The following is a 57,671-nucleotide window of genomic DNA, read 5'->3' on the forward strand; positions in this document are numbered from 1 at the left end:
TTTTCGTGGCTCCAGTGGCAGCGACGTATCCTCGTGCGTTGGGAATACTACACCGCTAATTTCCTGGGCTTTGTACAACTCGCCTGTACCCTCATCCTGCTAAAGCAATTTTGAGATAGGTTCTAGGAGATTCTGCATTATTACGAAGATTCTGCTGTTACCCACGGATGCTCAAGCCTCCGTGGGTTTTTGTATCGTTCATGTGAATCATAGCGTCAATTCACCTATCCGGTAAGGACTGTCTTTAACCGGAATCACCGTCCATTTCGCTTCACAATCGCAGTCAAGGCCTCACATACGCGATCGACGTCGGCAAACGACATGAGGGGGAACAAAGGAAGGGTGAGCAATCTCGCGGACTCCCGTCTGGTGACAGGCAGGTCGGAAGGTCTCAGGCCGATCTTACGGTAATAGTCGAACTGGTACACAGGGGTATAGTGCAGACCGCATTCAATCCCCGATCCGGCCATCAGCCGGATAATGTCGTCTCGGGTGACACGCAGCCGTTGGAGATTGACCCGGACAATGAACAGATGCCAGCCGTGACGGCAGCCTTTCGCCTCGGTGGGAAGCTGAATGAGATCCGACCACGCGGACAGGTTAGCTTCATACCGCGCCACCAACTGTCGCCGACGTCTCTGTTCACGGTCCAGCACGTGCAGCTGACCGAGCCCGATGGCAGCGTGAATGTCCGACATGTTCGCCTTGTATCCGAGTTCCAGGGCATCGTACATCCAGCCGCCGGTCTGCTTTCGTATGAACGCGTTGGAGGTGAGGCCGTGTCGAGAAAGGGTGCGAACCGAATCGATATATCCACGCTTCCGCGACAACACCATCCCCCCCTCGCCACAGGTGAGGTTCTTCGTCGCATAGAATGAGTAGACGGCCAGATCGACCCAGCTTGGGATCGGCTTCCCGCGATACAAAGCCCCAATAGCGTGCGCGGCATCGGCGATGAGCCTTAGGTTATTCTCCAGGCACAGCTTGCGCAGTTGGAGGTAGTCGCACGGGTGCCCGGTCAGGTCGACCGAGAGAATACCGGCGGTGCGGCGCGAGATACGGGATGCTACCGATTCCGGATCAAGAGTGAGGCTCTCAGTATCAACGTCTGCCAGCATCGGCTGCGCGCCAACATGCAAGATGGCTTCGATCGTGGCAATAAACGTGAGCGGAGTGGTGATTATTTCCTGCCCGGGCCTGACGCCAGCGGCTTTGAGCGCAATGATAAGACCGGCGGTAGCCGAATTAACTGCTGCGGCGTATCTTACGCCGGATCGCCGGGCAATCGCATTCTCGAATCTCAGAACGGCGGGTCCGGTGCTTATCCAGCCGGAGGCGAGTGTCCGGTTCAGTTCTCGCACAGTCGCGCCGTCGAGCGCCAGGTCAAACAGTGGGATTTTTTTTCGTTTCATCGATCAATCGTTCGTAAAGTCCGGCCATGGCGTCAAGTGATTTTTCCCAGTCGTACTGTTGTTTGACGTGCTCGTACGCCGTTCGCCCAAATCGGTCCATGAGTCCGTGATCGCAAGCAAGCCTGGTAATCGCTTCCGCCAGTTGGGTCACATTGCCGGGTGAAACCAACAGACCGGTGTAACCATCTCGCACAACTTCCGGTACTCCCCCTATCCGTGATGCGATCACCGCTCGGCCGCATGCCCCGGCCTCAAGAGCAGCCACACCAAACGACTCCGATTCTGAGACTGAAGGCATGACCATGAAGTGATGTCGCGTGATGAATTCGTAGACTTTCTCAGGCGGGATGAAACCCGTGAACCGAATGTGCTCGCCGAGGCCGCAGGTCTGGGCCAACTTCTTTAGGTCATCAGTCATTTCTCCCTGACCGGCGAGCGACAGGGAGACATTGGGGACCGACCTTGCCGAGATTGCCAGCGCCCGGATAAGAAGATCGGGTCCGTATTTGGCCCGGTGCGCTTTGAGAAAGCAGATGCCTATGGTATCGCCTGCGGGGAGCGGACTACAGATCGGCGGGATAGCAACGCCAAACGGGATTACTGAGAGTTTGTTTTTCGTGACCGGAGCGAGGGTCGAACAAATGTCGGCCAGGAAATGACTGGTGGCGGTGACCCAGATGGCGTGCGAAAGTACTCTCCGGACGAGGCCACGCATGATGGGAGGAGCGGCGGATTCCATGATGTCAGCCCCCCAGACCGAGACCAATGTCGGATGAAACCGGGTGACCAGCCCCCAAAGACCAAAGCCACCGGCATAGTGGACATGAACCAGATCCGGCTTGAAAGCTGTGGCGGCCCTTGCTGCCTGTAAGGCGTGAAGCGGATAGCGCCACTTGCCGCCATAGGGGAAGTTTTTGTTGTCGATACCAGCGAGCGGCTTTCCACCGAGCGACACAAGTTTGATCTCGAAGCCGCGTTGTTTCAAGCCTTGCACCCATCGTTGCACATGCACCGACTGGGCCCAGCCAAAAATGACCACTCGCCTGCCCGCCATCTGCCTAAGCACCGTTGGATACTGGTTTGTCTGGACTTGATGCGCCTGCCGCAAAGAACTTCCGCAGCTCGCCGTCAAAGCCCGAAAACCATGCCAGTAGACTAAAGATAACCCCCAGGCACGCCGCTGAAACGACAACGCGTGACAACGCCTGGCTCCAGGCGACACTGTTGATAATCCGTCCGATTGCGGGGTTGAGGAAATACATGGTTACTGTGCAGATAAGGCCGATCACCACGAGTCGCGCGATGGACGAGACCAGTCTCAGGGATGCGCTCGTCCGGGCGAGGCGCATCACCAGCCACAACAACGCTGCTGACAGAGTGACTTGAGAGACCGAGGTCGCCATCGAAATACCGGGGTAACCAAACCAGTCGGACAGGAATGATGTGGTTATGAATTTCAGAACCAGAGCGCCGAGTGTCAATCCGAGTACCTGTTTCACCCATCCTTGCGCGTAACACGCTCGTATGGACGTTGAAATGGCAAACAACGCCACGATGGCAGGAACGTACGGTCGCAGGACTGCCGCGGTCATTTCGGTCGAACGGGTGTCGAACTGGCCCCGGCGAAAAATGAGCTGAATGATGTCTGAAGCATTGGTAAAGAAAAGCACCGCCAGTGGAACAGCTACCAGCAGCCCGCCGATAATAGCTTTGTGAAACAGGTATGAGAATTTCTGTTCATCGTTATCGGCTGAATGTTCCGCGAACAGTGGGAACAGTACCGACGCGATACTGAAGCCGACGATGGCATCCGGGAGCTGCACCAGTACCTGACTGTAGTTCAAAGCTGCGATAATGCCATCGCCAAATCGCGGCGCGAAGTAGCGGTCGATGAGGAAATAGGACCTGTTCAACAGCTCGGTCAGTATCAACAGCCCGGCTACCGCGCCCAGAGGCCGAATGTCGTTGCCGGAAAATGACGTCGTGAATTGCGGCACCAATCCGGACGGCAGCGCACGCACAACCAGCATCAGGTTTTGCGCGAGGAGACCGGCGATAAGTCCGAGGGCGATAGCGCCGACGCCGTATCTTTCGCTGAAGAGCAAAACTGTTCCGACAGCGATTACGTTGAATAGCACGAGCCCGGCAGCGGGGTAGGTCACGACATCGCGGGCGTTCAGAGCGGCGCGGAGGAATGCTTCGGTGGTGGTGAGCAGGATGATCCCTGCGGTCATGCGACTGTAGAAAATGACTTGAGCGAACCGGGCTTCATCGTATCCGCCGCCCCAAAAGCGCATGAGCCATGGCGCCGCAAAGATCGTGAGAATCGTTACTAGTATAGCGACAAGGACGGTGACATTGAATGAAGACCAGACGCGGGTACGAGCTGCGCCTGTTTCGAGAGTCTGAGTAAACAGCCGCGTCAGGTACGGCACCGTGAGAAAATAGGAAGCGAATGCGAGGACGCCGGCCAGTAGCGCGGGGAGCATGACGCCGATCAGGTACACGTCATACTCGGCCGAGGTGCCGAACTGCCGGGCGATCACCATTTCACGGAGCAGCCCGAGGAGCTTGGAGACGAACACAACGCCCGCCACTCCGATCACTGCCCGCAGGATGCGCGATCTCATAACGTTTTGTGATGAATCAGTGAAATAACACCGCACCCCGAGTCCGTTTGTAGCAGGGGGTGCGTGAGTTTCCGCACGATAACGCTCGAAGTCTCAGGACGCGAGTCGCTTGACCGTGACGATCACTTCGGTCTGTTCTGCCTCGGTCATCTCCGGATATATCGGAATTGAAAACACTTCGTTACCCGCCAGTGTCGAGCGTGGGAACTGGTCCGGTTTGTACCCGAGTGAGGCAAAACATTCCTGCTGGTGAAACGGCACCGGGTAATAGATAGCGCAGCCGATCTGGGCCGCTTTCAGTCCTTTCATGATCTGATCCCGTTTCGGCGAAGCGACCGTGTACTGGTTGTAGATATGAAACGTGCTGTAGGGTTTGACCACAGGTGTCTTCAGGTTAGGTACTCCTGCAAGTTCCCGGTCGTATCGGCGGGCGTGCTCGATTCGTTTTTCCGACCACTGTCGAAGGTGCGGCAATTTCACCCGCAGGATCGCCGCCTGAATGGTGGCCAGCCGTGAATTGTATCCAATGATCCGGTGATAATACTGTGGCTTCTGGCCATGTTCGCGGAGAATGTGACACAGCTCATAGAGCTCTTCGTTGTCGGTCACGATGATGCCGCCATCGCCGCCGGCCCCGAGATTTTTTGACGGAAAAAACGAAAAACAACCAAGATCACCTATCGAACCGCATGGTTTCCCTTTGTACTCGGCGCCAATCGACTGCGCGCCGTCCTCGATAACGGCAATCTTATGCTTGCGCGCAATGGCCATGATCGGGTCCATGTCGGCCATTTGGCCAAACAGATGCACCGGCATGATCGCCTTGGTACGGGGGGAGATGGCGGTCTCAAGCAGATGTGGGTCGATGTTGTAGCTGTCCGGCTCGATATCGACGAAGACGGGAGTCGCGCCGAGCCGCGAGATGACCCCGGCGCTGGCGAAGAACGAAAAGTTGGAGGTGATCACCTCGTCGCCGGGTCCGACCCCGGCTGCGTGGAGGGAGATTAACAGCGCATCGGTACCCGAGGCCACGCCCACGGCGTATCGCACATGACACAGCGAAGCAATCTCCTTCTCAAACTGCGCTACTTCCGGGCCGAGGATGAATTTCCCGTGCGCGAGAACATCGAGCACCGCTTTGTCCATGGCGGGTTTCAGATAGGCGTATTGGCGAGTGAGGTCCAGCAGCGGAACGGCCATGATATCGAATTACTCCTTCCAGCCCTGATTCTCAAGTAGTTGTTCGGGGGGAACGTCGCGGAACTCCTTGGCAGGAACACCGGCGACGATCTTGCGTGCAGGTGTATCTTTGGTCACCAGCGCGCCGGCTGCGACCAGGGAGTCCTGATCGATCGTAAGACCCGGCAGCACCGTGGCATGGACCCCGATTCGCGCCCCGCGGCGGATGGTAACCCCTTTGAAATGTTTGAATCGTTCTTCCGTGCGACCGATGTAGTTGTCATTGGATGTCGCCACGCACGGCGCCACGAACACGCGGTCTTGGATCTCCGAGTAGGCCGTGATATACACGTTCGTCTCCAGCTTGACATAACGTCCGATCGTGCAGAAATTCTCGATTGCCACTCCGCGGCCGACGATCGTGAAATCACCAATGGATACGTTCTCTCTTACCGTTGACAGATCGGCCACCAGTACTTTCTGACCGATCCGGCAGCCGCGGTAGACCACCACGTGTGTGCCGATAATGCAATTCGGTCCGATGGTGGTTGCCGCCAGTTCGGAGTCTTTGGTGACGGCAGTGTTGGCGGCCCGCATGGGGCGCTTGCCGATCACGGCGCCGTCATCGACGCGGACATTGTCGCCAATGGTGGTGCCATCGTGGATGACCACGTGATGCCCCAGCACACAACCCTGGCCGACTGTGACGTTCTCGCCGATAACGCAGTACTCACCATGCCGCGTGCCGGCGCCGAGCCGGGCGGTGGGAGCTATGATCGAAGTAGCCATACTGTTTGCCTCGTGACGCAAGTCGAAACTATGGTTTCAGGGAACTCGCCGCCTGATTCCGGGGAACCAGCCCAAAAGCGAGTTTATAACATAAGCTGCCCGGCGATAATCATCCGGGCGCTGCTCGCGCATGCGGTCGAAATACTCGAATAGAACAGCCAGCAGAAGCGCTATCAGGAACGAACCGCCGACGCTCCCTAATACGATCAGACTGCGTTTTGGCCGGTACCTGAGTTCCGGCACGTTTGCGCGGTCAAGCACCGTTATGGTCGGCGATTGACGTTTCTCCTCGATCTTGGCTTGTTCCAGTTGTCCCAACAGGATGTTATACAACGATTCCCCCACTCGGACTCGGCTGTACAACATTTCATACTGGCCTTTGAGGCCCGGAATGGCCGATACCGGCAAGGAGAAATAGGAGCTGTCCGATCCGCCCAATTCAAGCTGCGAAAGTTGGCGCTTTACGATATCACGTTTTTGGCGGAGCTCCATCAGATTCGGGTTGTCGGTACCGAGCTTCTTGGAACTCATCTGCAGATCAAGATCGATCTGAGCAAGCGATACCTTAAGCCCGCTGGCCTGTTCGATAGCGAGCCGTGTCTGTTCATCGAAGTCAACTGTCTTGTATGTCTGCTGAAAGCGCTCCAGCGCCGTCCGCGCGGAATCCAGTTCCATCCGCACCTGGGAAAGACGCTCTTCAAGAAACGACCGGCTTTCTCTGGCGCGCGAAGAGGTGATCTCCTGGCTCAGCTTGTTGATCTCATCCACGAACGCATTGGCCATATCGGCGGCGGTCTGCGGGTCTTTATCCTCCACCGTGATACTCAGCAGCCCCTCCTCGGTGACCCGAAAACGGGCGTGATCCATCAACGCTTCATAGGTCTCGAAGTGAGTCTGGGTTTGGTACCGATGCTGCAGGTCGAATGCCGAGATAATTCTGTCCGAGATGGAGCGGCTTCGAAGCATTCGGGCGTAGACATCAGAAGGGGTCACCATGACGGGCAGATTGAGCCCGCCGGTCACCGACACCACTTCCGAAAGCCGCGACAATTGATCGACTGCCGGTCCGATGTCCTTAGGAGGCAGCAAGAGCGCCTCAGCACGGTACCACTTGGGAAGCACGAGCGCTATTCCGATCGAAACCAGCGTGACCGCCAGGACGAAACCAATCACAAAGCGCCGCCGACGCGCGAGGACTTCGAGCATGAGCCAGAGGTTGCTGGTCGTTGGCTCTATCACGGGGCGATCTCCATGGCCGAGACAGTTACCTCGTCGCCATCGCTGATGCGGGTTGTCGGTTCAATCTCATTGCTCGTTCGCGACGCACGATCGAACAGCGTAAACGTCTTCTCAATGTTTCGAGACGTCTCGCCGCCGGCGAGGCCGACGTAATAGGCTGCGCTTTTGTCAGCGGCATACGGGTAGAGCCCGGGGCGTCTGACCGACCCCGCCACCCTGACGTACCCTACTCTGGCCGGTACAAGAATGGAATCTCCGGGCATCAACGGCATGGCGCTCTGTTCCGGTGAAGACTCAAGAACTCTGATCGGATACCTCTCCCGCGGAGCATTGCCCCAGGCATCGGACTCCGCCTTCCGAAAGACCGTCACCCGCTCGGTATTGGCCCGTGCGGTCAGTCCGCCTGCACCGGCGATCAGTCGACCAAGCGTACTCTGGTCAGCAAATGGATATCGTCCCGGAGTGCTGACCTCCCCGACGATGAGGAACATTAAATCCTCTGGTCCGGATGCCCGGCGCGGTACCAAAATAACGTCGCCTGACCTGATTCCTCCTGGTATTTCCAGATGACGTGTTGGGTCACCGATGACACGAATGGAATCGATATTGGCATCGTCCTGAACTCCACCGGCTAAAGCCAGCAGGGTCTGCAGACTATCGGTCGGTTGTAGTTCAATCTCACGGGCGTGTTGAACGGCGCCGATCACCTGGACCCGAGCCTCCGAGCGCAATGGAACATCAATATGGTACCCGGCATAGAGATATGGATTGGCGGCGAAATCGGAAAGCACCAATGCCCGATCAAGGTCGACCGTGAAGATCTTGTTTCCTCCGCTGAATGTGATCCGCCGGAGCGATGCGTTCTCTGCCAAACCGCCGGCAGCATCTATCAGGTCGGAGACTCTCTGCGCCGTGTACGCCCGGTAGAAACCCGGTTTGGCTACTGCACCTGAAATGGAGATGGTGACCCGATAGGGCGCGCCGACTGATATTTCGATATCCGGCGCATTGTAAACCTTAGCAATGGGACCAAGCAGAAGCGCTCGCGCCTGCGCCAGAGTCTTGCCGGAAAGGTCGAACAGCCCGATCGCCGAATGAGCTATCTTGCCTTCCTGACTGACCGTCAATGTGAGAGATGATAGTTGGCTTCTTACAAAGGTGACCGAGATCTGTTCACCCGGTCGGATAAGATAGATGTCGGGATCGATCGGGCGATCATAGGACAGGTATACAGGCTCTGTTGATTCCACCTCGGTTCTGTCCGAAATGGCTCCGGCCCCACCCGCAGCAGAGGCGATTATGACTCCGACGAACAGAATGGGATTGATGGTTTTGGACAGAATCACAGTATCAGCAGTTTCAACCCGTTACGTTAACGGCCAAGAATAGGGAACCGCGGCTGCAAAGTCAACGGCTAACCTCTCCGCCTGACTTGGGTCGTCCAAGAGGCTCGGGAACGACATCAGTTTGCAGAGTGGGAGATATCCTCTGGTTCCGAGACTTCGGTCATCGGCACATCGTGCCGTGTCTCGTGATACCGTACTGCTGCCTTCACGAACTCCCGGAATAACGGGTGTGGCCGAAGCGCCTGCGATTTCAATTCCGGGTGAAACTGCACGCCCACGAACCAGGGATGCTCGGGCACTTCAATGATTTCTACCAGCTTCTCATCGGGAGAGAGGCCGGCCAGGACCAATCCTTTACTGACCAGCATGTCGCGATAGGCGTTGTTCACCTCGTAACGATGTCGGTGACGTTCGGAGATTTGTTTGGCGCCGTATGCCTCGAGCGAGCGGGTGCGGTCGGCCAGGGTGCAAGGGTAGGCGCCAAGTCGCATCGTTCCGCCAAGTTCAGTGACCCCTTCCTGATCAGCCATAAGATGAATGACCGGATGTTTGAGATCGCGGTAGAATTCAAAACTGTGGGCGTCCTCCAGACCGCAGACATTGCGCGCAAACTCGATGACGGCGCACTGCATGCCCAGACAGATGCCGAAGAACGGTATGTTGCGTTCACGGACATAGCGAATTGCCTCGATCTTCCCTTCAACGCCGCGCTCACCGAAACCACCCGGAATAAGCAGTCCGTCGATGTCGTACAGGTACTTGCCGGCGCCTCCCTGCTTGATGTCTTCGGAGCTGACCCATATCAGCTTGACCTCCGCTTCGCTGACTACGCCGGCATGCACGAACGACTCGATGATTGACTTGTAGGCATCCTTCAAATTTACATACTTGCCGCAGATGCCGATCTTGACGGTCCTTCGCGGGTTCTTCACCCGGTACACCATTTCCTCCCAGTCGGTCAAGTTTGGCTCAGGGACCTGCCAGCCGAAATGTTCGCACACGATCCGGTCGAACTGCTGTTCATGAAATCTTAGCGGGACCTCATAGATCGTGGAGACATCTTCAGCTACAATGACGTTGCGGGTCGGCACCGAACAGAAGAGGCTGATTTTCTGCCGAAGGGCATCGGATAGCGGCTTGGTAGAGCGGCAGAGCAGCACATTGGGTTGGATGCCGATCTCACGCAATTCTTTCACCGAGTGCTGGGTGGGTTTGGTCTTAAATTCGCCCGCCGTGGTGATGTGCGGAACCAGTGTGACATGGACGTAGATGACATTGTGAGCCCCCTCCTCCTGTCCCATCTGGCGTATGGCCTCCAGGAACGGCAACGATTCGATATCGCCGACCGTGCCGCCTATCTCCGCGATCACCACGTCGGGAGGTTCCGGGGAGCGCACCTTGAACCGGAGTCGATTCTTGATCTCCTCGGTGATATGCGGAATCACCTGAACCGTGGCGCCAAGGTAATCACCGCGGCGTTCGCGCGTAATGACCGTGTTGTATATCTGGCCGGTCGTGACATTGCTGGCTTTCTCCAATGATTGCCCCAGGAATCGTTCATAGTGTCCCAGATCCAGGTCGGTTTCGGAACCATCGTCGAGCACGAACACTTCGCCGTGCTGGAACGGATTCATGGTGCCGGGATCGACATTGAGATACGGGTCGAATTTCATGCTCTGGACCTTGAGTCCCCGGCGCTGCAAAAGCAGACCGAGCGAGGCCGATGAGATCCCTTTACCGAGCGAGGAAACCACCCCGCCGGTAACAAAAATGTATTTGGTACGTGAGCTCTCTACCATGACACCACCTATCTATATATCGAATCCAACTTCGCCACATCCTGGGGGCTGTCCACTGATACGCTCTTCATATCAGTCATGAACATCCGTATTCGTACGCCGTTCTCCAGAATCCGCAGCTGCTCCAGTGACTCGGCTCGCTCCGCCGCCGTGCGGCTCGACCGTGCAAACGAACGCAGGGCATCTCTGCGGAAGAAATATACGCCGATATGCCGGTTGTATGATACTTGAGTATAGCGTGATCGCCGAGTGGCATGCTGTAGATAGGGGATAGGATATCGGGAAAACCACATAGCTTCGCCTTCTTTTGAAATCACCACTTTCACGCAGTTCGGATCGAACAGCTCGCTATCCGAACTGATTCGCGCGGCCAGCGAAGCCACTCTGACAGACGAACGCCGCTGCATGTATCGAATCACCCGGTCCAGTAGCACCGCCTGCAGTCCCAGATTGTCCGCTTGTATGTTTATGAAAATGGAACCCTTCATCCCGGCAGCTACCTCGGCCATTCGATCCGACCCGGTCCGGTGCCTTGGCGAGGTTCTTACGACCTCGGCGCCGAAAGCGCAGGCAGACTTTTCAATTTCAGGAGCGTCAGTAGCGATAACCAGGCGGTCGATGAGGCGGGCCCTGGCTATATCGCGCCAGACGTAATAGAGTAGCGGTTTTCCTCGGAACTGGTAGAGGACTTTACGTTTGAATCGTGTGGACCCGAGCCGCGCCGGGATAACCGCAACCACCGATTCAGCCATCACCCGATCACCTTCGGAACCACGAAGAACCCGTTCTCCTTTTTCGGGGCGTTTGCCAGCGCCATTTCCTGAGGCAATGACGGCCTGACGACGTCTTCCCTGAAGACGTTCTCCGTCTGGACGAACTGATTCTGTGGTTCGACTCCGTTCGTGTCCACGCCACGGAGCTGGTCGACATAATCAAGGATGACCGTGAGCTCGTGGGAGAACCGCTCTATTTCGTCGGCAGTGAGATTCAGCCTGGCAAGCCGGGCAATCTGCTCAACCTGATCTTTTGATAGCGGCATGGGTCAAGTTATGAGCCGACCCCACCCGCCGTCAAGACAAAAACCAGCCGGAGCAGGTGTTCATTGAGCTAAAACTCGGCTTTGGCACTAAAGTTCCTCCCCTAACCGCCGACACTCAAACAAGTGTGCCAGAATGAAACAACCGCTAACCGGACAACGAGATAGTGGCAGGGACACAGTTTCAGATTGAATCGCCGCATGTGACCAGCGGCAGCCGATTTCGGCTCGACCGGAGCAGTTCGCTCACAGCGTCACATCTTTCCAAACAAACCGGACTTCAGGCGCTTATGCTCGCAGTCAATCTGCGTGGGCGGCTGTGTGACCGGGAACGGCAGTTGATTGACGACCTTAGCCCCGACCAACACCTTGCATTTCTGACTATGGGTGATGAGTATCTTCATCCGGAGAGCTTCCCACTTTTTCCGAAAGATGTTACCAGTGACTTTGCGGTTTTGGAGAGCACGGCTTTCAGTTACCGACGTCTCCGAGCTGGCCTGGGACGAAATAACGGAACATTCGGCGTCTACACTGCACAGATCGGTCAATTCCGGGGGGCGCCGCTGGTGTTCGGGACAGCCGGACCGGATGTGGCCTCCGGGGAGGTGGATCGGAATCACTCGTTCGCACGCATTGTGAACGACCTTCGCCGGGCCAGTTCTCAGGTAGGGGATCTGGCGGAGCGACTGCGCACGGCTCTCAGCAGCGAATCGCCGGTGATCCTAGTGCTTCGGTCGTCAGGACGGGTCCTGGCTACCAATGCCGCCGTGCAGAGTCTTCTGCCGCCTGACCTTGGGGACATAGTTGATAAGGAATGGGGTGAAGTCAAACGTGATTTGGTGAGCGCCCTGGTCACACATTCTCTCAAACTGGAATCGGTCGGCAATGGCGATTTGAGCGTGGCGGTTGTCACGCTTTCCGCTAAAGTCGAACTGAGACCAATCGAATATGAATCGTTTCTCGACCTGGTTCAGCATAAGGCGGCGGCGCTGGCAGCCAGCGCCCGACATCTTCGCAGCCTGGCCTGCTGTGTGCCGGGCGAAACCAACAGCGAACTGGTGCAGATCATTCTGGAGGAAGCAGAGGACCTTCGGACCTGTCTCGAGCGGTTACGAATGATTGACTCCTTTGAGGGGATCGCGCCCAGCCAGTTCGATCTGGTAGAGGAACTTCGTCTGGCCACCCTACAGGTGCTGAAAGGGAACCACCAAGCCAGTATAGTCATATCGAATGACGGTCAAGCGCCGGTGAGATTGGAGGCCCCTCGGATCGCGGCCCGATCGCTTCTGGAAACGCTCCTGAGACTCCACGTCCGTGGCTCCAGCGGCGACGGCAAAACGGAGTTGGTGGTCAGTTCCTCTTCAAGTGCGTCGCCGACCACGCTTGAGTTCCTCAGTAGCGACAATGCGCTTCACGGGAAAGGGCGTCAATCGGCCGGCGCGTGGCTGGCATATGCCGAACGGCTTGCGACTCTCCTTGGCTGGAAGATCAGTCATAGTGCCGGGGTCGATTTCCGCGCCAAGTCCGTCCTCTCGATACCTGCAACAGGAGACCGGCGATGAGCGGCGACCTGAATGCCAATAAGATAAGTGTGTTGATTGTTGACGACGAGGAAGCTACGCGCCGACTCTTGCGAGGGACCCTGAGCGGCGCCGGCTACACTGTCTTTGAGGCCGAGACCTTGTCAAGCACCCTGGCGTCACTCCGGGAACGTCCGATCGACCTGGTCCTGACCGACCTTAGGCTTGGCGAAGAGTCCGGCATGGACATTATCAAGGCCGTACGGCAGAGTTTTCCTGATATCGAATCAATACTTGTCACTGGCTTTGCCTCGATCGAGAGCGCGGTCGAAGCGATGCGGGCAGGGGCATTCGATTATGTCACCAAACCGTTCTCTCCGGATGAACTGGTGGTCAAAGTACAGAAGGCGGTCGAGCGCAAGCAGATGCGCCAGGAGCTCACGGCGCTTCGGCAACACGTGGCCATGAACTATGGCTTTGACAATATCGTGGGAATATCCAAACCGATGATGCGCCTCAAGGAGGCAGCCAAGCGGATCGCTCCTACGGATATTACCGTTATGATCACCGGTCCCTCCGGCACCGGCAAAGAGCTGTTTGCCCGAGCCATTCACTATCATTCGAATCGTCGCACCGGACGTTTTGTGGCTATCGATTGCAGTGCGCTTCCCGAAGGGCTTCTGGAATCCGAGCTTTTTGGCCACATGAAAGGCTCTTTTACGTCGGCCATCCAGAACAAGAAGGGGCTATTCGAAGAAGCGGATGGCGGTACGGTTTTCCTCGACGAGCTGAGCAACATGCCGATGTCGACGCAAGCAAAGCTGCTCCGTTTTCTACAGGATTCCGAAGTGCGACCGGTTGGCGCGGTGGCCTCGCGGAAGGTGAATCTCCGGGTCATTGCGGCCAGCAACAAGGACCTCAGGACCATGGTGGCGGAGGGGACCTTGCGTGAGGACCTGTACTATCGTCTGAACGTCATTCCGTTGACCCTTCCGCCGCTCGTGGAGCGTGCCGAAGATATCGAGATCCTGACCGACTATTTCCTCCGCAAGATGGCGAGCGAATCGGGCCATCCTCTGTTTTCCATCAGCCGACCCGCCATCGACAAACTCCTGAGTCATACCTGGCCCGGTAATGTCCGCGAGCTGGAGAATACACTCAAACGCGGGGCTGCCCTGTGTTCGGGTGAAAAAATTGAAGCCGAAGATATTCTATTCATTTCCGGTGAGCGACCGGTTGAGACGGTCGAGCGGCAGCCGGGCAGCAGTACCCTTACCTTGAAAGGGGGCCTGCTGGACAGCGGTCAGCGGTCACTCATCATCAAAGCGCTCAAAGACAGCGAGTGGAATTTCACCAAGGCAGCGGCAGAACTGGGAATAGGGCGCACAACCCTCTGGCGGAAGCTGAAAAAATATAACCTTACCCGCGAAACAGTCGCCGATTCCTGAACCGCCGGTCGTCAGCGACGTCGCGCCGCCATCTTGACTCGTTTCCGCATCGTGTTGTGCTCGTCGTTCGTATACGAGAAGTGGTGTCCTCCCTGCCCATCAGCCACGAAATACAGAAAGCCTGTGCTGTCAGGTGCCATCGATGCCCGGATGGCCGGCAGGCCCGGCGAGTTAATCGGGGTCGGCGGAAGACCCGCCACCCGATACGTATTGTAGGGTGTCAGGCTGTCGAGATCTTCTCGGGCAAGGGCCCGATCCAAGCCACCAAGTCCGTATATGACAGTCGGGTCCGCGTCAAGTAGCATCCCTCGTCGGAGCCGGTTCTGGTACACCGACGCTACCTTGCCCGCCTCTTGGGGCAGCTTTGTCTCTGCTTGAACGATAGAGGCAAGGATAACGATTTGGTCCCGCGTCAGGCCGTCTGATCGCAATTGTGACCATAGTGAATCGGTTTGATGGTTGAACATTGCCACCATTTCCCTTGCAGCAGAGCGTGCATCCATTCCCTGGGGAAGGACATACGTTTCGGGGAACAGGTATCCCTCGAGACACGGCACTTCCAGGGAATCGAGGAATGGTCGATCGGAATTGAGCGCGATCAATTCCGCAGAGTCCAGTTGAAGTGCCTGAGCCAGGACCGAGGCTACCTTCCAAATCGCGGCTCCTTCGTAGATTGTCACTTTTGCCTGCACTCCTTCGGCCAGACGGATCTTTTCCAGAACTGATCGGCAGGAGTTGCGACCGGCGAATCGGTAGGCACCCGGCTGGAGACGCTTGTCAACATCGGTCCAGCGTGCCGCGTACTCCAGCAGCCAGCGTGAGGTGACCACTCCTTCGATTTGAAGTCTTGCCGCCAGGTGAGCGAACCGGTCGCCGGTTTTCACGACGATAGTAACTTCTCGCTCACCAAGGTCAACTTCTCTTACATAGGCGTAATACAGGTACCCAGCCACCAGGCCGACCAGCGCCAGACCGAGAACGATGTAGGTTCGTCCGGTTCGGCCACTGTGGGCGGTGCGCCTGATGACGGCGTTGAGAATACCCAGTACCAGGAGAAACAGTCCGACCAGGAGCAGAAACGTGGTAACGAAGAAATAGGCCACGTACTCCCAGGCTCTGATGTCCATGCTATCTTTCATACAACCCGTCGAGGTATCGCTGGAGAATTACTACTGCAGCCAGTCGATCGATCCGTTTCTTGTCCTTGCCGATTCGCTTGCCGTGCGCGTGGACAATCGCTGCAGCTTCGAGCGAAGAATCGTATTCATCCACTTTATACACCGGTCCCGTGAACAACCTTTGGATGCGACCAATGAACCGGTCGACCGCATCGCACTTGGCGCTCCTGTCCCCTGAGGCGAGCAACGGATATCCGACCACTACAGCGTTTGGGTGATACGTAAGAAGCAAGTATTCTATCCTCTTGATCGCTTCGCCGCTCGATTTGGTCTCGATTGTCTCAAGGGCCGATGCAATCAGACCGGTGGGGTCCGATTTGGCCACTCCGATTCGTCGTTCACCGTAATCGAACGCAAGCACGGTCTTATCATGCGTATTGGTCATCGGCCAAATTTACTTTCGCGGCGAAAGTGAGTCAAAACAAAAGACGCGCAACGAAAGCTCAGGTCTTCCGTTCCTTCTTCTTGGCAGCCGGGAAGAGGATGTTGTTCAGAATAAGGCGGTATCCGGGAGAGTTCTTGTGAAGGGAGAGTTCGGTGGGGGGGTCGTTCACCATGTGCTGGTAGTCTTCCGGATCGTGGCCGGACAGGAAGGTGAAAGTCCCCCGGCCGATATTGCCGTGGATATAACGTACCTCATCAAAATTGTCAGGTTGACCAAGCACAATCACTGATTTCTTCAGAAGCGATTTCCGAAATCCGGTCACCTGCCCCATGAATCCGTTGACGGTATTCACATGGTCCTGGACCAACATCGTGGGGACCGGGTCTAGTTTGGCAGAAAATTCGAATAGATAAAAGAAGTCGTTATCGGGCGAGGGGAATCGAACCAGGCGGTCGGGATAGGTGTCGATATTGGAGCGCCGGTAGACCATGGGGTCGAGCGAAACCTGGAAATTCTCGAATGCGAAGTCCTTGCCAAAATCCAACCGTGCCTGGGCATCCGGGTCGGGCGGGTCACCGTCGAATTCGCGCGGCACGATATCAACCCCCTCGGCGGCCAGAGCGATGTCGATGGTTTCCGGTGCCGAACACATAGAGAAGAAAAAACCGCCTCGGCGGACGTAGTCGTAGACCGCTTTGGCGACATCGCGCTTCATTAGGGAAACTTTCGTGTACCCCAGTTTGTGGGCCAGCTCCTCGTTTTCGCGGACATCTGCCTGGTACCAGAGCTCGTTTCGGAACGCACCGTAAAATTTACCGTATTGGCCGGTGAAATCTTCGTGGTGGCAATGGAGCCAGTCATAGTCGTCGAGCGCGCCGGCCAGCACTTCGGCATCCCAAATTACTGTGTACGGAATCTCGGCATAGGTGAGCGCCAGGGTGACGGCATCATCCCAAGGCTCTTTACGAGGTGGCGAATATACGGCAATCCGCGGGGCCTTCTCAAGCTCTACCCGCTCCATGTTCTCGACTTCGATGACGCGATATATGTCCGCTACCTCCCCCTGCGTGGCTTCCTCAAAGCGAACCCCCATGACGAGGCAGAGATTCGCGAGCTCCGCTGACTGGTCCAAGAGAAATGACCCGCCCCGATAATTCAGCAGCCAGTCCGCTTTCTGTCCATTCTCCAGCGCTTTGTACACGACACCATAGGCTTTCAGGTGATCCGACTGGGTGGAATCCATGGGAATGAGAATAGAAGCGGAGGTCGGGATGGTCGGTACGAGCAACACAAACAGAAGCAGTATTCTACGCATGGGCATGATGATTAAACACGCACGTTGGTGGCTGGTTCAAGAGATAGCCGAATTTCATTTGTCCGGCCGTTTTTCAGGCTTCTTCATCAGTTCCCGTCGGCGCTCTTTGTACTTCGCAAGATACTCCGCCATCTTCGCCTCTCGTCCGACGGGTCTCGGATGATAATACTCAGTCCCGGCTAATTGGTCGGGGAAATACTCCTGGTCGGTGATGGCATCCTCGAATTCATGCGCGTACTTGTACCCCTTGCCGTAATCGAGCGCCTTCATCAAGGTAGTAGGAGCGTTGCGAATCCAGAGCGGCACCGGCAGCGAACCGTGTTCGTGAGCGTCCGACTTGGCCATCTCAAACGCCGTGTAGACCGAATTCGATTTGGGTGCGCAGGCCATGTAGATGGTCGCCTCTGCAATGGCCAGTTCCCCTTCGGGTGTGCCAAGAAAATGATATGTGTCGCGGGCATTCAAGCAAAGAGTAAGGGCGTACGGGTCCGCCAGTCCGATATCTTCGGCGGCAAAACGAATCAGTCGTCTGACTACGTAAAGCGGGTCTTCGCCTGATTCCAACATTCTGGCCAGCCAGTACAGGGCCCCATCGGGATCGCCACCCCGAATGGTTTTGTGAAGAGCGGATATCAGGTTGTAGTGCTCTTCACCAGCTTTATCATAGACGAGTACAGTTCTCTGGTTCACTTGTTCCAGTATAGGGACGGTGATTTCACCCCCTTCGCCGACAAACTCCGCGGCCAGTTCCAGGAGGGTCAGCCCGCGGCGGGCATCGCCATCGGCGGCGGTGGCCATAAACTCGGTGGCGCCATCGGCTAAATGCAGCCGCATCTTGCCAAGCCCTCGCTCGCTGTCGCCAAGTGACCGTTCGAGCAGGACACTGACCTCCTTCTCAGTAAGGCGATTGAGCACATAGACTCGCATCCGTGACAGCAAGGCGGAATTGACTTCAAATGACGGATTCTCTGTTGTTGCCCCGATCAGGACAATGTCCCCCTTTTCAACATAGGGCAGGAAAGCATCCTGCTGTGCCTTGTTGAAGCGATGGATTTCATCGATGAAGATGTAAGTTCTCCGGCCGGACAACTGATAGTAGTTGCCTGCCTTGGAGATGACCTCCTTTATCTCTTTGATACCGGAGGACACGGCGGAATACGGGACAAACTGGCCCCTGGTAGAACGGGCGATCAGCTCGGCAAGGGTAGTTTTGCCGGAGCCTGGTGGACCCCAGAAGATGATTGAGCCGACCTTGTCCTGTTCGATGGCCTTGCGGAGCGCTGTTCCCTTACCGACAATCTTCTCCTGACTGACAAACTCATCAAATGTCTGCGGACGCATCCGGTCAGCCAATGGGCGGACGGAGCCGCGCTCGACCTCCTTCTTGGGCCTTTCTGGTTGGAAGAAATCCATTTTGTAAATATACCGTTCCTACCTGACCGTAACAACCGTATTCCGTCCTGCGAATTTCACAAATTCCTTGACAGCATTCGAGTTATGCTCTATGATGAACTCAGTCGAGTTAGCCTCCACCAACGGAGGCCTTTCATCAGGGCATATCGGTAACAACATTAGAGCGGAGCATATGACTATGAGACATTTCAAAGTCGCTCTGGTTGGGCCGCTGCTGTTTTTGTCGGTCGAAGTGGCGGTGGCATTTCCCGGTTATTTCCCAATCGTTGCAGGACAAACCGGAACTGAGCCATTCAAAATCATTGCTGCCGATTTGAATGGCGACAACATACCTGATTTGGCAACCGCAAACTACTGGTCGGGTGATGTTACCGTCATCATGAGCGTCGGCAACTGCCAGTTCGCTAATCCGGTGAACTATGCAGTTGGCGAGCAGCCCTGGAGTCTGGTATCGGCCGATCTCGATAACGATAACGATATCGATCTGGCGGTAGCCAACCGCCAGTCCGACGACATTTCGGTTCTTCTGAATACTGGTGGCGGTTCGTTTGAACCGGCGATGCACTACGTTGCCGGCGGTGAGCCGAATGCGCTCTGCGTGGCCGATTTTGATAGCGACGGCTTCCAGGATATGGCCTTGGCGGATGCCGGTGCTACCTCCATTGGCGCAGTGATGGTCTATTTCAACAACGGGGACGGGACGTTCCGTTCGCCGATCTATTATTTCACTGTGCGCGGGAACAGGAGCATCGTGGCCGCGGATTTCGACGGCGACACTGATCAGGACCTGGCCGTCAGCAATGGCGGTACCGGCACGGTTGATGTCTGGGTCAACGACGGGACCGGGGCTTTTGTCAAGACGAACTCCCTGGCGGAGCCGACAGCCTACGACATTTGGGCTGCGGACTTTGACGCTGATGGCGATGCTGATATTGCCAACATCACGGTCGGAGCGCTGTTCGTGAATGACGGTGCCGCCAATTTTGTGACTAACGCGTCGTTTTTCAGCATGAGCGGCTTTTACCCCTGGACCGCCGATTTGGACAACGACGGAGATAACGACGTCGCGCGTCCGGGCGGCATGTATGTCTCCGTTGCACTGAGAGAGCCGTACAACGGTTATGAATTTTTGCCTCCGAGGAGCTACCTCGGCTGTGCCCAGGGAGTGGGGGATGCCGCGCCGGCTGATTTCGATGGTGACGGCGACCTGGATTTGGCAGTGGCTAACACTTCTCAGAACTCCGCGTCGATTCTGCTGGGCACTGTTACCGGACGGTTCGTATGCGGTGATATCGACGGCACCGCTGCCATTGACATCGGTGACCTGACCTCGGCGGTCGTGTTTATCTTCTTGAACGGGCCTGTTCCGCCGTTCTGGCCGGCGGCCGATTTTGACCGCTCTGGAATGGTCGACATCGGGGACATATCGATGATCGTGGACTACCTGTTCTTGAATGGTCCACCGCTGACTTGTCCGTAGATTTCCAACGAGCCGTCCGAGATGACCTTTTTGAGAGAGCTGCGTTCGCTCTCTGATTCCCCTATTGCCTCGGTGCCGCCGGGAAGCTATTAATTCGACATGCCTGCTAATCTGCCACCACAATACTATGAGTTGGAGCGGGAGTTCCGCGCCGAGAAAGATACGAGGGAGAAACTCCGTATGGCCGAGGAGCTCCTTCGGATCATGCCCAAGCACAAGGGGACCGACAAGCTCCAGGCGGAAATGAAGGCCAAGATCTCCCTGCTCAAGAAGCAGCTTGAGGCGGGTGACAAAAAACACGGCCAGAGCCATGCGGTCAGCCATGACCATATCGAACGAGAAGGCGCAGGACAGGTAATCCTGATTGGGGCGCCGAATTCGGGAAAGTCGTCGCTTCTGGAGGCGTTGACCCATGCCCGGCCCTTGGTAGCCGACTATCCGTATACCACACGCGAACCGATGGCCGGTATGATGACATTCGAGACTATTCAAGTACAGTTGATTGACACGCCCCCAATCGGCGAGGAACTGTTCGAGCCATACTTGCCGAATCTCGTTCGGAACGCCGACCTGGTGATGTTGGTCTGCGACGTAACCGATTCGAATATGTCCACGGGCGCGCAGCACGTGACTGAGCGCTTGCGCGAAAAACATGTTCTGCTGAGACCGACAAGGGAAGTCTCCGAAGATGCCAGATTTTATATTAAGAAGACGGTCATTTGCGCCCACAAAGCCAACGAGGACGACAATACTTCCTGGCAGGGTGTACTTTCGGGGCGGTTTCCGGGTTTCCCAGTCGTAGCGACTTCGCTCATCGATGACGCAAGTCTGGTTTCGTTCAAGCGCGTTGTATTTGACGGACTGGAGATCATCCGTGTGTACACCAAACAGATTGGCAAGGAGGTCGCGCTCGTGGACCCGGTGATTCTGCCGGTGGGTGCCACTGTCATCGATGCGGCTACGTCGATCCATAAGGACTTTGCGGCGAAGCTGAAGGTTGCACGAATCTGGGGGAGCGGGAAATTCGAGGGGCAGCGGGTGCAGCACGATCACCAGTTGAGTGACGGCGACGTGGTGGAGTTTCATATTTGACAGGGCTGTTCGTAGATTTGCAACAAACGAACTTGCTTACGCGAGGCGCGTGATGACTTCACTGTGCGTCGTTCGTTCCGGCAGTTCTTGCTCGCCCGAGACAATCGGGTCAGATACATCGAGATAAGAAAAATCGCCCGTCGAGGGCGAGTGTGAACTGCCGGTTCCAGACAAATCAGTCAGAGCCGGTCAGGTCACACGGGCCGAAGCGCCACGCTGAAGTCTGTTTCCACACTGTACAAAACTGACAGATGCAAGTGCTGGTATCGCACAACGTCGGCCCGCAAGACCTGACCGAACAACAAAATTGCTTTCCCTGGGGAGGGGATGTCGCGAAATGACAGGCGAGGGGTCCGTGCCACTGACTGCTGCCACACAGCATTCCGGAACTGTAAAAGGCACACGTCCTCGTGTGCCGACAGTCGGCAGACCGGGAGGTCTGCCGTTTATATATTCAGCCGTCGGGGCGGGATTGCTTCGGCGAAGCGCCTCGCAACGACTCTCCTTGGACATATAAACAAGTTGTAGGTGGCAGGGGACGACGGTGCCGGGTTTCTGCACTCGCCCTTAAGAAGAACCGACCAAGCTCGCTTCGGAACCCAAACCACAACCATGTTCACTCTTGACTTGCCGGTGATGAAAGGTCAGATTATCGGAGATGGAACATCCCTTACACTATAACTTCAAAGATGTCATGGCGGCGCCGGCCCGCGCGCTGGCGGCGAAACAGATCGGCGTCATGACGCTGTTTCTGTGCGGCGCGCTGATCAAGTTCGATTTCTTCTTCTACCTGGCCTACTGGATTCAGGGGGAAGATTTGGCCACCGCGTTTTCGGTCTGGGGACTGCTGCCGTTCACCGGCAATATATTCGGTAACATCGTATCGCAAATAGTGTACTACGGTGGAATCGTGGCGGCGCTGTTGGTAGTGATGTTCGGGTTTTTTGCCGTAGCCGCGATCAACATTGAGGCGGTGCGTGGCAACCATTTTTTCGGCATGTGGGGGGCGATCAAGTTTGCGTTAAGCCGGTGGAAACAGTTGCTCTTGTCCGAACTGTCGATTGCCCTGTTCGTGGCGTTTATCGTGCTTCTGTTTTTCCTGTTGGGGCTGGCAAGCCGCATTCCGATCGTGGGGGAGTGGATTTTCACTGTCTTATTCGTCATTCCGAATTTTGTCATCGCGCTTTTTAGCGTGTTTATTCTCTTCGTCTTTATTCTGACCGTGTTGCTGCTTCCGGCGGTGGCGGCGGCGGAGCGGAACGGCGAGACGTTCAATGTGATTCTCGAGACCTTTTCAACCATCATCCGCCAGCCGTTTCGGTGGGCGGGGTTTACTCTCTATGCGGTAGTTGCAGCCAAGGTCTGTAGTTTCATCTACGCCTATTTCGCTTATCGAGCGGTGCAGTTTTTAGTCTGGACCAGTTCGCTTGGTGGAGGGGACAATTTAGAGAAGTTAGTACGCTCGGGCCTGTCGCATTTGCCGGTGCGGTCACAGATTGTTAACGAGACTTTGCGGCTGTTCCCGGGTTTGAAGTTTGGCGTGACGTTACCCTCGAGCGGTTATTTTGTGAGCCAGTCGGCGGCGGGGCATGTGATGGCGTTTATGTTGTTTCTGATCTTTGCCTCGATTCTCGGTTATCTTCTTGCGGTCGTGGCGGCCGGTCAGGCGCGGGGGTATGTGGTGATTCGGTGTTTGAAAGACGGCCACAAGATTTCTGAGGAGCAGCCGCTGTTTTTCAAGGATGAGCATGTGAATCCGAAGGTGGAGGGGGAGGACGCGTGCGCGTAGCTGTATCACCAACATGCATTTTGACTCTGCTAAGTGAGGTGCACTTAACAGCCCTTCCTCAGGGACGATAGTTTAGCTCTGGCAGACTCATTCTCATGCAAACCATCCGTGAAATCAAGCGCATACACTCTTTCTCTCGCCGCCTCGCGGCGCAGGGGATAACCATTGGGCTGGTGCCGACAATGGGGTTTCTGCATGAGGGGCATCTGTCACTCATTCGGAGAGCCAGGAAAGAGGCGGATATTGTCATCACGACGATTTTCGTCAATCCGGCTCAGTTTGCGCCGAACGAAGACCTCGCTAAATACCCGCGCGATGAGAAAGGGGATATCCGCAAGATCAAAAGCGCCGGCGGTGATATCGTGTTCATCCCAAAAGCCGAAGAAATTTACCCGCCGGATTTTCAGACTTGGGTAACGGTCGAAGGTCTGACCAATGTACTTGAGGGGAAAGCGCGGCCGGGGCATTTCCGGGGCGTGACGACCATTGTAGCTAAACTGTTCAATATCACGCGTCCGGATGTCGCCGTGTTCGGCCAGAAGGATCTCCAGCAGGCGATCGTGCTTCGCCAGATGACACGCGATCTGGGATACTCGATCAAATATATAATCGCGCCGACTGTGAGAGAGCCCGATGGACTGGCAATGTCATCGCGGAATAAGTACTTCGATGCAAACGGCAGGCAGGAGGCAGTCTGTTTATACCGCGCCCTTGTCACCGCAAAGCGGATGATGAGAGCGGGCGTGGTCGCAACCGCGAGGATTGAGAAGGAGATGCGGGCGGTGATTCTGGCGACCTGTACGAGTGCAAAGATCGAGTATATTGCGTTCAATGATTTCAACACTCTTGAAATGCGCAAACGGGTAGACCACGAGGTGGTCTGTTCGCTGGCAGTCCGGGTGCACGGCGTGAGGTTGATTGATAATATGAGGTTGGGGTGAGCGCCTGTGATTCGAGCGGTCAGGTCACACGGGCCGAAGTGTTGAATAGGAGTGCGAACCTGCATGACAAGGACTTGATAGTCACACGTGTCGACAAGTTACGTTGTGGCCCGCAAGACCTGACCGAACGGCCATGAGAGCACTTAGTGTGTATCAGGTCACACCGTCCGCCTGTCGGCAGACGGCAGGACCTGACCGAACGGAAAGAACGGTCAGGTCACAACGCCGCGAAGCGCGTCGTCAAGACCTGACCGATCAGAAAGAAGGGCACACGTCCTCGTGTGGCACGGGCGGCAGACGGGGACGTCTGCCGTGTACTTGCTGAGCACTGGTCCGAGGAAAACAAAGTATGATTAGCGGTCCAGGCATCCCCATCGAATCCCCCGGCGTCAATGTCGCTGTGGTGAAGAAAGACCTGGAAGGATGGAAATTCCTGTTACTGAAGCGCGCCTATCATGAGAGCTACGCCGGTTCGTGGGGGCTTCTCACCGGCACAAAACATGGCGATGAGACAGTCACGCAATTGGCTCTCCGCGAAATCAAAGAAGAGACTGGTCTCACCCCCAAGGCATTATGGGCAACCGAGCATATAATTCAATTTTACGAGCCTGAAGAAGATGCCATCTGGATTCTGCCGCTTGTAGTGGCAGTTGTTTCGCAGCGGTCTGAAGTAGTCCTTTCACCCGAAAACGAAGAGTTTGTCTGGCTGGAAGCCTCGACGGCCCGCAAGCAGGTGTTTTGGAAGAATCTGGTTCGCGCCATCGATCAGATATGTGAAGAGCTTCAATCGTACCCGGCTCCGACCTGGCTCCCGCTGCAACTGCAATAGTTGGAACCTTTTGTCCCCGATATCGTTACACTCTCGGACGCGGGACCTATCTGGCACTTCACCGGGCCACTTGCGGCGGTTTCAAATTGCCGTATATTGACCACCGAGAACGGGGATGAAGACAGGAAAAGAGCAGTATGTTGATAACGATGCTTAAATCGAAAATCCATCGGGCGACAATCACCGATGCCAATCTCAACTATGTGGGATCGATCACGATCGATGCGGATTTGATGCGTCTGGCCGATCTGGTACCGTACGAAAAAGTTGAGATTGCCAATATCAATAACGGCGAACGGTTTGATACGTATGTGATCGAGGGGAAACCCGGCAGCGGCGTGATCGCGCTCAATGGCGCGGCCGCTCGTAAAGGGGAAACAGGGGACCTGATTATCATTCTGTCTTATTGTCAGCTCGACAAAGCCTCGGCAGCCACTCACAAGCCGCTGACCGTGCACGTGGACGTACATAACCGGCCATCGAAGTAAGACGACGTAAGTTCGGATAGATAATTCCATGAGTTCACAGCTCTCTCCGCGACCCAAAGCTGCCATTGTTCTTGCGGCCGGCAAGGGGAAGCGGATGAAGTCGGACCTTCCGAAAGTACTGCACGAGATTAACGGCCGTCCGATGGTGGCTATTCTGCTGGACACACTTATGTCCATCGGGTTCGAAAAAATCGTTGTGGTAATAGGCCATAAGGGGGGATTGGTTCAACAGGCACTGGCCGATTACCCAGTGAAGTTTGCCTGGCAGCGCGAGCAGCTTGGAACAGGTCATGCTGTGATGATGACTAGAGACCAATTGGCCGGATTCGATGGAACCACGCTGGTTGTGGCGGGCGACGTGCCTTTCTTGTCAAGTCGCTCCATCCAAAACCTGTTGAACCTGCATGTCCAAACGCGATCTGTGGCTACATGCCTGTCGGCCATTTTTGATGACCCGACCGGTTACGGAAGGATAATCCGAACTGGTCACGGGAACGGTCTGGAGGCGATTGTCGAGCACAAGGATGCCTCGCCCCAACAGCTCTCCATTCACGAAGTGAATTCCGGCACGTTCTGCTTCGATAACCGTCGACTGTTCAGAGTCATCGACCAGATCGGCAACCAGAATGCACAGGGGGAGTACTACCTGACGGATGCGGTCAAGATACTGCACGACAACGGCTTGCCCGTCTCGGTTGTCACTGCCGACAATCCGGATGAAGTTCTCGGCGTGAACTCGGTGGATCAGTTGCAGGAGCTTGCGGAGAGGTTCTCGAGCCGGCGTTAATTCGGTACAACATATTTGGGGCATCGCGTGCGTCTTAAGTGTTATAAGGAGATAGGACGGATGCCGATAATTGGTAAAGGCCGGTTTTTTTGGTTGACGCCTTCCGGCGCTGAAGGTAAATTTAAGAGGGATTGTGAGATAAGGCTATGAAGAGAATTCTGCTCCTAATCATATCAGGTCTCTTGATTGTTTCGACGGGCTGGTCACAGACAACTGACTTGGCGAGCCTTCAGAGCGCCGGTCAAAGCAGTGCGCTGGGCGCGCGACCGGTTTCGAGTCCGTTCTCGCTTTTGGATATGTCACGCGTTCGCTGGTCGAACAGCTACTCCATGTCGTTTTTCTCAGGTGGGGGATTGTCCGGCTCGGTAGGGCTTCTGAACTCGACCATGTTCTACGACTTTTCGCCGAAGCTGTCTTTGGCATTGAACATAGGGATCCTGCATAACACGGGCGCGCTCTGGGGTCAAGGGTCGAGTGATGCATCGATCTTGCCCGGATTTCGCCTGGACTATCATCCCTCATCGAAATTCAGCATGGCGCTGGAGGTACAGCAGTACAGCGGTCTGGTCAACGGTTTCGGACGACCCGGCTGGTGGCGGTACCCCTGGTAAAACACGAAATGACATTCGCACCGACAAAGAAAGCGAGGTAGCAGGACTGCACCGGTAACTTCTCCTCCCTGACTGTTTTTGCATGCTCCATTCCAAATCATCTGAACATCACGAATCGTCAACGTCTCATTCGGGAGGCGGCGTTGTCCGTCGGTCGCGACTCGTCCGATGGTTGGAATATTTGGCCGGTGCCGCAGTTGTCATTGTTCTGGCTTATATCGTGTTCTTCTCTGTCCGGATCGCGCGGGGTGTTGCTCGTACCGGCAGCGATGCCGAGCTTCTGGTGCGGCTCCAGGTGCTCAACGCCAGCGGGAGAAGCGGGATGGTGTCGTGGATAGCGGACCGCTTGAATGGGTACTCGGACCGTGAATTGGAGATCAAAGTAGTCGACAGCGGTAACTTCGACCTCACGGAAGTCCCGCAATCGTTCGTGATCTCCCGCGAGCAGGATAGCCGGTCCGCAAAAGCATTGGCGACCAAGCTTGGTCTGGACCCGGCGGCAGTGATCATTAAGCCGTTGGCGAGCAATCACCGCTTGGTGACCGCGACCCTGGTCGTTGGCAGGGACTATGCGAGAATTACGCTGAACGCACAGAACTCAAAGGAGAAATAACCCGGACTCTTGAAGAAACTGACACCGTTATCATTAGCGCGGCTGGCCGGTCGGCTGGCGCTGTCCAAACGCGGCTTCGATGTCAAGATCCTCAAACTGAAGTCGCTGTCCAGTGTCTGTGACTACTTTGTCATCGTTTCGGGCGAGGCCGACGTGCAGGTGCGGGCGATCGCCAACGCGGTGGACGATGGGCTGATGGAGGCAGGATTGAAGCCATATCATGCCGAGGGGCTGTCCGACGGGAACTGGGTGCTGCTTGACTATATCGACGTTGTCGTGCACGTGTTCTACGAACCGACCCGTCGATTCTACGCGCTTGAAAAACTATGGGGCGACGCGCCGGTAGAAGAGATTGTGGATGGTCCGGAGCCCAAACACGCGACCGCCAAACGGGCGGTACGAAAACGACAATAGAAACGCATTGCATAGGATGACAGGGAAATGGAACTCGTAGAGTTAAAGGCCAAGACCATCGCCGAGCTGCTCAAGATCGCCGAGGATCTGGATATCCCGGGCGTCTCCGGCCTGCGCAAGTCGGAGTTGATTTACAAGGTGATGGAAGCGACCACCTCCTCGACCACCAACGGGATGATCTTCGCCGAAGGGGTTCTGGAGGTGATGGAAGAGGGGTACGGTTTTCTACGTTCGTCGGACTACAACTATCTGCCGGGGCCGGACGACATCTATGTGTCGCCATCGCAGATCAAGCGGTTTGACCTCCGGACCGGCGATACGGTGTCGGGCCAGGTGCGCCCGCCCAAGGAGAACGAGCGGTATTTCGCCCTGCTCAAGATCGAGGCGGTGAATTTCGAGGACCCGGAAGTCGCGAAACACAAGACGTTGTTCGATAATCTGACGCCGCTGTATCCGAATGAGGCGTTTCACCTGGAACTGCACACCGAAGAACTGACCACGCGCATTATCGATCTCATGTGCCCGATCGGCAAAGGGCAGCGTTCGCTGATCACGTCGCCGCCGAAGGCGGGCAAGACGATGATCCTCCAGAAGATCGCGCAGTCGGTTGTGGCCAATCACCCAAAAGTTCGCCTGATCGTGTTGTTGATCGACGAGCGTCCCGAGGAAGTAACGGAAATGCGCCGTTCGGTGCGTGGTGAAGTGATATCGTCAACTTTCGATGAGCCGGCGGAGAGACATGTCCAGGTTGCCAACATGGTGTTGGAGAAGGCCAAACGACTTGTGGAGCACAAGCACGATGTGGTAATCCTGCTGGACTCGATTACACGGCTGGCCCGTGCCCACAACGCGGTGGTGCCGCATTCCGGCAAGATCCTCTCGGGCGGCGTGGACTCCAACGCTCTGCATAAGCCGAAACGGTTTTTCGGTGCGGCACGAAATATCGAGGAGGGTGGATCGCTGACAATTGTCGGTACCGCGCTGATCGAGACCGGCTCGCGAATGGACGAAGTCATCTTCGAAGAGTTCAAAGGGACCGGTAACATGGAAATGGTACTGGATCGTCGCCTCTCCGACCGCCGTATTTTCCCGGCCATGGACCTGAATCGGTCGTCTACCCGTAAGGAAGAGCTTCTCATGACTGATGAGGTGCTTAACAAAATCTGGATACTCCGCAAATTCCTGGCGGAAATGAACCCGATCGAGGCCATGGAGTTCCTCACCGACCGTATGAAGAAGACCAAGACCAACGAGCGGTTCCTGGCATCAATGAAGGATTGAGCGAGCCGGAGCAGCGACGACGGCGCGTGAATGTACGAATGCCGGCAGGTTCCCTTGCGCCGCAAACGCAAGGCGACCTGCCGTTTCGTTTGTTGGGAAGAGTGTCTACTTTACGGTACCGCGTATGATGCCGCCGTCCGAACCGACAGCGTAGAGTTTGTTTCCGATCAGGCAGAGATCGAGTATGTCAATGGGTTGGGGGATTTTCTCTGCCTTCCACGTCTTGCCGCCGTCGATCGTCTTCTGGAGCATGCCGGTACTGCCGGCAACGTAGCCGATATCGGCGCTTAGAAGCGCCACCGATGTATACTGCACGCTTTCGTCCAGCGAGATAGACGTCCAGGAGTTGCCGCCATCGTGAGTGTACGCCCCCATGCCTTGATTCCCTACGATAACACCGAATGTCCCATAGAAAGCGATGGCGCGCCCCGGCTTACCGTCGATTGTCTTGCGGTCCTGCCAGGTGGCTCCCAAGTCGCGGGAATAATGCAACCGTCCCCAACTCTGGAAGCAGACGGGCGATCCCGCCCGGTAGAAGAGCTCGCCGTAACCTCGTCCCAGGTCGGGCAGTTGATCCCATGATCTGCCAAAGTCGGTGCTGCGAAGCAACAAACCCTTCGAACGATCTTTCGCGTCACGGGCCCACCCGACCACGAGAGCGGTCTTTGAATCCAACATGATCGTGCTCAGAAGCCAGGGTAGTGTATCTCTGAGGGAGCGATCACTCCAGGTAGCGCCGCCATCGAAGGTAAGCAGGATCGCACCGTGCCGTCCGCAAACGATACCGGTATCGCCGTTGATGAAGCTGACATCTTCAAGCGGCATGTTTCCTGGGAACCTGAGCAGAGTCCAGATCCGTCCGCCGTTATCGGTGCGAAGAACCTTGCCGCTGCTGGTCACCACAAAGCCGGTATCGGGATTCACGAACCAGACGCCGCTGATGTTGTCGTCGACGGGAGTCTTTATAAGTTCCCAGTTGTCAGCCCGCGTGCTGCCGGCGAACAGGAACATTGCGAGCACTGTTATCGCTGATAACCAGAGACAGTTTTTTGATTGTCGCATCTGCTGCCCTTTTGTACACTCCAGACTACGCTACGATTCAACCTTTGATGCGTGCGCAGTGTATGCATGATAGCAGTTTCTGTCAATTGAAACCGACAAGGATAAGTATCTCGCATGGCTCAGTGGCCGCTCATCGATATTCGGCATCTCAAAGTGAAGAATGAGCGGGGGGATCTCGTCTTCACCGACTTGAGCATCGAACTCCAGCCCGGCCAATCCATGATAATCACGGGGCCGGCCGGATCCGGGAAGACAACGATCGCGGAGCTTCTTGTTGGTTTGAAGTCCCCTTACGAAGGGAGCTTGGAGTTATTCGGCGAAGCCGTCAAGCCGGGGCGAACTCGACAGATGCGGAAGTTCCGGCGCAAGATCGGAGGGGTTGGCGGACCTTGGGGGCTGATCCCATCGATGACGGTGACTGAGAATATCCTCTTGCCGCTCATAATCGCCGGCGAACGCCCCAGGACTCAGAGGGAACGCCTTCGCAAGATGCTCAATGAATTCGGGCTGTCCAAAGTCGCGGGACATCACCCGGCACATTTGACACGAGTTGAAAGTACGCTCTGTCAGATAGCCCGCGCCTCGATCGCCAACCAGCCGCTCGTGGTTCTTGATGAACCCTCCGCCGGTCTTGATATCCCCACTTATCAACACGTCTGCGAGTACATGGTGAAGGCATCGGTCTCGGGCCGTTCCATGCTGGTCTTGTCGTCGGAGTTGCCGCCGCAGGAGATCCCGGGAAGTATTCATTACCGTATCGTCAACGGGCGGCTGGAATGACCCGGTTCAGTTTTGTCTGGCGAGAATTGGGGCGAATGCTCTACCGGTATCCAGGGACCGCCCTCGGCTCGTTCCTGTCGTTGAGTCTTCTGTTTCTGCTGTTCGACGTGTTCTGGGTGGCCACCGGGACGACCAATCAATTCTACGCGACGTTATTATCCGACCTTCGCATGGAGGCGTTTGTCTCGGAAGAACTGCCGGATTCGGCGCTGACACGGCTTTCGTCCGACATTGCCGACATGGCGGGCATTCGCTCGGTCGAGTACGTCTCCCGGGAACAGGCGCGTCAGGACCTGGCCAATCTGGTCGGGACCGACCTGTTGGTGGGGTATGATTCGCTGAACCCACTCCCGCGATCTTTCGTTCTCATACTCGATGGCGCGTATCACGGGCTTTCCGCAATGGGGGGCCTGGAGCAGCGATTGGTGGCTCTTACGGGCGTAGCCGAAGTGCATTACAGTAAGAAGTGGCTGGAGCAAATGGAGCAGACAAGACTCCTGTTCCGGACTGTGGGACTGGCGCTGGGCGCCATCATTTTGCTGGCGGCCATCATCACGACCAGCAACAGTATTCGCCTGATGACCAGAGCACGCGCTCTGGGCCTGCACCAGATGCGGCTCCTGGGGGCTGGCCGGTTGTTTACGGCTTCGCCGTTTCTGCTCGAAGGCTTCTTGCTTACCGGCATGTCTGCGGTGGGGTCCTGGGGGCTCTTGCTGATCGGCGTCCGGAAGATCTCATTCAGCCAGTTCGCCGTGGTAGTGCCGGCCTATGCTGACATGGCGTTATTCTGCCTGGCGGCAGCCTTGCTCGGGGCAGTCAGCGGCCTTCTGGGCATCAGGAAGGCACTGCGATGACAAAGACGATCCGGTGTTTGGCGTGCATCAGTCTCGTAGTAACCTTCATTTCCGCGGGGTTGGTGCGTGCTGCCGATCCCAAAAAGGGGAAAGTGACAGACCAGCGCCAGGAACTTGAGAAACTCAAGCGTGATGTGCAGAAGAGCCAGTCGCGGCTCGATTCGCTCAAGCGAGAGGAAGCGCGCGTTCAGAAAGACCTCTCCGAGTACGACCAGCGGATCACATCGCAAAGACAGGTCCTGGACCGTTTGAAACGAGAGCGAACGCAGCTTTCGAGGGCGATCGGCGAAGCGGAGAATCAGCAGAAATCGAGTCAGCAGAATCTCGAACAGACGCAGCGGCGTTTTCTGGCCAACGTACGCCAATTGTATGTTTCTGCCCGGCAGACCGACTATTCATTCCTCGCGCGTCCCGATGAAGAACGCGAGATGCACCGGCGGCTCATTTACCTTACGCAACTGGCCAATTTTGAGTCGGGCAGCGTCACTTCAGCCTCGCAATCCCTCTCCCAGTCTCTGGCCGAGTTGAAGCAACTCATCGGTGAAGGGAGCCAGATGTCCGGTCTGGTCAAGCAAAAAGAGGCCTCGTATGCGCTCGAAAAGAGCCGTAAGCAACGCCGGGAGAAGGCGCTCGACCGGATCCGTCGCCTGAGCAAAGATGAAGCTGAGCGGGTCATTTCGCTCAGCAAAGTTGCCGAAGAGATGGAATCGATCATCGCCCGTCTGGAGAAGCAGCAACGAGAGGCACAGGCGCGACGCCAGACGCAGCCGCGCAGCAGTTCCTCGTTCGCCGGATTGAAAGGGAATCTGGCGACGCCGTTCAAGGGAACGGTGCTGACTTCGTTCGGGCACTCGGTCGACCCGGTCACTCGCCTCAAGTCATTCTCTCCCGGCATTGTTATTAAGGGAGCGCCCAAAGGAGCTATGCACTCCGTGGCCGCCGGCACGGTCGTGTACACGGGCAATTTGCGGGGATACGGGAATTTTGTTATTGTCGATCATGACGGCGAGTACTACACGACCTACGCGGGACTTGGCGGGATTACCGTCGAATCGAACCAGGAGGTTCGCGCCGGGCAACAACTTGGGCAGGCGGGGGGTGACGGCATTGTCCGGTTCGAATTGCGTAAAGGGCGCGAGCCGCTTGATCCGGTGGAGTGGTTGACAATTGAATCGTTCTAACATCACCATGGCACAGGCGAAGGCCTGGAGTTTGTTGTCGCGCAGTTACCGATCGGGTCGAGTGGCCTCGACATATCTCTTCTGCGGGCGGGAAGGGGTTGGCCACTGGCCGTTGGCGGTCCAGTTTGCCGCCCTCCTGAATTGCCGGGAGACCGTCCCATCCGCGGAGAATCCCGAGGTTTTCGTACCGTGCGGCGTCTGCGTCCAGTGCCGGAACATCTTTGCACTCAATTTCCCGGGATTGCACTTGATCGTCCCGATCCCCTCGCACAAGAACCTGGGGGAAGCGATCGACCTCACCAACGCGTTCCTTGACGAGAAGAGGGCAGAACCGTATAAGCTGCTTAGTTCGGAGACCGCGGTGTCGATTCCCATTCTGCTGGCGCGCGAGGTCAAGCAGGCGCTATCAAGGAAGGGAACCGAAGGAACCACGCGGGTCGTGTTGTTTTACCAGATGGAGAAAATGCTGCCGTCATCGGCCGATGCGCTCCTGAAGCTCATCGAGGAACCGTCACCTGACACAGTGATCATATTGACGGCCGAGCGGCCGGAGTCGCTGCTGCCCACTATTCAGTCACGGGCGCAGAAAATAAAACTTGGTCGGGTACCTGAACAGGTGACAGCCTCGTATCTGCGCGAGCATTACAAAGTAAGCGACACGCGAGCCAGGCTCCTGGCGCGCCTGTCGGAAGGGGTGCTTGGGCAGGCAATCGAATTGGCTTCGGTCGAAGAAGATGAAGAGTTGTCGCGTCGGGCGGTCGGTTTTCTGTTGTTCAAATCTCTGTTTGTCGACCGGAATCCGGAAACGATCGGCCATTTGGTGGAATTGCTGGAACGAAGCGGCCGGAGTGAAGCCGAGGAACTCCTGCGGCTCTGGCAGTCGCTGGTTCGTGATTGTGTATATTATGCCGTCACCGGCAGCGATGCGGAGTTTGTCAATGTGGATTTTGGCTCGGACCTGGTCAAGTTCGCACGGTCGTTTGACGATCCGAAGGTGGCGGTAGCGATGACCGACCGAATCAAGAATACCCTTGCCGATCTTCGCCGCAACGTGCATATTCAGTCCGCCTTAGTGTCGCTCTCACTTAGACTTAAGGCTGATCTGCAGGTGTCCGGGTAAGACGCTCACGCAAGGACAGTCATGGCTGAATTGTATCTGGTTGAATTCAAGGGCTCCCGAAAAGAGTACTTCTATAACTCGTACCACCATGCGCTAAAGGCGCAGGAACACGTCATCGTGCAAGCCGATCAGGGGGAGGACATCGGCGTGCTCATGAAGCGGATCGATGCGCACATCGATTTCGCGGATGCTGCCCGCCCCCGGTCGATCCTTCGGCCGGCGGGCCGTGAGGATCGGCTGCACCTGGATGACCTGCGCAAAAAGGAAGCGCAGTACAAGAAGGAAATCCTCGTTCTTATTCGTAAGCACGGTCTGGTCATGAAAGTCGTGGATTGTGAATGTCAGTTCGACGGCAACAAGATCACGTTTTTCTTTACCGCCGAACACCGGGTGGACTTCCGGGCGCTCGTGCGCGACCTTGCCTCGCGATACCGCACGCGAATTGAACTCCGTCAAATCGGTGTCCGCGATGAAGCGCGCCGGCTTGATGGATATGGCATATGCGGGCGGCGTCAGTGCTGTAATACGTTCATCCGGGATTTTGCGCCGATCTCGACCGCGCATGCGCGCGAACAGGATCTGTCGCTCAATCCATCAAAGATCTCCGGCAACTGCGGGCGACTACTCTGCTGCCTGCGATATGAGGTCGACATGTATTCTTCGGCGAAACGCGCCTTTCCGGCGGTCGGAATGATGGTGGTGACCAAACAAGGGCCCGGGATCCTCCAGCGAGTCGATATCTTTCAACAGGAGGCGATCCTCATGGCTGAAGACGGCAGCGTATTCCGCGCCAAGGCGGCCGATATTCTGAGCGCGTTCAAGCCGCAGGCAGGTGAGACAGCTGCGGTCAAACCTGCCCCCAGCGCGATCACCGAAGATGAGACCGCAGCGGGAACCACCCAGGACGAGTTGAGCAAGCTGGACGAACCTGAGAGCCTTCAACCGTGACCTTTCGTAAGGAGCCATGACATGCCCCGTCCTTTCTACATAACGACACCTATCTATTACGTCAACGACAAGCCGCATATCGGCCACGCCTATACGACGATCGCCGCCGATATGATCGCACGGTTTCACCGGATGGCCGGGCGGGAGGCGTTCTTTCTGACCGGCACCGATGAGCATGGCACGAAGGTGGCCGAGGCTGCACGCGAGGTCGGGCTTTCGGAGCAGGAGTTCTGCGACCGGACGGTCGAGACGTTCAAGTCTGCCTGGAAGAACCTGGGTATCAAGTACGATTATTTCATCCGTACGACCTCCGAGCGCCACAAGGTGGCGGTAAGCAAGTTTCTGGATGCAATGCGGGGGGCGAAGACCGAGGACGGTCGGGCGGTGGTCTATTCCGGATATTACGAGGGGCTGTACTGCACCGGGTGTGAGAAGTTCCTGACCGAAAAGGAGCTAGTGGACGGACTTTGCCCGTATCATCGGCGCCCGCCTGAGAAACTGCGCGAGAAGAATTATTTCTTTCGCCTGACAGCCTTTGCGGAGAGGATCAAAGCGAAGGTCGAATCGGGCGACCTTAACATTCTTCCCGAGGAGCGTCGGCGTGAAGTGCTTGGGTTGATCGGCCAGGACCTGCCGGACTTCTCGTTGTCGCGTGAACGGGTGAAGTGGGGGATCCCGCTTTCCTTCGACAAAAGCCAGGTGGCCTACGTGTGGGTCGATGCTCTGTCCAACTATATCTCGGCGATCGGTTATGGTGACGATGAGGCGACGTTCGACAAATGGTGGAACGAGGCAGAAGTGGTTCACCTGATGGCCAAGGATATCCTCAAGTTCCATTGCTTGTACTGGCCCGCCATGTTGATGGCCGCCGGTGTGAAGCTCCCCGACGCCATATTCCTGCACGGTTTTTTCACCGTGGACGGCGAGAAGATGTCCAAATCACTGGGGAACATGATCGATCCGAACGACATGGTGGCGCAGTTCGGACCGGACGGCACGCGGTATTTGCTCCTGACGCAGTATCCGTTCGGGATCGACGGTGACGTGCAAGCAAAGCGATTCGTGTCACAATACAATTCGGATCTGGCGAACGATCTCGGGAATCTGGCGTCGCGAGTGGGCAAGATGATCATGACCAATTTCGGCGGCAAACTGCCGGCTCCCTCGCGGGATATCGACGGGCTCGATCAGCTTATGCTGCTGGCCGACCAGGCCCCTACCAGCGCGTATGGTCATATCAAACATTTTCGCCTGACGAATGCGATTGCCGATGCCATGAACCTGGTCAAAGCTGCCAACAAGTTCTTCAACGACACCGCCCCGTGGACACTGTCGAAAAACGGACAGAGTGAGCGGCAAGGAGGCATTCTATATGCCTGTGCCGAAGTGATTCGGATCGTGTCGATCATGCTCTACCCCGTCATGCCGAAGAAAATGCGGGAGCTGCGTACGGCGTATGGCCTCACTGATGCCACCCTCTCGCTTGACAATGCCCGCCAGTTCTTCGTGCTGGAGCCGGGGACACCAGTGCAGGTCGAGCAGGCGGTCTTTCCTCGCTTGAATGCGCCCGACGCCTCGGTGCCGCAGCCAAAACAGGCGGCGGCCGCTTCCGTACCCGCGGCAAGTGAGCCCGGTTTATTAGATATCACGGATTTCGCCAAAGCGGATCTGCGAGTTGCAACTGTCCTGGCTGCCGAACGCGTGACCGGCGCCAACAAGCTGCTGCGACTCCAGATCGACTTGGGTTCGGAGAAACGCCAGATCGTGGCGGGAGTGGCGGAGTACTACGCTCCGGAGAAGATGGTCGGGCGGAAGATCGTCGTCGTGACCAATCTCAAGCCGGCGGTGATTCGCGGCGTGGAATCCCGTGGTATGCTGCTGGCAGCCAAAGCAGGAGCTAATCTGTTTCTGCTCACGCCCGATGGCGACCTGCCTCCCGGCGCCAAAGTCAGTTAATGATCGATTCGCATTGCCATCTGGACAGCAGCAAATTCGGCGGGCGCGACGACGAATTGGTTCGTGAGGCGAACCAGGTCGGAGTGCACACGATAGTAAATATCGGTGCCGATCTGCCGTCGTCGCGCACATCGGTCGAGTTGGCCGACAGGTTTCCTTCGGTCTATGCCGCAGTCGGTATCCACCCGCATGATGCGACAACCTGCTCTGACTCGGCTATCAGTGAGTTGGAGCAACTGGCTGCCACCAGGAAAGTGGTTGCAGTGGGAGAGATCGGCCTGGACTATTACCGGGACTTGTCACCGCGACCGGTTCAGAAGCGGGCGTTCCAGATGCAACTGGAACTGGCGGTCGCGCTGCACAAGCCGGTTGTCGTTCATACCCGCGAAGCGTTTGCCGAGACCGTAGAGATAATCGGGCATTATGCTGCCAGGCTTCCGGGTGCCGTCTTTCATTGTTTCCCCGGTGACATCCAGGACGCGCAACGGGTTTTCGACCTAGGGTTTGTAATCTCGGTCGGAGGCGTCATTACATACAAGAATTCGCGGATGGCAAAGGTGGCCGCCGAAGTCCCGCTCGACAAAATAATGCTTGAGACCGATGCTCCGTATCTCACGCCGGAACCGTACCGGGGTGAGATCAATAAGCCGGCCTATGTGCGACTCGTCTGTGAAAAGCTGGCTCAGCTGCGCGGTAGCAGCATCGCCGAGGTCGAAAAGATTACTGATCGAACCAGCCAGAAACTGTATCGCCTGGTCGATCTGTTCGGAGAGTGACCGATGTCACCATATCGGGCCAAAAAGCGCTTCGGGCAGCATTTCCTGAAATCCGACAAGGTCGTAGCGAGTATTCTGGAAACGCTTACTCCCAAGCCGGGTGACACGGTGGTTGAGATTGGGCCGGGAAGGGGAACTCTGACTGTTCCGCTTGCAAAGCTGGGTGCCAATGTCATAGCGGTCGAGTTCGACCGGGAGCTGGTTCCGTATTTGAAGAAACTGGTGATGGGAGCGGACAATATAGAGATTATCCATTCCGATTTCCTCAAATTCGACCCGCTGCAACGAGGACTGACAAAGTTCCATTTACTTGGGAACATCCCCTACAATATCACGTCTTCGGTGATCGACTGGTGTATCAGGTATCGGAAGCACATAATGCAGGCCGTGCTGATGGTTCAAAAAGAGATGGCACTTCGCATTGGGGGGTCGCCCGGTTCGAAAAACTGGTCACCGATCGCTATTATGACGCAGTTAGCATTTGACGTGCGGCACTGTTTTGATGTTTCCCCTCGCCATTTCAACCCGCCGCCGAAAGTGATTTCATCGGTCATACGTCTGTCACCAAAGGAGCGGGGATTGTCCGTACCCTATGAACAGTTCGATCGCGTACTGCGCACTGCCTTCAAGCAACGGCGAAAACTTCTTGCCAATAACATGGTGCCTGAGCTGGTCGCCACCAATGGGGAGGCGCAGTCGATTTTGGAGCGATTGAATCTGCCGCCTAACGTTCGGGCCGAGCAGATGAGTGTCGACCAGTTTGAGCACCTGACGCAATATCTGAACCTTAAAGACAAAACGATGGTGTAGCGACAGGATGACCGAACAAGTGACTCGGCATATCGAATTGATGGTGCCGGTAGATGCGCGATGGGAACGACTGGACAAATACCTGGCCGTCGTTGCCGAACTCGGACTGTCCCGCACGAGGGCCCAGATGTTGATTGGCAATGGGCAGGTGAAGGTCGACGGAGAGGTCGTGCGGTCGAATCATCGGGTCAAGCCGGGGCAGAAAATCGAGGCCGTTATTCCACCGCTACCGGAACTCGACTGGAGCCCGGAGGATATTCCGTTTGATGTAGTTTATGAGGACCCGTACCTAGCGGTGGTCAACAAGCCGGCCGGGCTGGTGACCCATCCGGCCAAAGGGAATTACAGCCATACGCTGGTAAACGGGCTGGTACATCGGTTTGGAAGGCTCCCATCGCTGGCGGAGGGGGGGCGGCCTGGAGTGATTCACCGTCTCGACAAACAGACCTCCGGTTTGTTGCTTGTTGCCAAAGAGGAGAAAGTCATGTACCAGCTTCAGCGGATGTTGGAGCAGAGGCAGATCAAGCGAAGCTATGTCGCGTTGGTGTGCGGCCATTTGGTAGAGGATTCGGGCACGATAGAACTCCCCATTGGCCGCTCGGCCACTGAACGAACGAAGATGGCAGTGACGCATGAGAACAGCCGCCCGGCGATTACGCATTACACCCAGCGCGAGCGTTTCCGTTCGTACGATCTGCTCGATGTCAGTCTTGAGACCGGTCGGACACACCAGATCCGAGTACATTTCTCTCATCTTGGGCATCCGGTGTTCGGGGATCCCGAATATGGCGGAAGAGAGACGTGGGTTCAGGGGATGTTCGCGCCTGAACGACCGTTGGCGAAGCGGATGCTTGCGCTCATTGGACGACAGGCACTGCACGCCCGACGGCTTGAGCTGGTACATCCGGTCACAAACACGCCGCTCGTGTGCGAGGTTGACCCGCCCGACGACTTCAAGGCGGTGCTGGCGCTCCTTGAGAACGAAGGGCGTTAGTGTTCGATCACGTTTGATGGCACAATCCGGTTGGAATACAGTAGGTCGGTAGCGAGCTGGTAGTAAGCCTGAGTTTTGATTCTGATGGAATCCGCAAAGGCCTGATAGGTACGCGATAGGTCAGTACGGAAATTCCTCGAGCGATAGTTGTATATGATCGGCGGACGGCTATCCGGCCCCATAACTGCGATGTAGTCCCTCTCGATCCATCCAAGATTCTCACCCGATATCCAGAACGCGAATCCATCGCTGCTATCCAGCGACAACAGATTTCGCCCCATGTCCGCGCGGTAGGGGAGACGTAGCATGGCGGCAAGGGTGGCCGGGATGTCGGTCTGTGACCCGATTACTGTCTTTACTCCCGCAGGGATGTTTTTGGGCGCATATAGAAGCATTGGTATCTGCTGATTCTCGAAGATATTCAGATTGGTGTGGTGCGTGTGATCGCCGGTAATCACGAAGATCGTGCTGTCGAACCAGGGCTCCTTACTGGCTCTGTCGAAGAATTGTCCCAGCGCCCGATCGGAGTAGTGATAGGCGTTTAGATATCGTGCTTCAGGATGTTGGCTGCGGCTGAGCACCGCAAAACTGTCGGCCGACATTTCTCCGGGCGGATGGGTTGAGACTGAAAGGAGATAGCCGAGAAATGGTTTGCCATCGGCCCCATTGAATTCCTGAATGGCTCTATCGAAGATGAACTCGTCATCGTATCCCCAAGCTTTGTCTTGGCCACCGCAGCTGTGCATCTGGCCGTTGCCGATTATGACATCAAACATCTCATGTTCCAGCATATTGCCAAGATTCTCGAAATCCAAAATCCCGCCGTGGACAAATATGTTGGTGTACCCCTGCTGTTTCAGTCGGACGCTGAGCGACGCGAAATTGTCCTGAAGTTCCTGTAGTCTGACGATTGGCAGTCCGACTTGGTCCGGATATCCGGTCAGTGTGCAGAACGATCCCGACGTCGTACGATATCCAGCGGAAAAGAAACGGTTGAAGAACAGACCATCCTTCGCAAGTCGGTTGAAATTCGGAGTGATACCCAGCGTGTCCCCAAGCGGTCCAGTAAACTTTCCGCTCCAGCTTTCCATCAGGATTATCACGACATTCAGTTTTCTGATGGCGCTGTCGGCATGTTGAGTCCGACGGTACAATGGGTAATCGGGGTCGAGTTGCTGTGATGGATCGATGCCCAGAAGGCCGAGCGCGATCTTCTTCGATTCTTCGGCATCCATCAACCGTATCGGCTTGCTTCGATAGATTGACCGCAGCGCCGTGTAGGGGCCGTTGATTGTCAGGGTGTTGACGGCGTTGTAGTGGCTGATGAAAGCATCAGCCTCACGAAGCGGCACTCGCTGAATCCCGCCACGCGCAATAACGATAAGCACAGGAAGCATGATCAAATAGACAACGAGTCTCGTGCGGGTCGGTATGGGTGAATACTCAAGCAAGCGTTGGTTGCGAATCAGGTGTATCGAGACAAACGCAAAGCAAACCAGTCCGACAAAGCCAAGAATAAAGATTGTCGAGTGAGCCAGAAATGCGGTTTTGATAATCGGCAGAAGACTCGCGTTCAGGTACACGAAAGCTTCGTATCCAAGTCGTTTACGGGAGAACTGGAAATAGAGCAGGTCGGCAAAGGCCAGCAGGAAATACACGAGGAAGATGGCGTGAGCCGCGAGTATCCAGAGCCAGCGAAACGACCTCAGTCGATTTATGAGCGGGAGGTGCGAAAGGATTAGGATGCCGGTGAAGCCAACCGCGGTCAGGGCAGCGTCGAAACGGAGGCCGTACAGAAAGCCGTTGTAGATTTCAAGAGCGGGCGTGGCGGTGAATTCGGTGCGGTAGAAGATAAGGAAAAGCAGCCGGAACAGGCTGAACATGAAGAGCGCAGCGAACAAACTTCGCAGGAAGAAGCGGAGTTCGTTTGTCAGCAGGTGCATAGTATTGAGGAATACCGATCAACTGTTGGGGGCGGCAAGTTCGTCGGCCGGGACTACAGAGCCTTGTTGGCGTCAATGGGAAGGCCGGCGGCTTTTAGCTCCTTCATGAGTTCCATCTGCCATCGATCCTGATCGTCAAAGGCAATGTACAGAACGCCGCCCACATCGGACGGACGGTCGAATGTGTCGTCGTCAACGACTAGGCAGGCGACTCTACTTCTGCCTAGCTTTCCCATCAGGTACCCATGTTCGAGCACAACATTCTGACGAGCGCGAGGTCGCCACGTTGAATCACTTCTCAGTCGACCTTCATCTTCCGGCACCATTATGATGATCCCATATGTAACATCCGTGTGTGATTCCAACTTTTCGATGACCGTATTCCCGGAGCTAGCTTGCTCCTTCAAGACAACCGCCCTCAGTCCGAGCTTCTCAACAAACCTTGCGACTGAATTCAAGCGACCGTTGTCACGGCCATGTGCAATAAAGACAGATTTGGTTGAATCACAATTCAATTTCGGCCCCCCCTTTGCATGTTTCTTGGGTTGTGTAGTTTGACCAGCATTATGTCGCTCGTATTCAGGTAGCTGCGTCATCATCTCCAGCTTAGCTCCAACCTGAAAGTCGAGCTGTTGCGTGAGATTGTTATACCAATTGACCTTGTCGGAACTAAACCTTAAATCGGGATTAAAGCAGAGCCACTTGTGCTTGTCGAGATACTGCAGCTGCACGAACATCTCTTGAGGATCAGCTTTTAGAAAAGAAAGCAACTCAAGAACAGTAAAGGGTCGCTCGTGCCTCACTTCAAAGCGTGACATGACATATCTTAGCAGGTGCTGACGCACTGTTACAATGTCAGCTTCACCTAATGACAGAATCTGCCGGTCGTTTGCTGAAGTGACTACTGCGTCGTGCGACAGACCTCCAAGTATCCCAAAGAGCGATCGGGTTACTAAGAGGAATCTGTGAGGTTCATCGTACTTAGGTAGGACAGAATTCGCTATCGACACTCTGAAGGGCAAATTCCCACCATATGGCAGGGGACGAACATGGAACTCATATTCGTCACCATCTCTACCGCTTGGGTGCGGCCTCGGGCCAGTCAATATGACAACCTCATATGCAATACCCCCCTGAAATAGCACATATGGCTTCTTCACAACTCCAGTGGGAATACCGTCATTTGTCATTGGTGTATCTACTCCCCTTGGCCGTGGCACTTTTTGTATTTCTTGCCGCTGCCGCAGGGACAGGGGTCGTTGCGGCCCACTTTCGGCATGGTTCGTTTGATTGTCTGCACGGTCTGTGTTCCGGCCTGTGAGGCGGCGGCCATCGGGTTTGATTCCTGTGATCCGGTCGGGTCGCTCACGCCCGATGCCAACCCCATGCCGGTGCTGTCTTGCTTGGTTGCGACCATCGCGGGCTGGCGGCGTAACTCCGGGCGGGTCGGCTGCTGGATATTCACCTGTAATTTGAATACGAGATTGACGATCTCCTTGTCAATGGTGGTGACCATCTGCTCGAAGATAGTGAACGCCTCGCGCTTGTAGATATCAATCGGTTTGCCGATCCCGCCGTGATAAGCGCGAAGGTGAATGCCGGTGCGAAGCTCGTCCATTTCGGCCAGGTGGTCGCGCCAGTGGCGGTCAATTGTGGAGAGCACGGCATATCGCTCCAACTGACGCATAATATGGTCGCCGTACGCAGTCTCTTTTTGCGTGTAGATCGCTATGACCGCCTTGAGGACGTTTTCCCGGAGTGATTCGCGGGTGAGTTTGGGAATATCCTCTGTCTTAAACTGCAGGTTCAGCAGGTAGACTTTGCGGAGTTCATCGGTGAATCCGGTCAGGTTCCAATTCTCGGGATACTGCTTCTCCGGACAGTACTCCTCGATGAACCCATCGAGCACCTCTTCGATCAGTTCAACTACCTCATCCTTGATCGATTCGCGCTCCAGTGCCGCCAGGCGGCGTTCGTAAATCCATTTGCGCTGGACATTCATAACGTCATCGTATTCCAGCGTGTGCTTTCGGATGGCGAAGTTCTGTGCTTCGACCTTTTTCTGCGCGCGCTCAATCGCCTTGGTGACCATCCGGTGCGTGATGACCTCCCCTTCCTTCACACCAAGCCGGTCCATAATCGAGCCGAGCCTTTCGCCGCCGAACAAGCGCATCAGATCATCCTCGAGTGACAGGAAGAAGATAGAGGAACCCGGGTCCCCCTGACGGCCGGACCGTCCACGCAGCTGTCGGTCGATCCGTCGGGACTCGTGTCGTTCGGTACCAACGATGTGTAGTCCGCCAAGGTCCACCACTCCCTGCCCCAGCTTGATATCGGTGCCTCGGCCCGCCATGTTGGTGGCGATGGTCACCGCGCCACGCTGTCCGGCATTGGCCACGATTTCGGCCTCGCGCTGGTGCTGCTTGGCATTCAGCACGTTGTGGTCAATCCCCTGTCGTTTTAGCATGCGTGAGAGAGTCTCGGAAACTTCCACCGATACCGTCCCCACCAGCACCGGCTGACCCGCTTTGTGCTTTTCCGTGATCTCTTCAATGATAGAATTATATTTCTCGCGGCGAGTGCGGAATATCTGGTCCTCGTAATCGTTGCGAATACACTGAACGTTGGTCGGAATTACCATCACGTCGAGCTTGTAGATCTCGAAGAACTCAGCCGCTTCAGTTTCTGCCGTACCGGTCATGCCGGCCAGTTTCTCATACATACGGAAATAGTTCTGCAGGGTGATCGTCGCCAGTGTCTGCGTTTCGGCTTCAATCCGCACCCCTTCTTTCGCCTCTATCGCCTGGTGCAGGCCGTCGGAATAGCGCCGACCAGGAAGGATGCGCCCCGTGAACTCATCGACAATCATCACCTTGCCGTCCTGCAGGACATACTCGACATCTTTTTCATACAGCGAATAGGCCCGCAGAAGCTGGTTGATGGCGTGCACTTTCTCCGAGCGTTCGGCGTGGACGCGATAATACTCATCGGCTCGCTTCTGACGTTCTTCCGGTGTCAGGCTGGAATCGCCATCGAGCTCGGAGAGCAGGGTGGAGAGATCCGGGATTTCGAACAGTTTCTGTTCTTCTTTCGAGAACTGCTGGTTCCCAAGGTCGGTTAAGGCGATAGTGTGTTCTCGTTCATCGATGTAGTAATAAAGGCGGTCATCGATCTCGTGTAGCTTCTTGTCCCGCATGTAGGCGGACTCAACATCGGTAACCAGTTTCTTGACCGAGCCTTCTTTCGTAAGCTTCAGCAGTCGTTTGTTCTTCGGGGCGCCGCGTTGGGCCGCCAGAAGCAACGTGCCGAGCTCGAATTCATCGTCCGATTTTCCCCCCTCAAGCAGCTTCTCCGCTTTGGCCACCATGTCGTTGACCAGGCTGGTCTGTTTGCGAACCAGTAGTTCTACCACCGATCGCATTTCCCGGTATCGGTCGTGGACAGTGGAGTGCTCCACCTGGCCGGATATAATCAAAGGAGTTCGCGCTTCATCTATCAGGATCGAATCGACTTCATCGATGATAGCATAGTGGTAGTTGCGGTGGACGCGGTCCTCGGCCCGTTGTGCCATGTTGTCGCGCAGGTAATCAAAGCCGAATTCGTTGGCGGTGCCGAAGGTGACGTCACAGAGGTACTGCTGCCGCCGTTCTTCATTGTTCATATGGTTCTGAATAACGCCAACGGTCAGACCGAGGTACTTGTATATCTGCCCCATCCACTCGGAGTCGCGGCGGGCGAGGTAGTCGTTGACCGTGACAATATGCACGCCCTTTTCGGTCAGGGCATTCAGGTACGTCGGCAATGTCGCCACCAGCGTTTTGCCTTCACCGGTGGCCATTTCGGCGATCTTCCCTTCATGAAGGGCGATACCCCCCATGAGCTGGACATCGAAATGCACCATGTTCCACTGGGTAGGGATATCAACCACATTCCAGGTCTGGCCGACCTGGCGGCGGCAGGCCTCTTTGACGACGGCGAACGCTTCGGTCATGAGGTCAGCAACCGTTTCTCCGTCGGCCAGCCGTTTCTTGAACTCATCCGTTTTGGCTCGGAACTGTTCCTCGGTGAGATCGTGGAGGGTCTCGTAGGACTCATTGATCGCGGCAACTGCGGGGAGCTGCTTTTTGACGTCCCGCTCGTGCTTGGTGCCGAATATTTTCGTAATAAAGTTTTTCATTTCAACTACTCTTCATGTGTCAGGCCATGCGAAGATACGTCATTATCTGCATCCCAATCAAGGTCTTAAACGGTCGAACGGTGGGTCTGTTTCAGAGCCGTCCACTTTTCTCAGCGCCCTATTGATACAAGCTGCGGGAAACGGTACATTTGATCCGATGGGTCACCTGGAACAAGGGATTGTCGTGGCGACCCGGGGACGGTTCTTCGAAGTTCTGGCTCCGGATCATGCCCGGCTTCGATGTGAGCTTCGCCAGAAGATCAAGTTTGGCAGCAAAGGGGTCACGCTGGTGACAGTGGGAGATGACGTCCAGTTCAGCCGGATTGACAACCAAAGCGGATCTATCGAACAAGTACTGCCACGCCGTACGACCTTTTCGCGGCCGTCCAAGGGGATGGAAAAGAAACAGCAGGTAATTGCGGCCAATCTCGACCGTATGGCAGCTATCAGTTCGGTCGTTTCGCCGCCCCTGAAAACAGGCCTAATTGATCGTTTGCTTATCGCAGCACAAATGGGGCATCTGGAGCCGCTCATCGTTATCAACAAGATTGACCTTGGGAGGCCCGGCCAACTCGATGAGATAGTCGCTGCCTATCGGACAATGGGTTGCTTAGTGGTTGAAGTATCAGCGCATACGGGTGTAGGACTTGAGGCCCTGGGAGAGTCATTGGCCGGTCATCGTACCCTGTTTGTCGGGCATTCTGGAGCAGGGAAATCCACTCTTTTGAACAAACTGGCGCCGGGTCTGGAGATTGCCACTCGGGAGGTCTCGCAGTACTCCAACCGGGGCAAGCACACGACAACCACAATGGAACTGTTCGCACTGCCGAACGGTGGACTGGTGGTCGATTCGCCGGGGCTCAAGGTAATGGGACTCTGGGAGTTGAGCGAGGCGGACCTTCCCCACTACTATCCGGAGTTTGAGCCATTCGGTCCGGAATGCCGGTTTCAGCCGTGCAGCCATATCCATGAGCCGGGATGTGCGGTGAAAGCGGCCGTGGAGCGGGGTGAAATCTGTCGTTTTCGCCATGAAAACTACTGCGCCATTGCCGCCACCCTCGGAGCCGAGGAGTTATGGTAAGCTCAAAAAATACAGTGAGTTACCGATAATCGGAATAATCGATTATGGCCTCAAAAAGCAATGTAGAATTTCGGGTTGGCGTGATCATCCTCATCGGATTGATCATCCTGCTGACATCTCTGTACTGGCTTCAGGGGTACAAACTGGAGCGAAATGCCCAGCATATCGACGTCCGGTTTGCCGATGTCGGCAGCCTGGCGGTCGGGGACAATGTTACGGTTTCGGGTGTTCTCAAGGGAAAGGTGAACCGTCTGACGCTGGAACCCTCCGGCGTGCTGGTCGAGTTGCTGGTTTATCAGGACGTACACTTGAAACGAGACGCGCAGATTACCATCAAGAACCTTGGTCTTATGGGTGAGCGATTTGTGGCGATCACGCCCGGCGCCGACAGCCTGCCGTATGACACGACGACGGTTGCCCAGGGATTCTACGACACCGGGATTCCCGAAGTACTCGGACTAATGGGGGACATGATCACTGAGTTGCATTCGCTGGTGCTTTCGTTCAAACGGACAATCGCCTCCGACTCATCCCTGCAAAAGTTCAACAACACGGTCGCCAATTTGGAGTCCGTATCGAAATCGCTGTCGTCGTATATGTCCCGAAACGAGGCGAGGTTGGATGAGACCGCTCAGAACTTCTTAGATGCGTCACGAAGCGTCAATCAGATGCTGACGCGCAACTCGCAGTTGGTCGACTCCACGACCAATCGGGTAAACCGCATGACTATCGAGCTCGAGACCTTCGTGAGACGATTGGACACGCTCTCGCAGTCGGCTCGACGGTTTGCCGATGCGCTCGATAACGAGGACGGTACCGCCCGGTTGCTGCTCGAGGATCGTGCCCTGTATGACGATCTTCGCAAAGCGGCAGCCAATCTGGATGATCTCATCAACGACATCCGCACGAATCCGCGTAAATACGTCAGTCTCCAGGTGAAAGTTTTCTGACCATGTCCCGCTTCACACTCGCGTTCGGCATTCACAATCATCAGCCGGTCGGGAATTTCGACCACGTTTTCGAAGAGGCGCATCGGCACGCATACCTTCCGTTTGTCAAGCTACTCGAGCGTTTCCCCGGTATTCGGCTGTCGCTGCATCAATCCGGCATTCTCTGGGATTGGCAGCAGCAGAAGCACCACGCCTATTTCGACCAGATAAGTCGCCTGCTTGGCCGCAATCAGATTGAACTGATGACCGGCGGGTTTTATGAACCGATCCTCCCGGCTATTCCCGAGCGTGATGTTCTGGGGCAGATTGCGATGCTCAACGCCTATCTGGAGTCACATTTTGGTGTGAATCCGAAAGGGCTCTGGCTGACTGAACGGGTCTGGGAGCCGCATCTGCCGAAACTGCTGGCCAAAGCTGGTGTCACCCATTTGCCGGTCGATGATACTCATTTCATCTTTGCAGGGCTTGAGCATGAGCAGCTCTGCGGTCCTTTCGTTACGGAGAGTGAAGGGTATGCGGTCACCGCGCTGCCCATCGAGAAGAAACTTCGCTACCTCATTCCGTTCGGCCGGGTCGAGGAAGTGATCGACGAACTCAAGCGGCAGGCTGAGCGGAGTCCGGATGGCATGGCGGTGTACGCCGACGATGGCGAGAAATTCGGCGTGTGGCCCAAGACATATCAGCACTGCTATGAAGATCGCTGGCTCGAGCAGTTTTTCGAGGCATTAGAACGTAATGGCGACTGGCTCGAAATGATCACGTTGAGCGAAGCGGCCGAGCGGCCAGCCGTGGGACGTGTCTATTTGCCCACCGCCTCATATGAGGAAATGCTGCATTGGGCGCTTCCGGCCAAAGCGTTTGTTGAATATGAGCAGTTCGAGGAATGGCTCAAGGATCAGGGGAAACTGGCTCAATATGCGCGCTTCGTGCGGGGAGGTCATTGGAGGAGTTTCTTGGCCAAGTACGAAGAGGCGAACCTGATGCACAAGCGGATGGTTCGAGTTTCGAATATGCTCGCGGAGTTTGAGCGAGAATGCCCCAGCGGCCAGGCCGGCCTTTCCGAAGTGCGTGATCGGCTGTATGCCTCCCAATGCAACTGTCCCTACTGGCACGGCGTATTCGGCGGCCTATACCTGCCGCACATTCGGCAGGCGGTTTATGAGGCGATGATTGCTGCCGAAGATCAGCTTGGCCGTATGACCAGCAGGCTACGAACTGGTATAACCGTGAGCGATTATGACGCCGATGGCGCCGAAGAGGTCCTCTGTACGACCGCCCGATTCTCGGCGGTTATCAAACCGAGCCGGGGCGGCATATTGGCTGATCTGGCGCTCTTGAAACAGCATTTCGACCTGACCGACACACTGAGCCGACGTCGTGAAGGGTACCACCGTAAACTGGCCAGGGCAGTCACTGCCGAAACATCCCAGCACACCTCATCGATTCACGATCTGGTGTTGGCCAAGGAATCGGGGCTCGACCAGCTTCTGATCGAGGACCGCTACCTTCGCCGCTGCTTTATCGATCATTTCTTTGCCGCCGACGTCACCGCAGATCAGTTCTATCGCATGACATTCCAGGAGGTCGGGGATTTTGTCACTGGTCGCTACGACTATCTTCCTGCTGACGGCAAGCTGGTCGTCGACCTTATTCGCAACGGTACCGTTCGACACAATGGAACCGCGACTCAAATCAGAGTGTCGAAAAGGTTCGGGTTTGATTATGACAGCGGTCAGATAGTCGTGGGTTACGAGTTGTCGGCACCGAACTCCGGACCTATCGAGGTGCTCTTCGCGATTGAAAACAACTTCTCCTTTCAGGCCGGACACGCCCATGACAGGTATATCATCGTCGATGGCGCCCGACCATCAGACTCATTTCTCGATACGTTCCAAACATGTCCTCAGGGACAGGGTCTGGCTATGGCCGATGAATATCGCAATCTGGCGGTGGCGATTCTGTCCGACAGGCAGGCCGAACTCTGGCACATGCCGATCTTTACAGTGTCGCTCTCTGAAGCGGGATTCGAGAAAGTATACCAGGGTACCACGCTCGTTCACCTGTACCGTCTTCACCTGACCACTCAGCCGGTCAAGCTCACCCTTCGCTTGCTCGCCGGACCGCTCCAATCGGTTCTCGCACAGGCGTTTCCGCGTTCGGCGGTCAGCGCTATCTGAGCATCCCCAACCAATTATTGGATTGGCTTTTGCTTTCGCCGAGGCTATCTTGGTGTTGTGCTGAAGAAAATCGCCCGAGTGATCAGGCAATCTCGTCGCTGCGTTGTTCTTACTGGGGCAGGCATATCGGCCGAATCGGGGGTGCCAACCTTCCGAGGCAAGGAAGGGCTATGGGGCAAGTTCCGTCCAGAAGAACTGGCCACCATGGGGGCGTTTTTGGCCAATCCCAAGATCGTCTGGGAATGGTACAACTGGCGACGCCAATTGATCGCTAAGGTGGAGCCGAACGCAGGTCATTATGCTCTCGCGGAGATGTCGCGATGGTTCCGGAGTTTCACATTGGTGACTCAAAACGTCGACAACCTTCATCGGCTGGCCGGCTCGACCGAAGTGCTGGAGTTGCACGGCAATATCTATCGAAACAAGTGTGCCAAGTGCGGCCGCCTGTTCGAGGAAACTGAAGAGATCGAACCTTCCCGTATCCCGGCTTGTCGGTACTGTGGCGGCGCGATTCGGCCGGACGTCGTCTGGTTCGGGGAGATGCTTCCGGAAGACGTGATCGACCTGGCTTTTCGCCGATCGGAAGAGGCGGATCTGTTCTTGTCGGTTGGTACCTCGGCCCTGGTGCATCCCGCTGCCACACTTCCCGTGGTGGCTAAGCGGCATGGCGCCGTACTTGTCGAGATCAACCCTGAGCCGACACCGCTCAGCGAGCTGGCCGATTATGCGATTCAGCAGCCGGCGGGCCAGGCATTGCCGGCCCTGATGAATCTGCTCCGGGAAGCGAAGCCGGTGGCGTGAACCGAGTCAACTTCCATTTCACTATGGCTGTATAAGAGCAAAGGCTGACCCACCAGGTGAAGTTGTTTCGCAAACAATCACTACTGTCAATCCTGATTCCGATATTCGCCGCTTGGGTGATCGGCGGTTGTGTCTATTACAACACATTCTACAACGCGCACAGCGCGTTCAACAACGCCGAGAAGCAACGCAAGAAATCCGGGCAGGTGAACCAGGCGGACTACAAGAAGGCAATCGATAAGTCACTGAAAGTGGTCGAGTACCACGCCAATTCCAAATGGTATGATGATGCTCTCTACGTGTTGGGGGTTTCATATTACTGGACTAAGCAGTACACCCGGGCGGAACGGCGCTTTCGTGAACTCCTGGCCAATTACCCAAACTCCAAGTTCATCAAGGAATCAAACCTGTACCTGGCCAAGTCGAAACTTGAACTGGAGGAGATGGGGGAGGCGATGACGCTCTTCGATGAGTTGTTCCGGTCCGATTACAGCCGGGAGATCAAGGCCGAGGCGGCGATGGCTTTGGGAGTGTACCATTACGAGGACAAGGACTACGAGACGGCCCAGGGGTATTTTCAGGCGGTCCGCGACTCACTGGGGAATCAGGAGCAAAAGAAAATTGCACAGAAGTACATTGCCGACGGCCAGTATATTCAGTTTCGGTTTCAGGATGCGGTCGGTGCGTATTTGCAGCTGCTTGGCATGGATCCGACCAAAGCCGAGAAATACCATGCCTTACACCGTGCGGCGCTTTGTTCCTATCGCCTGCAGCGGATCAAGACCGGACTTGATTATCTCAACCAACTGATCAAAGATCCGCTCTATTTCGATTCGCTGGGGGTGCTTCAGCTGGATGTCGCGGAGGGATACGAGGCCGATGGTGATCTGGCATTAGCTGAAGGGACCTATTCCACCGTTGCCACCACGGCGACGAACAATCAGTGGGCATCGAAAGCCTACTATCGCCTGGGGCTGTTGTATCAGTACGATTACGATGACCTGGAGTCGGCCAAGCGATTCTATGACAAAGCGGTCGGGGCCAATGCTGCAACCGAAGAAGGGCGCGAGGCGCTGCAGCGCTCCTCGGATATCAGCAAACTTGACACCTTCCTGGTCAGGATCACACCCGATTCCAATGTCTCTCAGGAACAGATCGATTCGCGTGCCCGTACGCAGTATCTCCTTGCGGAGCTCTACTGGTTTCAGCTCAACAAACCGGATTCGGCGATCTCTGAGTTGGAGCAGCTTCTGTCCACGTACCCGCACGCCTACATTGCCCCCAAGGCCATGATCGCGCTGTCACAAATGTATCGCGACTATGCCGAGGACACGATCCGGGCCGACTCACTTGTCCGCGCGGTTATCCAGCATTACCCGCGGTCCGATTACATTCCTGTGGCGTTGGAATTTCTCGGCTTGCAGGGAAGCGCCGCCGACACCGGGTACGCCGAATGGTATCTTCGCCGGGCTGAGGATTTCCTGATCGATCATGACAACTATGATTCCGCCCGGGCCAACTACCAGATGGTGGTAGACAGCTTCCCGGAGTCCAAATATCATTTGCAGGCACGGTTCAGTCTTGTCTGGATCAAGGAGAACTATCGAGCGCCTGGCGATTCATCGCTGCTTGTGGCGTATCGCGAGATAGCGGACTCGTTTGCAGCGACCTCGTGGGGGGCGGAGGCCTCGAAGCGGTTGCCTCGGGAGAAAGCGGGTCAGAAGCGTCAGGACTTGGTGCGTCAGCAAGATACCTTACTCGACACGCTTCAGCCCGGCCCCGACACCGGTTTTGCCGCGGCGCCACCGGATACCGGCAGCGGGTACATCGACCCGCTCCAGGCTGTCTATCGCGGTCCAAACGGCGAGCCACTGATCATCATTGACGTGAAGCCGAGAGAGACGCTGGTCGAATTCGAGTATCCGCCATCCGCGTACAATCTGTCGCAGAATGAGTTCTATCTCTATTTCCAGATCAAGCTTGATTTTTCGGGCAAGGTTGTTGATTATGTGCTCAAGGTACCGTCCGGCAGCGATGAGTTGGACAATCGGGCCGGTGAAACGATCAGTTCGATGATCTTCAACCTGGACGATGTCCAACGCCAGGTGTCCCAGAAGACAGTTGACGAGGACATCTCCAAGCGAGACCCGACTGGAAGCTGGTATGTGTACAAGTACCTGGTCAAAAAGCCGGATTATGCACGATGATTCGACCAACCTGTGAGCGCACGCTCGTACGAAAAGTCCGCGATCTCAAGAACAACTATTATTCGATGACTTTCGGTCCGTATTCGAGGGCCGGAGAGTGCCGCCCCGGCAGTTTCCTGCACGTGCGGATGCCGGGATCGGAGATCTACTTCCGTCGCGCCATGTCGGTGGCTGGCATCGACACTCGCAAAGGCGAAATTGAAATCATTTTCAAGATTTTCGGCCGCGGGACGACGATTCTGTCCAAGTACACTCGCGGCGACACAGTCGATATCCTGGGTCCTCTGGGAGTGCCGTTCAGCGCGCCGAAGAAGAACGAACGTGTTCTGATCGTGGCGGGAGGAGTGGGGTTTCCGCCGCTCTTGTATCTTGCAGCCGATCTCATCCGCAAGGGACTCGATGCCCGGCGGATAGAGTTCTTTTACGGAGGGAGGTCCTCGACCGACCTGGTGGAGCGAGCACGCATCAAGAAGCTCGGCGTCAACTTCCATCCATTTACGGATGATGGTTCGTATGGTGGAGATGGAATGGTGACGGCGCCGGTTGAGCGATTTGTTCACGAGCACCAGGGCGAGAAGCTTCGAATATACGCTTGCGGACCCGAGCCTATGCTGAAGGCTGCCGACCAGATCGGTTTGCGGTCCGACATACCGGGCCAACTTTCCCTTGAGGCTCCAATGCCGTGCGGGATAGGCGTCTGTTTGGGATGTGTCGTCCCGCTGACGGTCGGCGGCTACGCCAGGGTTTGCTGCGACGGCCCGGTGTTCAATATCGGAGAGGTGAAACTGTGACGCCGGACCTTCGTGTTACCATTGCGGGTGTCGAATTCACCAATCCGATCATGACGGCGTCGGGCTGCTGCGGATACGGGGAAGAGCTGGCTGCGTGTTATCCGTTGTCGAAGCTGGGGGCACTCGTCACCAAATCCATCACGCTCAAACCGCGCCTGGGACATCCGCCGCCGCGCACGGCCGAGACCGCCTCCGGCATGCTGAACGCTATCGGATTGGCCAATGTGGGGATCGATGCGTTCGTGCGGGACAAGATCCCGTTCCTGGAAAAGCAGAACACGAAGATCATCGTCAACGTCGCCGGCTCGACACTCCAGGAATATGTCGAAGTTTCGGCCCGCCTGGCCGACTGCCCGCGTGTGGACATGATCGAGCTTAATATCAGTTGTCCGAATGTCGACAAGGGAGGGATTGAGTTTGGCGCTGATCCGGTCATGACAGAGAGATCGGTGGCCGAGGTTAAGAAAGTGTTCCCGCGACCGGTGATTGCGAAGCTTGGCCCCAATGTGACGGACATCGTCGCCATTGCGAAAGCCGCGGAACAAGGGGGAGCCGATGCGTTCGCGATCATGAACTCGGCGTTTGGCACCTCGATCGATGTAGAGACTTGGCGTCCACGGTTGACCAACAACCGGGGAGGCCTCACCGGTCCGGCGATCAAGCCGATCGCGCTGGTGATGGTTGACCTGGTGCACAGCAATTGCCGGCTGCCCATTATCGGGATCGGAGGCATTTCGAATGCCGACGATGTGGTCGAGTTCATGCTGGTCGGCGCTATGGCCGTACAGATCGGGACGGCTCTGTTCGTGGAGCCGGACGCCCCGCTTAAGATCATTACCGGTCTCAAGGAATATATGAAACGTAAACATCTGCCGACCGTCGCGGACCTGGTGGGCAAGGTGAGGAAATACTGATGTCTATAGTCAAGGATCTCCAGAAAATACAACAGAAGAACCGCAGCATGATCTGTCTGGGACTGGACCTGGATCCCAAGAAAATGCCCCAGGAGTACGCGAACACCATGAAAGGGATGTTCGACTTTGCGCATCGAATAATCGATGCGACGTCGGATCAGGTCTGCGCCTACAAGCCCAATCTGGCGTTTTATGAGGCGCTTGGCCCGGAGGGATTGTCGCTTCTGAAACTGATTCGTGAGCGGATCCCCGATGATATCCCGGTCATCATGGATGGCAAGCGCGGTGATATCGGCAATACCGCCGGTTATTATGCCGAGGCGATGTATGGGAAATTTCGAGCCGATTGGGTGACACTGAGCCCGTACATGGGATATGACTCAATCAGACCGTTTCTGGAACATAAGGACAAAGGGGTATTCATCCTTTGCCTTACGTCCAACACCGGGTCAAAAGACTTTCAGCTCATCGAAATCGACGGCAAACCGCTGTACAAGATCGTGGCCGAGAAGGTTCACTACTGGAACAAAGAGCAGAATTGCGGTCTGGTGGTGGGGGCAACACATCCGGATCAACTCAAAGAGATACGTGTCGTTGCGGCTGACATGCCGCTGTTGATCCCCGGAGTGGGGGCACAGGGAGGGTCGCTTGAGGAAGCTGCCACGCTCGGCACGGAGCAGTTCCGTAAACCCGCGGTCATCAATGTCTCGCGCTCGGTGTTGTACGCCTCGACCGACAAGGATTTCGCCATGCGGGCGCGCCAGGAGCTTGAGAAGCTCAATGCTCAGGTGAGTGCTTTGCGCAGCCATTCCGTCAAAGGGGACACGCCATCAGTGGAAACATCTGCGAGCGCCGGGCCGCCGCCGGCAACTCCGCCGCTGCCACCGGCCGGATAATTGCCTTGCCGTCGAGAATGGCCTACGAACCGTTGGTCGGCAATTCTGAGATTATCCCCTTTTTCAGATAAACCGGACGAATGTATTTCCGCAGGGCAGGCAATTGCCGTGCGAACAGCGCCGCGCCGATGATGCAGAACGCGCCACCGATCCCGACCGTATAGGGAGCCCCCATCGAACTGGCCATCGTGCCGGCCATCAGACTGCCAAATGGCAGGATGCCCCGAAACGCAACGGTGTAGAAGCTCATTACTCGCCCTCGCTTGTCATCGTCGGATATCGTCTGGAGCATCGTATTGCTGGCGGCCATCTGCACGATCATGCCAAAGCCGGTGAAGAACAAGATGACGAGTGAGAGCCAGAACATCCGTGAGAGCGAGAAGAGGATCAGTCCACTTCCGAAGATGGCGGCGCTGAGCGGTATGATGCGTCCCAGTCCGCGGACGTTCTTGCGCGCCGCCAGGAAAATGGCGCCTGTCAGGGCGCCGATCCCAGGCGCAGACATCAGGAAGCCCAGTGTGTGCGGACCACCACCAAGAATATCTTTGGCAAAGATCGGCATGAGCACGGTATAGGGGAGACCGACGAGACTCACCAGCGACAGCAACAGCAGAATGGACCGGATCGGCGGAAAGCCGTAGACATATCGCGCCCCCTCACGTAGTCCGTCCCAGACGGTTTCCCGCTCGCGTTTTGGCGTCATGGTTACCGGCAGACGCATGGCAAGCAGCGCCGCAAGCACTGCGATATAACTAAGCCCGTTGGCCAGAAAACAGATCCCCTCGCCAAAGGCGGCAATTAGGATCCCGGCCAGCGACGGTCCGATTAACCGGGAGCTGTTCACCATCGACGAATTGAGTGCAATAGCGTTGCTCAGGTCATCCTTATCGTTCAGCATGTCGGACATGAATGCTTGTCTGACGGGGATGTCGAACGCGTTAGCCAGACCGAGCAAAGAGCTGAGCATCATCACGTGCCATACAGCCACAGTACCGGTCAGGACCAGCGCCGCCAGTGTCAGCGCCTGGAGCATGGCGGTAACCTGAATGGCGTACATCAGGCGGTAGCGGTTCCATCGGTCCGCCAGCACCCCTGCAAACGGCGCGATGACAAGAGAAGGGAAGAAGCCCAGGAAGCTGACCGCGCCAAGCAGAAAAGCCGAATCAGTGAGTCGATACACCAGCCAGCTCATCGCCACCTGCTGCATCCAGGTGCCGATCAGCGAGATCGTTTGCCCAATAAAGAAGAGGCGGAAATTGCGGTGCCTGAGCGAGCGGAAGGTGCGGCGCAGGCCAGCCAGTAATCTGCCGGTACCTGCGGAGGTATCACTCATAGCGGAGTGCTTCGATGGGGTCCAAAGACGAGGCCTTGCGGGCCGGATAGAAGCCGAAAAACATTCCCACCGCTGCTGAGAAAGCGAACGCCATGGCGACTGTTTCAGGCGATACTTTTGTAGGCCAGCCGGCGAACTTGGCGATCAAACTGGTGACTCCTACACCAAGCCCTATGCCGATAACACCGCCCACAATACTCAGGAGAATTGCCTCTACAAGGAATTGCTGGAGAATATCTCTGCGTCGTGCACCGAGTGATTTGCGTACCCCGATCTCGCGTGTACGCTCGGTCGCAGAGACCAACATGATGTTCATGATCCCAATGCCCCCAACCAGCAAAGAAACGGAGGCGATGGCGCCGAGAAGTGTGGTCATGGTTTTCGAAGTAGATGTTGCCATGCTGGCGATATCGGACTGCGAACGGATGGTGAAGTCATCTTCCTGCCAGTCCTGCAGCCGATGGCGCTGACGGAGAATCTGCTTGATCTGCTTCTGTGCGTCGTCGATCTGAGCTTTGCTCACCGCCGATACCACCGCCATGCTGACGTGCTCGATCCCCATGACCTTGCGTTGAACGGTGGAAAACGGAGCGATAATCAGATCATCCTGATCCTGGCCCATCGCGGTCTGTCCCTTTGGCGTCAATGTCCCGATGACCAAGAACGGAAGCTTGCCGATCCGGATCGTCTGGCCCACCGGACTCTGTCCCGGAAAGAGATTATCGATGACCGTCTGGCCAAGCAAACATACTTTTGTGCCGCCACGGTCATCCTGCTCCGTGAAAGCGTCTCCCGAGGCTACCTTCCAGTCGCGAATCTTGAGAAAATCTGCGTTCCCGCCTTGAATTGAAGTGAACCAGTTGAGATTGCCAGCAACTACCTGACGATTCGTGCGACAGGATGGAC

General features: G+C 56.1%; 50 protein-coding genes (1 of these 50 running past the window's edge). 30 read left to right on the forward strand and 20 right to left on the reverse strand.

Annotated features, from left to right (window positions below; all coding sequences use genetic code 11):
• Window positions 1-254: 254 nt before the first annotated feature.
• The 10 genes from AB1644_11170 to gatC form a co-directional block, all read right to left on the reverse strand.
• A complete protein-coding gene (locus tag AB1644_11170; protein ID MEW6051603.1) occupies window positions 255-1,412 on the reverse strand; it encodes a DegT/DnrJ/EryC1/StrS family aminotransferase in 1,158 nt (385 codons plus the stop codon).
• Complete coding sequence (locus AB1644_11175) at window positions 1,384-2,466, reverse strand: glycosyltransferase (protein MEW6051604.1); 1,083 nt, start codon at window positions 2,464-2,466, stop codon at window positions 1,384-1,386. The genes AB1644_11170 and AB1644_11175 overlap by 29 nt, the downstream gene beginning before the upstream one ends.
• Window positions 2,467-2,470: 4 nt before the next feature.
• On the reverse strand, window positions 2,471-4,042 hold the full coding sequence (locus AB1644_11180; protein ID MEW6051605.1) for a lipid II flippase MurJ: 1,572 nt from the start codon (window positions 4,040-4,042) through the stop codon (window positions 2,471-2,473).
• 93 nt (window positions 4,043-4,135) lie between these two features.
• A complete protein-coding gene (locus AB1644_11185) occupies window positions 4,136-5,242 on the reverse strand; it encodes a DegT/DnrJ/EryC1/StrS family aminotransferase (GenBank protein MEW6051606.1) in 1,107 nt (368 codons plus the stop codon).
• A 9-nt stretch (window positions 5,243-5,251) separates the two neighbouring features.
• The gene (locus AB1644_11190) at window positions 5,252-6,010 is read right to left on the reverse strand and encodes a DapH/DapD/GlmU-related protein (GenBank protein MEW6051607.1); all 759 of its coding nucleotides are present in this window, start codon (window positions 6,008-6,010) and stop codon (window positions 5,252-5,254) included.
• Window positions 6,011-6,046: 36 nt separating this feature from the next.
• On the reverse strand, window positions 6,047-7,249 hold the full coding sequence (locus AB1644_11195) for a Wzz/FepE/Etk N-terminal domain-containing protein (protein MEW6051608.1): 1,203 nt from the start codon (window positions 7,247-7,249) through the stop codon (window positions 6,047-6,049).
• Complete coding sequence (locus tag AB1644_11200; GenBank protein MEW6051609.1) at window positions 7,246-8,595, reverse strand: SLBB domain-containing protein; 1,350 nt, start codon at window positions 8,593-8,595, stop codon at window positions 7,246-7,248. Before AB1644_11200 ends, AB1644_11195 begins: the two co-directional genes overlap by 4 nt.
• 116 nt (window positions 8,596-8,711) lie before the next feature.
• Window positions 8,712-10,394, reverse strand: coding sequence for a CTP synthase (locus AB1644_11205; GenBank protein ID MEW6051610.1), 1,683 nt, complete (start codon window positions 10,392-10,394; stop codon window positions 8,712-8,714).
• An 8-nt stretch (window positions 10,395-10,402) separates the two neighbouring features.
• Complete coding sequence (gene kdsB, locus AB1644_11210; protein MEW6051611.1) at window positions 10,403-11,146, reverse strand: 3-deoxy-manno-octulosonate cytidylyltransferase; 744 nt, start codon at window positions 11,144-11,146, stop codon at window positions 10,403-10,405.
• Window positions 11,146-11,433 (reverse strand): Asp-tRNA(Asn)/Glu-tRNA(Gln) amidotransferase subunit GatC, encoded by a 288-nt coding sequence (gene gatC / locus AB1644_11215; protein MEW6051612.1) that lies wholly within the window; start codon window positions 11,431-11,433, stop codon window positions 11,146-11,148. Before gatC ends, kdsB begins: the two co-directional genes overlap by 1 nt.
• A gap of 164 nt (window positions 11,434-11,597) precedes the next feature.
• Here gatC and AB1644_11220 point away from each other — a divergent pair, with 164 nt between their 5' ends.
• Together AB1644_11220 and AB1644_11225 are read left to right on the forward strand one after the other, a co-directional pair.
• Window positions 11,598-12,992: a hypothetical protein gene (locus tag AB1644_11220; protein MEW6051613.1), complete on the forward strand. Its 1,395-nt coding sequence runs from the start codon at window positions 11,598-11,600 to the stop codon at window positions 12,990-12,992.
• A complete protein-coding gene (locus AB1644_11225) occupies window positions 12,989-14,398 on the forward strand; it encodes a sigma-54 dependent transcriptional regulator (GenBank protein MEW6051614.1) in 1,410 nt (469 codons plus the stop codon). Before AB1644_11220 ends, AB1644_11225 begins: the two co-directional genes overlap by 4 nt.
• 11 nt (window positions 14,399-14,409) lie before the next feature.
• On the opposite strand, the gene mltG is transcribed toward AB1644_11225, so the two are convergent.
• From mltG to AB1644_11245, 4 genes are read right to left on the reverse strand one after another with little or no spacing between them, the layout of a single operon-like run.
• Entirely contained in the window at window positions 14,410-15,525 is a 1,116-nt protein-coding gene (mltG, locus tag AB1644_11230) for an endolytic transglycosylase MltG (protein MEW6051615.1), read from the reverse strand.
• 1 nt (window position 15,526) lies between these two features.
• On the reverse strand, window positions 15,527-15,961 hold the full coding sequence (gene ruvX / locus AB1644_11235) for a Holliday junction resolvase RuvX (GenBank protein MEW6051616.1): 435 nt from the start codon (window positions 15,959-15,961) through the stop codon (window positions 15,527-15,529).
• A 58-nt stretch (window positions 15,962-16,019) separates the two neighbouring features.
• Window positions 16,020-17,276 (reverse strand): asparagine synthetase B, encoded by a 1,257-nt coding sequence (locus AB1644_11240; protein ID MEW6051617.1) that lies wholly within the window; start codon window positions 17,274-17,276, stop codon window positions 16,020-16,022.
• Window positions 17,277-17,330: 54 nt separating this feature from the next.
• Window positions 17,331-18,689 (reverse strand): replication-associated recombination protein A, encoded by a 1,359-nt coding sequence (locus AB1644_11245; protein ID MEW6051618.1) that lies wholly within the window; start codon window positions 18,687-18,689, stop codon window positions 17,331-17,333.
• Between the two features lie 178 nt (window positions 18,690-18,867).
• Between AB1644_11245 and AB1644_11250 the strand changes: the two genes are divergently transcribed.
• The 11 genes from AB1644_11250 (at window position 18,868) to rho (ending at window position 29,014) form a co-directional block, all read left to right on the forward strand.
• Complete coding sequence (locus tag AB1644_11250) at window positions 18,868-20,169, forward strand: FG-GAP-like repeat-containing protein (GenBank protein ID MEW6051619.1); 1,302 nt, start codon at window positions 18,868-18,870, stop codon at window positions 20,167-20,169.
• Between the two features lie 99 nt (window positions 20,170-20,268).
• The gene (locus tag AB1644_11255; GenBank protein MEW6051620.1) at window positions 20,269-21,261 is read left to right on the forward strand and encodes a GTPase; all 993 of its coding nucleotides are present in this window, start codon (window positions 20,269-20,271) and stop codon (window positions 21,259-21,261) included.
• Window positions 21,262-21,919: 658 nt separating this feature from the next.
• Window positions 21,920-23,050 carry a hypothetical protein gene (locus AB1644_11260; protein MEW6051621.1) on the forward strand — a complete coding sequence of 377 codons (1,131 nt, stop codon included), beginning with the start codon at window positions 21,920-21,922 and terminating at the stop codon, window positions 23,048-23,050.
• 95 nt (window positions 23,051-23,145) lie between these two features.
• A complete protein-coding gene (gene panC / locus AB1644_11265; protein MEW6051622.1) occupies window positions 23,146-23,991 on the forward strand; it encodes a pantoate--beta-alanine ligase in 846 nt (281 codons plus the stop codon).
• Between the two features lie 349 nt (window positions 23,992-24,340).
• Window positions 24,341-24,820, forward strand: coding sequence for an NUDIX domain-containing protein (locus AB1644_11270; protein MEW6051623.1), 480 nt, complete (start codon window positions 24,341-24,343; stop codon window positions 24,818-24,820).
• Window positions 24,821-24,957: 137 nt separating this feature from the next.
• Window positions 24,958-25,308, forward strand: coding sequence for an aspartate 1-decarboxylase (gene panD, locus AB1644_11275; protein MEW6051624.1), 351 nt, complete (start codon window positions 24,958-24,960; stop codon window positions 25,306-25,308).
• A gap of 28 nt (window positions 25,309-25,336) precedes the next feature.
• A complete protein-coding gene (locus tag AB1644_11280; GenBank protein ID MEW6051625.1) occupies window positions 25,337-26,095 on the forward strand; it encodes an NTP transferase domain-containing protein in 759 nt (252 codons plus the stop codon).
• A gap of 146 nt (window positions 26,096-26,241) precedes the next feature.
• Window positions 26,242-26,706: a hypothetical protein gene (locus AB1644_11285; protein ID MEW6051626.1), complete on the forward strand. Its 465-nt coding sequence runs from the start codon at window positions 26,242-26,244 to the stop codon at window positions 26,704-26,706.
• Between the two features lie 181 nt (window positions 26,707-26,887).
• Window positions 26,888-27,319: a LytR C-terminal domain-containing protein gene (locus AB1644_11290; GenBank protein ID MEW6051627.1), complete on the forward strand. Its 432-nt coding sequence runs from the start codon at window positions 26,888-26,890 to the stop codon at window positions 27,317-27,319.
• 9 nt (window positions 27,320-27,328) lie between these two features.
• A complete protein-coding gene (rsfS, locus tag AB1644_11295) occupies window positions 27,329-27,733 on the forward strand; it encodes a ribosome silencing factor (protein ID MEW6051628.1) in 405 nt (134 codons plus the stop codon).
• A 27-nt stretch (window positions 27,734-27,760) separates the two neighbouring features.
• A complete protein-coding gene (gene rho, locus AB1644_11300; protein ID MEW6051629.1) occupies window positions 27,761-29,014 on the forward strand; it encodes a transcription termination factor Rho in 1,254 nt (417 codons plus the stop codon).
• Window positions 29,015-29,119: 105 nt separating this feature from the next.
• Here the strand turns inward: rho and AB1644_11305 are convergent, their stop codons facing one another.
• Window positions 29,120-30,076 carry a YCF48-related protein gene (locus AB1644_11305; GenBank protein MEW6051630.1) on the reverse strand — a complete coding sequence of 319 codons (957 nt, stop codon included), beginning with the start codon at window positions 30,074-30,076 and terminating at the stop codon, window positions 29,120-29,122.
• Between the two features lie 114 nt (window positions 30,077-30,190).
• On the opposite strand from AB1644_11305, the gene AB1644_11310 reads away from it, so the two are divergent.
• The 9 genes from AB1644_11310 to AB1644_11350 are packed head-to-tail and all read left to right on the forward strand — an operon-like array spanning window position 30,191 to window position 39,495.
• Window positions 30,191-30,856 (forward strand): ATP-binding cassette domain-containing protein, encoded by a 666-nt coding sequence (locus tag AB1644_11310; protein ID MEW6051631.1) that lies wholly within the window; start codon window positions 30,191-30,193, stop codon window positions 30,854-30,856.
• Window positions 30,853-31,710 carry a permease-like cell division protein FtsX gene (locus tag AB1644_11315; protein MEW6051632.1) on the forward strand — a complete coding sequence of 286 codons (858 nt, stop codon included), beginning with the start codon at window positions 30,853-30,855 and terminating at the stop codon, window positions 31,708-31,710. Before AB1644_11310 ends, AB1644_11315 begins: the two co-directional genes overlap by 4 nt.
• Window positions 31,707-32,891, forward strand: a complete 1,185-nt coding sequence (locus AB1644_11320; protein MEW6051633.1) for a peptidoglycan DD-metalloendopeptidase family protein — start codon at window positions 31,707-31,709, stop codon at window positions 32,889-32,891. Before AB1644_11315 ends, AB1644_11320 begins: the two co-directional genes overlap by 4 nt.
• Window positions 32,878-34,011, forward strand: coding sequence for a hypothetical protein (locus AB1644_11325; protein MEW6051634.1), 1,134 nt, complete (start codon window positions 32,878-32,880; stop codon window positions 34,009-34,011). Before AB1644_11320 ends, AB1644_11325 begins: the two co-directional genes overlap by 14 nt.
• A gap of 21 nt (window positions 34,012-34,032) precedes the next feature.
• Complete coding sequence (gene ricT / locus AB1644_11330; protein MEW6051635.1) at window positions 34,033-34,959, forward strand: regulatory iron-sulfur-containing complex subunit RicT; 927 nt, start codon at window positions 34,033-34,035, stop codon at window positions 34,957-34,959.
• A gap of 21 nt (window positions 34,960-34,980) precedes the next feature.
• Window positions 34,981-36,915, forward strand: coding sequence for a methionine--tRNA ligase (gene metG, locus AB1644_11335; protein MEW6051636.1), 1,935 nt, complete (start codon window positions 34,981-34,983; stop codon window positions 36,913-36,915).
• Window positions 36,915-37,691 carry a TatD family hydrolase gene (locus AB1644_11340; GenBank protein MEW6051637.1) on the forward strand — a complete coding sequence of 259 codons (777 nt, stop codon included), beginning with the start codon at window positions 36,915-36,917 and terminating at the stop codon, window positions 37,689-37,691. Before metG ends, AB1644_11340 begins: the two co-directional genes overlap by 1 nt.
• Before the next feature lie 3 nt (window positions 37,692-37,694).
• Complete coding sequence (rsmA, locus tag AB1644_11345) at window positions 37,695-38,501, forward strand: 16S rRNA (adenine(1518)-N(6)/adenine(1519)-N(6))-dimethyltransferase RsmA (protein MEW6051638.1); 807 nt, start codon at window positions 37,695-37,697, stop codon at window positions 38,499-38,501.
• Between the two features lie 7 nt (window positions 38,502-38,508).
• Window positions 38,509-39,495 (forward strand): RluA family pseudouridine synthase, encoded by a 987-nt coding sequence (locus AB1644_11350; protein ID MEW6051639.1) that lies wholly within the window; start codon window positions 38,509-38,511, stop codon window positions 39,493-39,495.
• Here the strand turns inward: AB1644_11350 and AB1644_11355 are convergent.
• The 3 genes from AB1644_11355 to secA form a co-directional block, all read right to left on the reverse strand.
• A complete protein-coding gene (locus AB1644_11355; protein ID MEW6051640.1) occupies window positions 39,492-41,438 on the reverse strand; it encodes a sulfatase-like hydrolase/transferase in 1,947 nt (648 codons plus the stop codon). The two genes, AB1644_11350 and AB1644_11355, sit on opposite strands and share 4 nt — an antisense overlap.
• 53 nt (window positions 41,439-41,491) lie before the next feature.
• A complete protein-coding gene (locus tag AB1644_11360) occupies window positions 41,492-42,256 on the reverse strand; it encodes a nucleotide-binding protein (GenBank protein MEW6051641.1) in 765 nt (254 codons plus the stop codon).
• Window positions 42,257-42,636: 380 nt separating this feature from the next.
• The gene (gene secA, locus AB1644_11365) at window positions 42,637-45,615 is read right to left on the reverse strand and encodes a preprotein translocase subunit SecA (GenBank protein MEW6051642.1); all 2,979 of its coding nucleotides are present in this window, start codon (window positions 45,613-45,615) and stop codon (window positions 42,637-42,639) included.
• A 157-nt stretch (window positions 45,616-45,772) separates the two neighbouring features.
• Here secA and rsgA point away from each other — a divergent pair, with 157 nt between their 5' ends.
• The 8 genes from rsgA (at window position 45,773) to pyrF (ending at window position 55,432) form a co-directional block, all read left to right on the forward strand.
• Window positions 45,773-46,696, forward strand: a complete 924-nt coding sequence (rsgA, locus tag AB1644_11370; GenBank protein MEW6051643.1) for a ribosome small subunit-dependent GTPase A — start codon at window positions 45,773-45,775, stop codon at window positions 46,694-46,696.
• A 44-nt stretch (window positions 46,697-46,740) separates the two neighbouring features.
• The gene (locus AB1644_11375; GenBank protein ID MEW6051644.1) at window positions 46,741-47,646 is read left to right on the forward strand and encodes an MlaD family protein; all 906 of its coding nucleotides are present in this window, start codon (window positions 46,741-46,743) and stop codon (window positions 47,644-47,646) included.
• A 2-nt stretch (window positions 47,647-47,648) separates the two neighbouring features.
• Window positions 47,649-49,823, forward strand: coding sequence for an alpha-amylase/4-alpha-glucanotransferase domain-containing protein (locus AB1644_11380; protein ID MEW6051645.1), 2,175 nt, complete (start codon window positions 47,649-47,651; stop codon window positions 49,821-49,823).
• A 57-nt stretch (window positions 49,824-49,880) separates the two neighbouring features.
• A complete protein-coding gene (locus AB1644_11385) occupies window positions 49,881-50,624 on the forward strand; it encodes an NAD-dependent deacylase (GenBank protein MEW6051646.1) in 744 nt (247 codons plus the stop codon).
• Window positions 50,625-50,686: 62 nt separating this feature from the next.
• Window positions 50,687-52,831: a tetratricopeptide repeat protein gene (locus tag AB1644_11390; GenBank protein ID MEW6051647.1), complete on the forward strand. Its 2,145-nt coding sequence runs from the start codon at window positions 50,687-50,689 to the stop codon at window positions 52,829-52,831.
• Window positions 52,828-53,622 (forward strand): dihydroorotate dehydrogenase electron transfer subunit, encoded by a 795-nt coding sequence (locus tag AB1644_11395; protein MEW6051648.1) that lies wholly within the window; start codon window positions 52,828-52,830, stop codon window positions 53,620-53,622. The genes AB1644_11390 and AB1644_11395 overlap by 4 nt, the downstream gene beginning before the upstream one ends.
• Complete coding sequence (locus AB1644_11400; protein MEW6051649.1) at window positions 53,619-54,536, forward strand: dihydroorotate dehydrogenase; 918 nt, start codon at window positions 53,619-53,621, stop codon at window positions 54,534-54,536. Before AB1644_11395 ends, AB1644_11400 begins: the two co-directional genes overlap by 4 nt.
• Window positions 54,536-55,432, forward strand: coding sequence for an orotidine-5'-phosphate decarboxylase (pyrF, locus tag AB1644_11405; GenBank protein ID MEW6051650.1), 897 nt, complete (start codon window positions 54,536-54,538; stop codon window positions 55,430-55,432). The genes AB1644_11400 and pyrF overlap by 1 nt, the downstream gene beginning before the upstream one ends.
• Before the next feature lie 22 nt (window positions 55,433-55,454).
• Here the strand turns inward: pyrF and AB1644_11410 are convergent, their stop codons facing one another.
• Window positions 55,455-56,765, reverse strand: coding sequence for an MFS transporter (locus AB1644_11410; GenBank protein ID MEW6051651.1), 1,311 nt, complete (start codon window positions 56,763-56,765; stop codon window positions 55,455-55,457).
• Window positions 56,758-57,671: the 3' portion of an ABC transporter permease gene (locus AB1644_11415; GenBank protein MEW6051652.1), read on the reverse strand. 304 nt of this gene lie beyond the right edge of the window; the window shows 914 of its 1,218 coding nt (coding positions 305-1,218); its start codon lies beyond the right edge, outside the window; the stop codon is at window positions 56,758-56,760. The genes AB1644_11410 and AB1644_11415 overlap by 8 nt, the downstream gene beginning before the upstream one ends.

Source organism: Candidatus Zixiibacteriota bacterium, from assembly GCA_040753875.1.
In the GTDB taxonomy this organism is placed as follows: domain Bacteria; phylum Zixibacteria; class MSB-5A5; order GN15; family FEB-12; genus DATKJY01.

Coding starts and splice junctions, on each gene's coding strand:
- AB1644_11190 (MEW6051607.1), bottom strand. CDS start 6,010: ATGGCTACTTCGATCATAGCTCCCACCGCCCGGCTCGGCGCCGGCACG.
- AB1644_11380 (MEW6051645.1), top strand. CDS start 47,649: ATGTCCCGCTTCACACTCGCGTTCGGCATTCACAATCATCAGCCGGTC.
- AB1644_11350 (MEW6051639.1), top strand. CDS start 38,509: ATGACCGAACAAGTGACTCGGCATATCGAATTGATGGTGCCGGTAGAT.
- AB1644_11320 (MEW6051633.1), top strand. CDS start 31,707: ATGACAAAGACGATCCGGTGTTTGGCGTGCATCAGTCTCGTAGTAACC.
- panD (MEW6051624.1), top strand. CDS start 24,958: ATGTTGATAACGATGCTTAAATCGAAAATCCATCGGGCGACAATCACC.
- AB1644_11170 (MEW6051603.1), bottom strand. CDS start 1,412: ATGAAACGAAAAAAAATCCCACTGTTTGACCTGGCGCTCGACGGCGCG.
- AB1644_11285 (MEW6051626.1), top strand. CDS start 26,242: ATGAAGAGAATTCTGCTCCTAATCATATCAGGTCTCTTGATTGTTTCG.
- AB1644_11315 (MEW6051632.1), top strand. CDS start 30,853: ATGACCCGGTTCAGTTTTGTCTGGCGAGAATTGGGGCGAATGCTCTAC.
- ricT (MEW6051635.1), top strand. CDS start 34,033: ATGGCTGAATTGTATCTGGTTGAATTCAAGGGCTCCCGAAAAGAGTAC.
- rho (MEW6051629.1), top strand. CDS start 27,761: ATGGAACTCGTAGAGTTAAAGGCCAAGACCATCGCCGAGCTGCTCAAG.
- AB1644_11355 (MEW6051640.1), bottom strand. CDS start 41,438: ATGCACCTGCTGACAAACGAACTCCGCTTCTTCCTGCGAAGTTTGTTC.
- AB1644_11180 (MEW6051605.1), bottom strand. CDS start 4,042: ATGAGATCGCGCATCCTGCGGGCAGTGATCGGAGTGGCGGGCGTTGTG.
- panC (MEW6051622.1), top strand. CDS start 23,146: ATGCAAACCATCCGTGAAATCAAGCGCATACACTCTTTCTCTCGCCGC.
- AB1644_11225 (MEW6051614.1), top strand. CDS start 12,989: ATGAGCGGCGACCTGAATGCCAATAAGATAAGTGTGTTGATTGTTGAC.
- secA (MEW6051642.1), bottom strand. CDS start 45,615: ATGAAAAACTTTATTACGAAAATATTCGGCACCAAGCACGAGCGGGAC.
- kdsB (MEW6051611.1), bottom strand. CDS start 11,146: ATGGCTGAATCGGTGGTTGCGGTTATCCCGGCGCGGCTCGGGTCCACA.
- pyrF (MEW6051650.1), top strand. CDS start 54,536: ATGTCTATAGTCAAGGATCTCCAGAAAATACAACAGAAGAACCGCAGC.
- AB1644_11245 (MEW6051618.1), bottom strand. CDS start 18,689: ATGGATTTCTTCCAACCAGAAAGGCCCAAGAAGGAGGTCGAGCGCGGC.
- AB1644_11410 (MEW6051651.1), bottom strand. CDS start 56,765: ATGAGTGATACCTCCGCAGGTACCGGCAGATTACTGGCTGGCCTGCGC.
- AB1644_11340 (MEW6051637.1), top strand. CDS start 36,915: ATGATCGATTCGCATTGCCATCTGGACAGCAGCAAATTCGGCGGGCGC.
- metG (MEW6051636.1), top strand. CDS start 34,981: ATGCCCCGTCCTTTCTACATAACGACACCTATCTATTACGTCAACGAC.
- AB1644_11240 (MEW6051617.1), bottom strand. CDS start 17,276: ATGCGTAGAATACTGCTTCTGTTTGTGTTGCTCGTACCGACCATCCCG.
- AB1644_11255 (MEW6051620.1), top strand. CDS start 20,269: ATGCCTGCTAATCTGCCACCACAATACTATGAGTTGGAGCGGGAGTTC.
- AB1644_11185 (MEW6051606.1), bottom strand. CDS start 5,242: ATGGCCGTTCCGCTGCTGGACCTCACTCGCCAATACGCCTATCTGAAA.
- AB1644_11360 (MEW6051641.1), bottom strand. CDS start 42,256: ATGTCACGCTTTGAAGTGAGGCACGAGCGACCCTTTACTGTTCTTGAG.
- AB1644_11260 (MEW6051621.1), top strand. CDS start 21,920: ATGGAACATCCCTTACACTATAACTTCAAAGATGTCATGGCGGCGCCG.
- AB1644_11375 (MEW6051644.1), top strand. CDS start 46,741: ATGGCCTCAAAAAGCAATGTAGAATTTCGGGTTGGCGTGATCATCCTC.
- AB1644_11310 (MEW6051631.1), top strand. CDS start 30,191: ATGGCTCAGTGGCCGCTCATCGATATTCGGCATCTCAAAGTGAAGAAT.
- AB1644_11175 (MEW6051604.1), bottom strand. CDS start 2,466: ATGGCGGGCAGGCGAGTGGTCATTTTTGGCTGGGCCCAGTCGGTGCAT.
- AB1644_11270 (MEW6051623.1), top strand. CDS start 24,341: ATGATTAGCGGTCCAGGCATCCCCATCGAATCCCCCGGCGTCAATGTC.
- AB1644_11395 (MEW6051648.1), top strand. CDS start 52,828: ATGATTCGACCAACCTGTGAGCGCACGCTCGTACGAAAAGTCCGCGAT.
- rsgA (MEW6051643.1), top strand. CDS start 45,773: ATGGGTCACCTGGAACAAGGGATTGTCGTGGCGACCCGGGGACGGTTC.
- AB1644_11250 (MEW6051619.1), top strand. CDS start 18,868: ATGAGACATTTCAAAGTCGCTCTGGTTGGGCCGCTGCTGTTTTTGTCG.
- ruvX (MEW6051616.1), bottom strand. CDS start 15,961: ATGACCAATACGCATGATAAGACCGTGCTTGCGTTCGATTACGGTGAA.
- AB1644_11280 (MEW6051625.1), top strand. CDS start 25,337: ATGAGTTCACAGCTCTCTCCGCGACCCAAAGCTGCCATTGTTCTTGCG.
- AB1644_11205 (MEW6051610.1), bottom strand. CDS start 10,394: ATGGTAGAGAGCTCACGTACCAAATACATTTTTGTTACCGGCGGGGTG.
- mltG (MEW6051615.1), bottom strand. CDS start 15,525: ATGGACATCAGAGCCTGGGAGTACGTGGCCTATTTCTTCGTTACCACG.
- gatC (MEW6051612.1), bottom strand. CDS start 11,433: ATGCCGCTATCAAAAGATCAGGTTGAGCAGATTGCCCGGCTTGCCAGG.
- AB1644_11305 (MEW6051630.1), bottom strand. CDS start 30,076: ATGCGACAATCAAAAAACTGTCTCTGGTTATCAGCGATAACAGTGCTC.
- rsmA (MEW6051638.1), top strand. CDS start 37,695: ATGTCACCATATCGGGCCAAAAAGCGCTTCGGGCAGCATTTCCTGAAA.